General features: G+C 46.6%; 43 protein-coding genes and 1 pseudogene (1 of these 44 only partly in view). 39 read left to right on the top strand and 5 right to left on the bottom strand.

Features of this window, described 5'->3' with window-relative positions; genetic code table 11:
- Positions 1-163 precede the first annotated feature (163 nt).
- The 3 genes from ACFGVR_RS15345 to ACFGVR_RS15355 are packed head-to-tail and all read left to right on the top strand — an operon-like array spanning position 164 to position 7,242.
- Positions 164-3,460 carry a hypothetical protein gene (locus ACFGVR_RS15345; protein WP_448698195.1) on the top strand — a complete coding sequence of 1,099 codons (3,297 nt, stop codon included), beginning with the start codon at positions 164-166 and terminating at the stop codon, positions 3,458-3,460.
- Between the two features lies 1 nt (position 3,461).
- Positions 3,462-6,791 carry a DUF6443 domain-containing protein gene (locus tag ACFGVR_RS15350; protein WP_448698196.1) on the top strand — a complete coding sequence of 1,110 codons (3,330 nt, stop codon included), beginning with the start codon at positions 3,462-3,464 and terminating at the stop codon, positions 6,789-6,791.
- Position 6,792: 1 nt separating this feature from the next.
- Positions 6,793-7,242: a DUF4279 domain-containing protein gene (locus ACFGVR_RS15355; RefSeq protein WP_448698197.1), complete on the top strand. Its 450-nt coding sequence runs from the start codon at positions 6,793-6,795 to the stop codon at positions 7,240-7,242.
- Positions 7,243-7,392: 150 nt separating this feature from the next.
- Here ACFGVR_RS15355 and ACFGVR_RS15360 read toward each other — a convergent pair.
- A pseudogene (locus tag ACFGVR_RS15360) lies at positions 7,393-7,710 on the bottom strand (helix-turn-helix domain-containing protein); the annotation flags it as partial.
- Between the two features lie 183 nt (positions 7,711-7,893).
- Between ACFGVR_RS15360 and ACFGVR_RS15365 the strand changes: the two are divergent.
- The 5 genes from ACFGVR_RS15365 to ACFGVR_RS15385 all read left to right on the top strand — a co-directional run bounded on the left by ACFGVR_RS15365 (position 7,894) and on the right by ACFGVR_RS15385 (position 17,553).
- Positions 7,894-8,517, top strand: coding sequence for a transposase (locus ACFGVR_RS15365; RefSeq protein WP_448698198.1), 624 nt, complete (start codon positions 7,894-7,896; stop codon positions 8,515-8,517).
- Between the two features lie 262 nt (positions 8,518-8,779).
- Positions 8,780-9,805 (top strand): hypothetical protein, encoded by a 1,026-nt coding sequence (locus tag ACFGVR_RS15370; protein ID WP_448698199.1) that lies wholly within the window; start codon positions 8,780-8,782, stop codon positions 9,803-9,805.
- A gap of 55 nt (positions 9,806-9,860) precedes the next feature.
- Entirely contained in the window at positions 9,861-13,082 is a 3,222-nt protein-coding gene (locus tag ACFGVR_RS15375) for a hypothetical protein (protein WP_448698200.1), read from the top strand.
- Complete coding sequence (locus ACFGVR_RS15380) at positions 13,079-17,206, top strand: DUF6443 domain-containing protein (RefSeq protein WP_448698201.1); 4,128 nt, start codon at positions 13,079-13,081, stop codon at positions 17,204-17,206. Before ACFGVR_RS15375 ends, ACFGVR_RS15380 begins: the two co-directional genes overlap by 4 nt.
- Before the next feature lie 5 nt (positions 17,207-17,211).
- Complete coding sequence (locus ACFGVR_RS15385) at positions 17,212-17,553, top strand: hypothetical protein (protein ID WP_448698202.1); 342 nt, start codon at positions 17,212-17,214, stop codon at positions 17,551-17,553.
- Positions 17,554-17,603: 50 nt separating this feature from the next.
- Here the strand turns inward: ACFGVR_RS15385 and ACFGVR_RS15390 are convergent, their stop codons facing one another.
- On the bottom strand, positions 17,604-17,933 hold the full coding sequence (locus ACFGVR_RS15390) for a helix-turn-helix domain-containing protein (protein ID WP_448703039.1): 330 nt from the start codon (positions 17,931-17,933) through the stop codon (positions 17,604-17,606).
- A gap of 91 nt (positions 17,934-18,024) precedes the next feature.
- On the opposite strand from ACFGVR_RS15390, the gene ACFGVR_RS15395 reads away from it, so the two are divergent.
- The 15 genes from ACFGVR_RS15395 to ACFGVR_RS15465 all read left to right on the top strand — a co-directional run bounded on the left by ACFGVR_RS15395 (position 18,025) and on the right by ACFGVR_RS15465 (position 30,888).
- The gene (locus tag ACFGVR_RS15395) at positions 18,025-18,225 is read left to right on the top strand and encodes a hypothetical protein (protein WP_448698203.1); all 201 of its coding nucleotides are present in this window, start codon (positions 18,025-18,027) and stop codon (positions 18,223-18,225) included.
- On the top strand, positions 18,222-18,617 hold the full coding sequence (locus tag ACFGVR_RS15400) for a hypothetical protein (protein ID WP_448698204.1): 396 nt from the start codon (positions 18,222-18,224) through the stop codon (positions 18,615-18,617). Before ACFGVR_RS15395 ends, ACFGVR_RS15400 begins: the two co-directional genes overlap by 4 nt.
- A 565-nt stretch (positions 18,618-19,182) precedes the next feature.
- Positions 19,183-19,605, top strand: a complete 423-nt coding sequence (locus ACFGVR_RS15405; protein ID WP_448698205.1) for a type IV pilin protein — start codon at positions 19,183-19,185, stop codon at positions 19,603-19,605.
- Position 19,606: 1 nt separating this feature from the next.
- Positions 19,607-20,134, top strand: coding sequence for a hypothetical protein (locus ACFGVR_RS15410; protein WP_448698206.1), 528 nt, complete (start codon positions 19,607-19,609; stop codon positions 20,132-20,134).
- Positions 20,131-21,564: a GspE/PulE family protein gene (locus tag ACFGVR_RS15415; protein ID WP_448698207.1), complete on the top strand. Its 1,434-nt coding sequence runs from the start codon at positions 20,131-20,133 to the stop codon at positions 21,562-21,564. The genes ACFGVR_RS15410 and ACFGVR_RS15415 overlap by 4 nt, the downstream gene beginning before the upstream one ends.
- A 7-nt stretch (positions 21,565-21,571) precedes the next feature.
- The gene (locus ACFGVR_RS15420) at positions 21,572-23,494 is read left to right on the top strand and encodes a type II secretion system protein GspD (protein ID WP_448698208.1); all 1,923 of its coding nucleotides are present in this window, start codon (positions 21,572-21,574) and stop codon (positions 23,492-23,494) included.
- A 1-nt stretch (position 23,495) separates the two neighbouring features.
- Entirely contained in the window at positions 23,496-24,707 is a 1,212-nt protein-coding gene (locus tag ACFGVR_RS15425) for a hypothetical protein (RefSeq protein ID WP_448698209.1), read from the top strand.
- A gap of 3 nt (positions 24,708-24,710) precedes the next feature.
- Complete coding sequence (locus ACFGVR_RS15430; protein WP_448698210.1) at positions 24,711-25,235, top strand: hypothetical protein; 525 nt, start codon at positions 24,711-24,713, stop codon at positions 25,233-25,235.
- 343 nt (positions 25,236-25,578) lie between these two features.
- Positions 25,579-26,532: a hypothetical protein gene (locus tag ACFGVR_RS15435; protein ID WP_448698211.1), complete on the top strand. Its 954-nt coding sequence runs from the start codon at positions 25,579-25,581 to the stop codon at positions 26,530-26,532.
- A 5-nt stretch (positions 26,533-26,537) separates the two neighbouring features.
- The gene (locus ACFGVR_RS15440) at positions 26,538-27,041 is read left to right on the top strand and encodes a hypothetical protein (RefSeq protein WP_448698212.1); all 504 of its coding nucleotides are present in this window, start codon (positions 26,538-26,540) and stop codon (positions 27,039-27,041) included.
- Positions 27,038-27,607 (top strand): toxin-antitoxin system YwqK family antitoxin, encoded by a 570-nt coding sequence (locus ACFGVR_RS15445; RefSeq protein WP_448698213.1) that lies wholly within the window; start codon positions 27,038-27,040, stop codon positions 27,605-27,607. The genes ACFGVR_RS15440 and ACFGVR_RS15445 overlap by 4 nt, the downstream gene beginning before the upstream one ends.
- A 28-nt stretch (positions 27,608-27,635) precedes the next feature.
- The gene (locus tag ACFGVR_RS15450) at positions 27,636-28,892 is read left to right on the top strand and encodes a hypothetical protein (protein WP_448698214.1); all 1,257 of its coding nucleotides are present in this window, start codon (positions 27,636-27,638) and stop codon (positions 28,890-28,892) included.
- Positions 28,880-29,245, top strand: coding sequence for a hypothetical protein (locus tag ACFGVR_RS15455; RefSeq protein ID WP_448698215.1), 366 nt, complete (start codon positions 28,880-28,882; stop codon positions 29,243-29,245). The genes ACFGVR_RS15450 and ACFGVR_RS15455 overlap by 13 nt, the downstream gene beginning before the upstream one ends.
- A 28-nt stretch (positions 29,246-29,273) precedes the next feature.
- A complete protein-coding gene (locus ACFGVR_RS15460; RefSeq protein ID WP_448698216.1) occupies positions 29,274-29,756 on the top strand; it encodes a hypothetical protein in 483 nt (160 codons plus the stop codon).
- Complete coding sequence (locus ACFGVR_RS15465; protein WP_448698217.1) at positions 29,743-30,888, top strand: type II secretion system F family protein; 1,146 nt, start codon at positions 29,743-29,745, stop codon at positions 30,886-30,888. Before ACFGVR_RS15460 ends, ACFGVR_RS15465 begins: the two co-directional genes overlap by 14 nt.
- Before the next feature lie 1,325 nt (positions 30,889-32,213).
- Here ACFGVR_RS15465 and ACFGVR_RS15470 read toward each other — a convergent pair.
- From ACFGVR_RS15470 to ACFGVR_RS15480, 3 genes are all read right to left on the bottom strand, one after another.
- Positions 32,214-35,693 (bottom strand): DUF6443 domain-containing protein, encoded by a 3,480-nt coding sequence (locus tag ACFGVR_RS15470; RefSeq protein WP_448698218.1) that lies wholly within the window; start codon positions 35,691-35,693, stop codon positions 32,214-32,216.
- A gap of 28 nt (positions 35,694-35,721) precedes the next feature.
- Entirely contained in the window at positions 35,722-39,219 is a 3,498-nt protein-coding gene (locus tag ACFGVR_RS15475; RefSeq protein WP_448698219.1) for a hypothetical protein, read from the bottom strand.
- A 159-nt stretch (positions 39,220-39,378) separates the two neighbouring features.
- Entirely contained in the window at positions 39,379-40,638 is a 1,260-nt protein-coding gene (locus tag ACFGVR_RS15480; RefSeq protein WP_448698220.1) for a hypothetical protein, read from the bottom strand.
- Between the two features lie 304 nt (positions 40,639-40,942).
- Between ACFGVR_RS15480 and ACFGVR_RS15485 the strand changes: the two genes are divergently transcribed.
- From ACFGVR_RS15485 to ACFGVR_RS15560, 16 genes are all read left to right on the top strand, one after another.
- Positions 40,943-41,431, top strand: coding sequence for a MarR family winged helix-turn-helix transcriptional regulator (locus tag ACFGVR_RS15485; RefSeq protein WP_448698221.1), 489 nt, complete (start codon positions 40,943-40,945; stop codon positions 41,429-41,431).
- A complete protein-coding gene (gene hutH, locus ACFGVR_RS15490; RefSeq protein WP_448698222.1) occupies positions 41,424-42,941 on the top strand; it encodes a histidine ammonia-lyase in 1,518 nt (505 codons plus the stop codon). The genes ACFGVR_RS15485 and hutH overlap by 8 nt, the downstream gene beginning before the upstream one ends.
- Positions 42,919-44,592, top strand: coding sequence for a urocanate hydratase (gene hutU / locus ACFGVR_RS15495; RefSeq protein WP_448698223.1), 1,674 nt, complete (start codon positions 42,919-42,921; stop codon positions 44,590-44,592). Before hutH ends, hutU begins: the two co-directional genes overlap by 23 nt.
- A gap of 238 nt (positions 44,593-44,830) precedes the next feature.
- Complete coding sequence (gene hutI, locus ACFGVR_RS15500) at positions 44,831-46,048, top strand: imidazolonepropionase (protein WP_448698224.1); 1,218 nt, start codon at positions 44,831-44,833, stop codon at positions 46,046-46,048.
- The gene (gene hutG, locus ACFGVR_RS15505) at positions 46,024-46,980 is read left to right on the top strand and encodes a formimidoylglutamase (protein WP_448698225.1); all 957 of its coding nucleotides are present in this window, start codon (positions 46,024-46,026) and stop codon (positions 46,978-46,980) included. Before hutI ends, hutG begins: the two co-directional genes overlap by 25 nt.
- Positions 46,981-47,062: 82 nt before the next feature.
- Positions 47,063-48,019 carry an NAD-dependent epimerase/dehydratase family protein gene (locus tag ACFGVR_RS15510; protein ID WP_448698226.1) on the top strand — a complete coding sequence of 319 codons (957 nt, stop codon included), beginning with the start codon at positions 47,063-47,065 and terminating at the stop codon, positions 48,017-48,019.
- Between the two features lie 109 nt (positions 48,020-48,128).
- Positions 48,129-49,322 carry a glycine C-acetyltransferase gene (gene kbl, locus ACFGVR_RS15515; protein ID WP_448698227.1) on the top strand — a complete coding sequence of 398 codons (1,194 nt, stop codon included), beginning with the start codon at positions 48,129-48,131 and terminating at the stop codon, positions 49,320-49,322.
- Positions 49,315-50,346: a PLP-dependent cysteine synthase family protein gene (locus tag ACFGVR_RS15520; protein WP_448698228.1), complete on the top strand. Its 1,032-nt coding sequence runs from the start codon at positions 49,315-49,317 to the stop codon at positions 50,344-50,346. The genes kbl and ACFGVR_RS15520 overlap by 8 nt, the downstream gene beginning before the upstream one ends.
- Positions 50,347-50,612: 266 nt before the next feature.
- Entirely contained in the window at positions 50,613-51,455 is an 843-nt protein-coding gene (locus tag ACFGVR_RS15525; RefSeq protein ID WP_448698229.1) for an RteC domain-containing protein, read from the top strand.
- A gap of 742 nt (positions 51,456-52,197) precedes the next feature.
- Entirely contained in the window at positions 52,198-53,328 is a 1,131-nt protein-coding gene (locus tag ACFGVR_RS15530) for a hypothetical protein (protein WP_448698230.1), read from the top strand.
- A gap of 1 nt (position 53,329) precedes the next feature.
- The gene (locus ACFGVR_RS15535; protein ID WP_448698231.1) at positions 53,330-54,478 is read left to right on the top strand and encodes a hypothetical protein; all 1,149 of its coding nucleotides are present in this window, start codon (positions 53,330-53,332) and stop codon (positions 54,476-54,478) included.
- Positions 54,459-55,016 carry an LOG family protein gene (locus ACFGVR_RS15540; RefSeq protein WP_448698232.1) on the top strand — a complete coding sequence of 186 codons (558 nt, stop codon included), beginning with the start codon at positions 54,459-54,461 and terminating at the stop codon, positions 55,014-55,016. Before ACFGVR_RS15535 ends, ACFGVR_RS15540 begins: the two co-directional genes overlap by 20 nt.
- A 38-nt stretch (positions 55,017-55,054) precedes the next feature.
- A complete protein-coding gene (locus ACFGVR_RS15545; protein ID WP_448698233.1) occupies positions 55,055-55,615 on the top strand; it encodes an LOG family protein in 561 nt (186 codons plus the stop codon).
- A gap of 4 nt (positions 55,616-55,619) precedes the next feature.
- On the top strand, positions 55,620-56,153 hold the full coding sequence (locus ACFGVR_RS15550; protein ID WP_448698234.1) for a non-canonical purine NTP pyrophosphatase: 534 nt from the start codon (positions 55,620-55,622) through the stop codon (positions 56,151-56,153).
- 15 nt (positions 56,154-56,168) lie between these two features.
- Complete coding sequence (locus ACFGVR_RS15555) at positions 56,169-57,149, top strand: hypothetical protein (RefSeq protein ID WP_448698235.1); 981 nt, start codon at positions 56,169-56,171, stop codon at positions 57,147-57,149.
- Positions 57,150-57,185: 36 nt separating this feature from the next.
- Positions 57,186-57,671: the 5' portion of a glycosyltransferase gene (locus ACFGVR_RS15560; protein ID WP_448698236.1), read on the top strand. 315 nt of this gene lie beyond the right edge of the window; the window shows 486 of its 801 coding nt (coding positions 1-486); the start codon lies at positions 57,186-57,188; its stop codon lies beyond the right edge, outside the window.

Raw genomic sequence — 57,671 nt, forward strand, 5'->3', positions numbered from 1 at the left:
CTTCAGGACGCCCGGGTTAATAAATTAGAAATAAAATAAACGGAAAGCAGGATTAAGCGATTCGGGAAGATACGAAGATCAATAGGGCATTTAATATCTAAGACGATCTCCATCTTGCATCATTAATACATACAAAATCAATTATCAGATATCAATTATCGTAATGAAAAAAATTGCACTTATTGTTACTTGCATCTTCTGTCATTTGGCAGATGGTTTTGCGCAACAACCGAAGATTGTTCCCTCATCACCCGAGGCAGCAAGCTTAGCAAAATTTATCAATTACCCGGTGAACTTCAATACCGGAGTGCCCAATATCAGTATTCCGTTATTTGAGGTTAACTCAGGAAGTTTGTCATTGCCCATAACACTAAGTTATCACGCTGGTGGAATCAAAGTAAATGAAAAATCTACTTGGGTTGGGCTGGGCTGGAGTTTGAGCGCCGAGCCAGAAATTACAAGAACAGTAAACGGCAGCGATGATATCGCAACTTTTGGCTATTCGGGATCCGATGTGGGTAACCCTGCTCTTAACCGCGATTTGAATTATATGAAAAACATTGTAAATGGCTCAATCGACGAAAACCCGGACGACTTTTATTATCATCTCAGTAATAAAAGCGGTAAATTTTATATGCATAAGGCTGCGGGCGGAGCTTATAATTTCCTCCCCATTCCATATGAACCATTGGCTATTAAATTTGGCCAGGGCAATATACCTATCCAGATTACCGATGAAACAGGCATAACTTACCATTTTGGAGATAGCACCGGGTACACCTATCACCATGCTATTGAAATGCAGGAAGTTGGAGATTACAATTCGGTGAGTACATGGAAATGCACACAGATGATCTCGCCGTCCAAAAAGGACACTATCTTTTTTTCGTATTCTTCTCCCGTAATGAAGTTAAATTATGGCATTAATGAGAAGTATGTGATTTATGATAATGAGAGAACCGTTGATGATTCTGGTTATCTTTTGGGGGTACCTATAGGAGATGGGGATGGTGGCGTACATGTTTCTATCGCAACCCCCTTGATAAGTGCCGTATACAACCCTGAGCGGTTTTATGATCATAATGGAGCCGACAGTATCGTATTAACTCCGGTTACCAATTACCATTTTCCGGCAGAACCGGGAGTTACAATTACTACAACTAATACCATTAAGATACAAGAGATCAAATACCGGTCAGGCAAGGTGCAGTTCTTCCTACGGACAAATAAAAACATGTTGGATTCGATCAGGGTATACGACAGTAATAACCTGCTTAAAAAATCGATTAAATTTTATTACACCTTTTGGGATAACACTCCTGCTGTAGGTACCCCCGACGACCGTACCCGTCTCGATTCCATCGCGATCAGGGGAAGCAACTCTGTAACCGTCGAAAAATACGCATTTGATTACAACCCAAGTTATGACATCCCGATGGGAATGAAACGCTCTGATATCAGAGGTTATCATAGCAATACAAATATTTCGTTTGCCAGTTATATCACTGATTCTGAAAGTTCGGTACCTCAGCAAACCGTCACCATCCAAAAGCCGGGTGTCCATATAGAATTTAACCCACTCGGATATTTGGCTTGGGGGCAGGACCCTTTTTGGTCCATTGATAACCCACCCTATTCCTTTGATATTACGATCGGTACGCCTGCACTAACGCCTTCTATCACTTCTCCGCCAGACTTTACGCAGGCGTTTATGCTAAAGAAAATACATTATCCAACAGGAGGCCGTACTGAATTCACATACGAAAGTAACCAGGTTTACGATCAGTCACAAGGGTTGACAGTGTCATCGAGCGGTTTGCGAATCAAAAGCATCAAGTTTTTTAAGGACAATACGACTACTTCCGCCTTTGAGAAAAATTACAAATACGGCATCGGCGAAACAGGTAGAGGAGTAACGACGGGATTGGAAAACATTGGCACGTTTAGCTATGCGCAAACAATATATCGTCCATTGGTCGTGGCTAATGAATTTACTTTTAGCCCCTGGAAGCAGAGAGTGAGAACCTACAACGCGAGATCTTTTTCTGATCTGGTATTTTCCGACGGTTCGCCGGTTGTTTATCAGGAGGTGGCAGAGTACCAAAGCGATATGGGTTCCCAAACAGGTAAAACAGTATACAAATATGACTATCCGCTCGATTTTTCTTTTTATGATGTAGATTATGCGCCGATGACGCTACCTAAAACTGATTGGCACTTAGGGACGCTCACGTCCAAAACGGACTACGCAAGAGCTAACAGTAATTATGTATGGGTTAAAAAAAACGACTTTACTTATAAAAAATATAACAGGCCGGACAGCATATATGTCGGGATGGCCCACCCTGTAAATATAATTGAAGAAAATCCAACGTATCCCTATACTTTACCAGCAGATACCTGGCGCATCATCACTTATGCGCATACAGCTTTACAAGTAGGGAAAATGCTCCCTTTGAGAGAAGATGAATATACAAGAGAATTAGAAGATACTTTAAATTACGTTAGTCAAAGCAAATATTATTTTTACGATAATCCGGATCATATGTTCGCGACTAGGACGATGACCGTGAATAGTAAAGGTGACACGCTAACGGCCTATTCCTCACATCCCCAAGATTATGCTTCTTCGGATGCCATGGTTGGACCAATGATTACTGCAAACATGTTAGCTTATCCAATAGAGCAAATTTCGGCCATTACTCATGCCGGGGCAAGCCAGCCATCAATAACAGCAGGGTCAATAAATACTTACAACTCCGATTCGACCCCTAGCGCTGCATACACGCTTGAGACTGCAAATCCAATATCGCTACCTGGTTTTAAATTTTCGAACGTATCCTTAGGTAACTTACCTCAGGGTACAACTAAACAAACATTTGTAAAAGACGGTACCTATGTGTTAAAAGAAACATTTAATAATTACGACAGTTTTGGACACATACGCCAACTTACTAATAATCAAAACAATGTTGTTTCTTACAAATGGGGATACAACAACACCTATCCAATTGCGGAATGCAAGAATGCCAATTACGACGAATTCATGTTTGAAGATTTTGAGGGCAATGGCTCAATAGCGTCAAACTACGGTACAACGCACACAGGTAGTGGAAGCTTTTCAGGGACTATTAACCTGAGTTCTTACTTTAGTTCAACACTGCACGGAAAAGCATATACCCTTAGTTATTTTAAATATAACGGAGCGGGATGGGATTACATTCAAGCCGATTACAGCGGGCAAACAATCTCGGGTATTTTAGATGATATACGCATTTTTCCTAAAAATGCATTGATAACGACCTATACTTATCAATTATTAACCGGAATAACAAGTGTAACCGATGCAAAAGGGCAAACAACTTATTACGAATACGATGCTGTGCAACGCCTGAACACTATCAGGGATCAGAATGGAAATATTTTAAAACATACCGACTATCATTACGCAGGACAATAAGATGAAAAGACCAACACGAAATAAATCTGCAATGTCATGGGTATGGTTTGCCAGCTTAGTTGCAATAGCCTTGCAATGCAAGGCACAATCGGCAGATACTACTTTAAATACAGCTGTTACCACAGCCAAAGTAGTCAGGGCGACACACCGCATTTCATTAAGCCCCGGATTTTCGGGCAACGGGACAAACGGGATCATTCATTTTGTTATAGTGCCTCCATTGGTACAAAGCTGTGTCCCGCTTGCAGCAAATCTAAGTTCCGATCAAAATTATGTGCAAACTATGGTGCCCCGGGTGCCAATAACCGATCCATCCACATTGTCTTCAAAAAACACCTGTGAGGTTATGGAATCTGTGCAGTACTTTGATGGCCTAGGCAGGCTGGCACAAACGGTGCAGGTTAAAGGTGCACCCAGTGCAGATAAGGATATCGTATCGTTAACAGCTTATGATCCCTTTGGCCGTGAAGCGATAAAGTACCTGCCTTATGCATCAGCAACAGCAGATGGCAGCTATAAGGCGACCGGCTTTAGCGATCAATGGAACTACTATGATTCGCCGCCAACCGGGGTAGCTCCTAACTATTTCCCCGCGTCTCAAACGATGTTTGATTCATCGCCTTTAAGTAAGGCCGTTGAACAGGGTTTTCCCGGCGATGCATTTCAACCCGGTGCATATGCTACAGATGATGGCGGACACACCGTTAAAACTGAACGCGGCTACAATACTGCCACAGGTGACAGGGCCGTCAGAATGTATCTGGCCGGCCCGGGCACAGGGTCCGAACGGGTTTTAAGCAGTTCGGGTAACTACCCGCTAAATCAACTCTACCTTACCATTACAAAAAACGAAAATTGGAGTAGCGGGAAAAGCGGCACTGCGGAGGAATATAAAGACAAGGAGGAAAGGGTGGTCTTAAAAAGAATTTGGCAAGATGAAAGCACGCCATTATCTACATATTATGTTTATGATGACATGGGCAACTTAAGTTTTGTGCTCCCGCCGGGTTCGCACGCCGATTCAGCAACACCATCGGGAGCGCTCTTTGATAACTTTTGCTACCAGTACCGGTATGATGCCAGAAAGCGCCTTGTAGAAAAGAAGATACCAGGTTCGGGATGGCAATACACCGTTTATAATCTGCTCGACCAGGTTGTAGCAACCCAGGATAATAACCAAAGAATCAATAATGAGTGGATAATTACTAAATACGACACGCTGCGAAGAGCAGTAGTTACAGGCATCTGGACCAATACCAACACAGCAATCAGCCCGTCGAGCCTGAAGGCCCTGGTTGACACCCATGGCCTTAGTGAACTACGGGACAACGCGCAGACTTACGGCTATACATTAAACCAGAGCTACCCCACCAGCCTTGACACCATATTAAGTATCAACTATTACGATGACTATAACATTAGCGGGCTCCCTTATGATCATCATACCGAAAACAGCACGATGACCAAGGGCCTGGAGACCGCCGGAAGGATTAATGTTTTAGGAACAACAGAACTCCTGTGGTCGGCAAATTACTATGATGATCTAGGCCGTACAACACATAATTACAATCAGCATTACCTGAATGGTTCGTCCAATTTAAACACTGCCAACTATGACCATAACTCAACTAGTTATGATTTCAGCGGGTCTCCGATAAATATCGTACGCGAACATTACATCAATAATAGCGGAACGCCATCATTAACCGTCGCCCTGAAAGATAGTTTAGCTTACGATCATCTTGGGAGAAAAAGGCAATCCTGGTCAAAAATTAATAGCGGGCAACAAATATTGTTAAGCCAGGTTGATTACAACGAGATTGGGCAAATGCAGACAAAACATTTACATAGCGAGAACAACGGGACAAGCTTTTTACAGGATGTTTCTTTTGACTATAATGTCCGCGGGTGGCTAACGGATATCGGCAGTAGTAAATTTTCGATGAATATTGCCTATAACACCGGTTTGGTGACTGCCGCGACCCCGCAATATAACGGAAACATCGCCGAAATGAGTTATAGAGGCGACTACAGCGGCAGCAAAGGATTTAGTTATACCTACGATGCAATCAACCGGCTGACGAATGCCGTCTCTTCGGACGGTGCCTTGAACGAAGCTGTAGCTTATGATGGGATGGGAAATATTACCAGCCTAAACCGCAGCGGGGCAAGCCCGGCAAGTTTAAGCTATACTTATGCAAGCAGCAATCAGAGCAATCAACTCACCTCCGTAACAAACGGGGGGAGCTCGTTTCGTAACTATGCTTATGATGCCAACGGTAACGCCACATCCGACGGAGGGAGCCAGGCCATTAATTACAACAGCCTGAATTTGCCAGTAAAAGTAACTCAGGGGGCTACGGTTAAATCAACTTATACCTATAATGCGGCCGGAATCAAGATCAGAAACATCGGGACTGACGGAACGTGGGATTATGATAATGGTATTGTTTATCAAAATAACGCCATTAGCTTTATACAGACCGAAGAAGGCAGGGCGAGCCGAAACCCATCGGATGGCACATATCGTTATGAGTATAATCTAAAAGATCACTTAGGTAATACAAGGGTATCATTTGATAAGGGCACCGATGGATCAGCAAGAGTTATACAGGAAGATGAATACTACGCTTTTGGTCTAAGAAAGCAGGGCGGTTACGATTTATCAAACAACAACCGCTACCTTTATAACGGAAAAGAGATACAGACTGATTTAGCTAACCAGTATGATTATGGCGCAAGGTTCTATGATCCGGTGATAGGGAGGTGGACGAGTGTCGATCCGTTGGCGGAGGACTATAACCATCTGACGCCTTACAACTATGTAGAGAACAATCCTATTTTGATGACTGACCCCGATGGCATGGGTAGCGATACTACAAAAAAAGTCACACCGCCCTCTCCGAAAAAATTAAAAGAAGTCACTATTACTGCAAAAAAAGAAAGTAAAGCAGGGATTGGTGCAATACTTCTATCAGCAGCCGCAAGCGTGCCTAAACCTTTGTTGGTATTTGATAGTTTTGTGCAGGAAATACCAATAGTAAACGCCTTGGCGGATGCTGTTACGGTGGGATACGTTATTTATGACTTGACAAAGGATAAGCATATTAAGGCCATTGTTCCGAAAGGTAAAGTAACTCGTGTTTCCGACAACGAGATTAAAAACATGAAAGCTAAAGGGTTTGACCCACACGATCATAAGCCACAACAAGGTAATACTGGCGGCAAAATTGATTTATGGAAAGATGTTGATGGTAATTTGTTCTTTAGAACAGAAAATGGGACACATTATGAGCCTTTATACGAAAATATTAATAGCATTTTGAAATAGCATGACTGAGAATAAAAACATAAAACCTGACGAGTTTGGATGTAACTTGTACATAGACACAGCAGAAGATCATCCATCTACTTTTGATGAATTACTTTCAATAAAAGCAACAGATATAATAGTCAAAAATACACCTAAAACTCATCCCAGGACGAAAGAAGTAATAGAGGGCGCTGTTAACAACCACAATCTGTGGATATACAAAATTGAAAAGCAATATGCCCAGTCTGGAATATATTTAAATAAATCAATCGAGATTATGCTTTCTATTATGGATAATGACAAGACAGTTTTTCATGACATCTTGCGCAGATATCCGAAGAATCATCTTTTGTGCTATGCCTATTTTTTTGATGTTAACCCTTATTTTAAATTTGATAAAGCTTTAATTGAGCGTCTCAATTATTACAACATTGACTTGGAATTCGATATATATTGTTTAACTGATTAGGAATATTTATTCGATCTAGTAACGGTAATATGTCAAACTTGCTGGTGCCAACTCCCCCCTGTACTGGTGCACGTCTGCGACGTGTGTAATAACGTCCGCTTTGGCTCTATTGCATCTAATAACAAAGCCTGGCCGATTGCCGGGCTTTGTTCATTTATCGTTACTTACGTTTAGCTTTGTTATCCCTTGCAGGGCATCCACAACCATAAATACCTGCTTTTTATCCTCATCATGCAAAGATGAGATTTCGCCTATGCGACTTAGTACCGTACTATCCAATTCCGTATTTGTAAGTTCCGAGAGGTAATCTAATGACACCTCCAAGGCTTTGGCTATCTTTGCTGCTATCTCAATCGAAGGCAATGCTTCTTCCCGTTCATATCTGCCCAACACGTTTGCGTGCAACCCTATCTTCGAAGCGAGTTCGCTTTGAGATACCTTATCTCTTTTTCTAACGGTAACTATTCGGCTTCCAAAGCTGTTATAAGCAGTAAACCACTACATCTGTAGCGGTATTGTAAATATATCGACTAATGTACAAGATTAAACAACACATTAGCTTGTATTTGTGAATCATTCAATTACTCTCATCACCGACAATCCCGAACTGCTGCACTATAAAGCAGAGAAGCTACACAAGAATTGGCTCTGATGACCTCACTCCGCCGCCGCCTGGTGAATGTCCGGACGGCCTTAAAGCGTCCCCTCAAAGAACATGGTCAGTTTCATCAGCAAAAGGATCATCAACGCTTATCGAATATGTGTATTTCGACATTGGAGGCCATTGAACACGATATCGGAGTCGTTGATCAGCATATGCAAACGATTGTCGGAAAAGATGAACGGCTGCACCAGCTGATGGAACTGGTGACCTCGGTTCCGAGCATCGGCACGTTAACCGGCTTACAGATTATCATCTGCACCAACGAATTTAAAAGCATCCGGGACCCGAAGAAATTTGCTTGTTATGCCGGAGTGGCACCCTTTATTAACGAATCCGGTAAATATAAAGGCAAAGCCAAACTATCCAATATTGCCAATAAGCGAATGAAAGCACTGCTCCATCTGAGTGCATTGTGTGCCATTAGAAACATCCCGGAAATCAAAGCCTATTTCGAGAGACGAACCAAAATCGACAATAAGCCCAGGATGTCGGTGGTTAATGCGATTCGATATAAGATCATCCTGCGAATCTTCGCGTGTGTGAATCAAAATCGAATGTATGAAAAAGTATATGACCGGAATTCCCGCAATGTTCAAGATGCTGTCAACTGAATATTGATGTTTGATATTTTTCGAGAGGGTTTAAACGTAGGCCGACTGATACCAGGTCGGTTGGTTAGGTCATCCTCATTTAACTTATTGTCTATTAATTAAAAGCGGCAGTTAATTAAGGCTATTTTCAGGAATGTTAATAATATTAATGCCGTTTTATTTGAATATGTTGCTCCGGTTGTCAATATTTGCCGGTATTAATTGCGTATGATTGTTTCTGCGCTCCCCTTAGTTATTGTATTTATCACTATTGAATAAACCTATGAAAAAAATTTTCCTTGCCACGATAGTGGCCATGGCTATGTATGGCCAATCCTCAGCGCAAACGACCAACACTTTTCCAGCAAGCGGCAACGCCGGCATCGGTACGACGAGCCCGAGCGAATCTCTAAGTATTGAAGGTGGGCCGGCGCATGGGAAGATATTCATTGCCACCCCGTTCGCGGATGCCATACTTAAGATGTACAGGTGGTCAGGAACCGGTAGTGTGTATTTTCCCTGGTATATTGGGATAGGCCCGGCAGATGGAAGCGGGAGTTTTTCGATCATGAATGGTTCTCCAACGTATGTTGGGAGTGAGGGAATGGGCGAAGTGTTCCACATAAGCGGTAACGGCAACACAGGTATCGGCGTTAGCAACCCCCTTTCCCTTTTTCAGGTGGAGGACGGCGTTAGTAAAGCGTCTATTGGTAGTGCGGGTGATTCACAGGTACTTAATTGGGGTACGAGTTATTTGGGATTCAACGCTTCAAGAATCGGCTCCGGCTCCAATTGCAGTTGGCTAACCAACGGTGACAATAACAATAATGGCGGTGGGGTAATTTATAGTTCGGTCTTCGGGGACATGTATTTCGCAACCGTACCAACTACCGGGGCTACGGGCCAAACGCTGTTCGACGCCGACATCGCCGGCCATATTGCACTCAAAATTTCGCACACTGATGGAGCAGTATATGCTAAACAAGTCTATGTGCAGACCAGCGGGTTTCCTGACTATGTATTCAAAAAGGATTACAAGCTCATGCCGCTTGCGCAGGTGAAATCGTATATCGACCAGAACCATCATTTGCCGGATATGCCAGCTGCAGCTGTCGTTGAAAAAGACGGGATCAATTTGGGTGAGATGAACAAATTATTAACCAAAAAAGTTGAAGAATTGACGCTCTATCTGATCGAAAAAGATGGTCGTGACAAAGAGAAAGAAACACAGCTCCGTTCCCAACAACAACAGATAGATCAGCTTAAACAACAAATAGTGATCTTAATGAAAGCCTCCAATAAAAACTGATCCCGAATAAAAAGATAATACACCATATTGACACCGCACCCGCGGCCTTACCACAATGATCATAAGTAATTTCCATTTCAAGTTTGTTATTTGGTCGGCATTTCTTTTGTCGACATCGAGAGTTCTCGGTCAAAATGACTATCGCCCGAACAAGATCATCCCGCCGTCCCCGACCGCAGCCGCCTTGGGGACATATGGGGATGTGCCTGTAAGTTACAATACGGGCAAGATAAATATCAATATACCTCTTTACGACGCCAGATCTGGTGACGTCAGTATTCCTGTAAGTTTACAATATGATGCGTCAGGAGTCAGAGTTGCGCAGGATGCAAGCTGGGTGGGTTTAGGATGGTCTTTAAATTGCGGAGGCGTAATTACCCGTTCTATAAGGGGAGTTGATGACTTCGATAGCAACGGATACATGTTTGCGCCATCGCTACCTGACCCCGCAAATTTAAATTCAAGCAATCTTAATAAGATCCGGGATATCGTTCAGAACGGTATAGATGGCGAACCCGATATTTTTTTCTACAATTTCGGGAAGGACGCCGGCAAATTTGTGATGGGTAAACAGGCGGACGGCAGCCCTGTGCTGATGCAGAATAAAAATAACCTAAAGATCAATTATATTCCTTCTGAGCGCCGATGGATCATCGTCACAGCAGACGGTACTGCATTTTATTTTGGTACATCTGAGAAATCGACTAGCTATTCAAACGGTTCGCAGAATACTGCTCTTACTGGATTGTCCACACATTTTACCAGTTCATATCACGAAAACACGACGGCTTGGTATTTAGATTCTATAAGATCGGTTAACAATCATACAGTGAGATTCTATTACGATATTGGGGAAAGCCTGAGTTTGGTAAGCAGAGGTCAAACGCGGTATGATTTTGTGCATTACGATGCTTTTGCATCCGGAATACCTCTGGCGAGCGTATATAATTATTTCGATAATTCTCGACAAGCTATTCATGATATTTATCTGCGCAAGGTCGCGTTCGATTCAGGATATCTCTTATTTGACCGGGAAGAAAGACAAGACATAGAACGGAACTCAGAAACCAGCGCTGTTCCTCAAAAACTTGCCGGTATTGAACTATATAATAACGCGAACGTTCTTTTAAAACACTTTTCGTTTTACACTTCGTATTTTACAAATGGCAGCAGCACGGGTTACAACAATAAAAGGCTCAAGCTTGACTCAGTCTCTGAGTTCGGTCAGAACAATGAGCCCAAGTCGCCTTACCGGTTCGCTTATTTTGAACCGAATGCCCTGCCTGACAAATATTCCCGCCAAGTCGACAATTGGGGCTATCCCTCGGTGTTTTACAGCCCCGTACTGCCAGGCGAAGAATTGCCGACCCTGCTAAGCCCCGTAAAGGTAAATTCGACAATGTTCTTTCCAGGCGCGACCCGCCCACCCGATACCACCGGGCTTATCCTCCGCAGGGGAACGCTCTCGTCAATAACTTATCCCACCGGCGGACATACGGTCTTCGAGTTCGAGCCCCAGGAATCTCGGCCCTTTTATTACGGGTACAACTATCGCGTAAGTACGACGTCGCTTTTTGCCTTCTCCGATCCCGACAGTCAGCAATACCAGCTTACTAGCGGGTTCGACCTGGCGGAGGAAACTGCCGTTACTTTCACGCCCAGCGCCTACGTGATCAGCGGGAGCGAGACCCTCTCCCCAAGTCAATACATCGGCTATTTAAAAAATTCCGGCGGCACAGTGCTCAAGTCATTCAACATGGCCAGTGGCGTGCAGTACGTCGTTTTGCCGCTGGGGCATTACACCATCGAGGTCAACACGATAAGTAATTACAATGTCCACCTTTTCGCGGAATACGACGTAAAAATTGGCGTACCGAGCGTAAAGGGCGGAGGGCAGAGGATCAGATCGATCCGCAACTTCGATCACAACGGAAAGAATTTAAGTGCAAAAAGATTTGTGTACACCCAAAATGGCTTAGCAAGCGGCCTTTCCTCCGGGCACTGGATATCCCGGGATCTGAATAATTTTTTTGCTGAAGTGAATCAGCAGGATGGTACTCAAGGCGATGGTCAGCAGTCCTCGGGCCAGTATCTTTGCAGGACAACATCCTCAACAATTTCTCCGGGGTTTTCTGCACAAGGCAATCCGATCGGTTATGACAAGGTTACCGTACTGGAGGGGGAGAACGGTGAAGGCGGACGAACAGAATACAATTATTTTAATACCGAAGACGTGTTTGTTCCTTTTCCCGGGTTCCCGGCAACAAGTAATACACAAAATGGGCAACTGGATTCTGTGGTGGTTAAAAACAGTGATGGCGCAGTCCAAAAAAGAACGCTTTATGAGTATACGCCAAAAGAAAGTGATATGATCAGGGGCCTGAAAAGCTACCATGCGCTACCCTCCTCGTCGCTCGCTGGATTCACGCTGGATTATATCGCGTCATATGACAACCTGTCCACCTGGCGGGTGCTGTCCTCAGAGAAGGAGTATACATACCTCACCGGCCAGACCTACAGCACCATTAAAAACTATCTTTATGATGATCCGACACATCGATTGAGAACAGGCGAAAGTTTTTTTGCATCAGATGGGGGCGTTATTTCTACGACGTACAAATATCCTATCGATTTCTCTTCCCAGCAGCCCTACAGGGACATGGTGGACAGGCACATCATTTCCCCGGTCATCGAACTGTTGAGCAACAAGAACTCTGATCTGCTGACGGCAAGACGCACAGAATACCAGGACTGGGGGAACGGCATCGTGGCCCCGGTCACAGTAAAAAGTAAAAAAGGGGGAGGGGCTTACGATACAAGATTGCGATATTACGGATACGATGGCAAGGGGAACATGCTAAGCTTAGGTAAAGAGGGCGATGTCACATCCAGCTACGTTTGGGGTTACGGCCAGACCCTTCCGGTCATCAAGGCCGACAACGTATCGGTGGCGGAGCTGGACGCGAAGGTTTCTGCGGCGGTCTCCGAAGCCGGGTATCCCGATCTGGACACCTTCCTGGCATCTGTCGGGCAGTTGACCGCACCTGCTCAAAAGGCGGCGTGGAAAAATTTCAATGTGAACCTGCGTTCAAAGTTCGTTTCTGCAAACGTATCGATCGCCAGCTATGCCTATGATCCCCTCTTTGGAGCGGTCTGCGAGACCGACGGGAACAGCCTGTCGACTTTTTACGAGTACGACGGCCTGGGCAGGGTGACGATCGTCAGGGACAACAGCAACAACATAATCAAAACCTTTACTTATCAATACCGCAAATGAGAACGATCAGAATCATAAAAACCACAGCGCTCCGGCATTGTGCACTGGTGCTGCTTTTGGTATCTGCATTTGGAACAGCGAGCGCCCAAATAGCGGCGATGGAGATCAGAGGAAAAGCTTCCGTTAACCCGAACGAAACCTGCACATACACTATAGTATTTAAAGATATGAAAGGCAACGTGGTGCCTCCGCCAACGCTGAGCGACCCGCCAAATTGGAACTTATATGCAAGCGGGGGTGACATTAACAACAGCACACCGTTCTCAAGCACGGTCGCCTGGCCCGACGATGGGGGAGGCCTGGCAGAGGTTGGGTTCGACGCCGAATTTACAATGAACGGCGTATTTGGGACGCACTATGTTCGTTTTCCTGTCAGGGTCCTCTCGCCCGTTCCCGTGCCGGTGATCGGCGCAAGCAACAGCGGTTTGCTGAGTTCCGGTAATACCGTGATTTTAAGCGTTCCCAACTTCAGCTACGACTCCTACGCGTGGCAGGATGCCAGCGGCTCACAGATAGCGGGTGCCACGGGTGCCACACTGACCGTAAGTCAGCCTGGCGTTTTCAAGGTCCAGGTAACAAAAGGCACTGTTTCCTACACCTCTGCGGTAAGATCCGTGATCCTAAAAGACTCGGTGACCAACATGAACAGTATAACGGCGACCACGGTAAGGGTGCCCGGGATCATGTCTTATCTGGATACAGAGGGGCTGCCTGCCGGGTCGGCAAGCCGGGCCACGCAGTATTTCGACGGACTAGGCAGGCTGAAGCAGACCGTAAGTAAGCAGGGGGCGCCCTCGCAGCAGGACATTATTCAACCAGTGGTCTACGATCAGTACGGCCGGCAGAACAGAAGCCTGTTACCTTACGCCGATGGGAATAACGGACTATACAGGCCGCGTGCAGTAGAAGATCCGGCAGCCAGTTCAGCCTATGATGTTGTCAGGTATCAGTCGGGTGAACAATATACTTTTTATCGTTCTCAGGCCAATGTAGCGCATGACACTTATGCCTATGGCGAAACCATTTTTGAATCATCGCCGCTGAACCGCCCCGTACAAGCGTACGGCCCCGGCGAGAACTGGCGCGACAACCAGAAAGCAACGGGCTATTCGTATCTGACAAACGTTAACGGTACTAGTGGCGGCGCTGAAAGGGTCATCAACTGGGTGGTCGACCCGCAGGGGAACCCGCAGCGGAGCGCCATGAATTACTATCCCACCGGTTCGCTTTCAGTAAAGGTCATCAAGGACGAGAACGGCGCATCCGTACGCGAATACACGAACAAAGAGGGCAAGCTTATACTGAAAAAGGTGCAGGCCGTCATGTATTCTCCCGATCCGGTCAACAGGGACCATTGGGCCCAAACCTTTTACATTTACGACGATCAAGAGGACCTGCGCGTTGTGCTGCAGCCTGAATTGGTCAGAAAGGTGATGCAGGACGATAGCTATAACCCGACGGAAGACGACCTTGCCAAATTTGCTTTCCGGTACAAGTACGACGAACGCGGCCGGGTGGTGGAAAAAAGTGTACCTGGCGCTTCTGTGACCTATTTGGTTTACGACAAGGCAGACCGCCTGATCTTGACGCAGGATGGTAACAGGAGGGTTAACAACGAATGGGCGTTCAACAAATACGACGCCCTCGACCGGGTCGTGGTCACCGGGATCTATCGTCCGGGCTCCACGATCAGCAGGCAGGATATGCAGGACACGGTTTACAATAAGGGCATACAGAACGCTACCCCTCCCTCGTCGCCGGAAGCGACCCGCTTTGGAACGGATATCGTATCCGATCACTACGACGGATATGCTGCCTACCAGGCCAGCCATTCTATTTCATTAAAACCAGGCTTTGGTTTTAGTGCGTCCATTGGAAATTCATTTGCAGCAAAGATCGGGGCCGGAAGCCAGACGGTCGATGCGGTCTTTCCCGAGCGGGATACAGAGCTGCTAACGCTCACGTATTATGATAATTATTCAGGCAGCCAGGCCACGCAGGCCCCGGAGTACAACTTTGTTCCACTGGTGCCCAGGGTGAACGACATTCAGGGTTTGACCGCCTCGACCAGCGTCAGGGTACTCGGGACGCCCAGTTGGATACACACCAGGATGTATTATGACGACCACAACCGCGTTGTGCAAAGCATCAGCAATAATCTATTAGGGGGCACTGACCGCAATACTATCAACTACGACTTTAATGGTCAGATATTGCAACAATTGCACACACCGGTGAATTACGCAGGTAAGACAGTTTTGGAAGAATTCACCTACGATCATACAGGAAGGCCGCTTACCCATCGTCACAAGGTCGACAATGACCCTGAGGTCACGATCGCCAGCAATACATACAACGAGGTCGGCCAGCTCCTTACCAAGAGCCAGCATGGTAGCGCGCAAAGCATGAACTATGCTTATAATATCCGTGGCTGGCTGAGTTCTATAAATGACCCTGCTGCCTTATCTGCCAGCCAACTTTTTGCCCTGAAACTGAACTACGACCAACCGGAAGCCGGAGCGGCTACCCAGTTCAACGGCAATATCTCGGAGGCCGTATGGAAAACGTTGGGAGACGCCAAAAGCAGGGCATTTGCCTATAGCTACGATCCGATGAACCGATTGACTAATTCCGTGTACAACGATAACGGCGGTACAGGCTGGAACGTAAACAATGCCTACAGCGAGGCGATAACCGGTTACGACCAGAACGGCAACATATTGAGCCTTGACCGCTGGGGTATCATTTCCGGCAGCACGACGCACATGGATGCATTGACCTATACCTATAGCGGCAACCAGGTAAAAAAGATAGAAGACCTGGGTACCAGCGATGGGTTCAACAACGGCGCCAACGTATCTGTAGAATATACTTACGACGCGAACGGAAGCCAGACCAGCGACAAAAATAAGGGGGTAGACAGCATACAATACAACTACCTGAACCTGCCCAGCCATATTGTTTTGAGCAATGGCGGCTGGATAAATTATACCTACGACGCTACAGGGAAAAAGCTTAAAAAACAGAGCAGCCTTACTGGTCAGACCCGCTACTATATAGCCGGGCAGGAATTTGACGGAAATAATTTTGACCTGCTGCACACGACCGAAGGCAGGTGGACCACAGGAGCATCGTATGAATATTTCCTAAAAGATCACCTGGGTAATACGCGCGCGTTATTCGGCATCAACAGTTCAGGTCAAGCCGACCTAAAAGATAAAACAGACTATTACGCGTTCGGAATGATAATGCCAAATTCTGGCCTGACATCTACAGGAAATAAGTACCTTTATAACGGAAAGGAAATTCAAGAAGAATTAGGCCAATATGATTACGGCGCAAGGTTCTATGATCCGGTGATTGCCAGGTGGACGGCGATTGATCCTAAAACCGAAGCGTATCCTAATTGGAGTGGTTACAATTATGCCTTAAATAATCCAGTAAAATATATAGATCCTAATGGTGAAGATGTCTATCTCACAATTTGGGGGACACATGATGGAAATATTGGACATGCTGGAATCGCAGTTGATAACTATAGAACCGAGGAAGTCAAAGATAAACACGGGAATACAAAATTAGATAAGCATGGAAACGCGATCACAAAACAGGTTAAAACTGGTACCGTGACGTACTATGATCTTTGGCCAGGCGGAGATGGTGCCGGTAAAAGTAATTTCGATAAAGATATTCCAGCTGCGTACGGAGGAACAGTTACCACATTAGAGGCGTTGAAGAATTCTGATGTGTCTGGATCTGAAGGACGAGCCGCTGATGGAGTTATTAAATTTTCGACCAATGCCTCTACTGATGCGGCCGTAGTAGATGGGCTTAATGCTTTTAAGGAGGCAAACTCTTCATATAATGGCCTAAAGTGTAATTGCTCTGATTTTGCAAAAGAGGGCGTTTTATATGCTGCTCCACCCGGAACGCCTTTAACTAATTATAGAGAAAAAATTGGTTCAACTAATGCAACGACTCCTAATCAATTATGGAAGGCTGCATCTGAACTAAAAAATGCAACGATCATTAAAGACCCTGGAACAAAAGTTCAAAAGACTTTTATAGAAGGTGTTACAGGTGGTGGAATGCGTCAAAAAGCGGCAGAAAAAAGGGTAAATTGAAAATCATGAAACATACAATAATTGTAATTTGTATTTTAATTGGAAGTATATTGGGGTGTCAGAATAGCTTTATAATCGACAATAATAATATTAGGGCTATCAAGTTTTACTTGAGTAAAGACAACCATGTTCCTTCTGAAATAACAGATAAAAATAATATACAACGAATAGTTGCTGAATTAAATAGAGCTAAAAGAGAATTAGCGGTTTTTAAGGCAATTTGTACTTTGAAAATCGTTTATGCCGATGGCAAAGAGCAGTTAGTATTATGTAATAATAATCGGATAAAAGTAAATGGATTAACTTATACTCTTAATAAGTCGATTACTGAAATAATGGATGAATAATAGCCTCAGTTAGCAATATAAGTCAAAGCCTGGCCATGCGCCGGGCTTTGTTATTTAGCGAGTTCCTGAACGTGCCTTTTGGTGATGAAAGCATCAATGAAGGTCTTAACCAGGTGCTTGTCTTCGGGGCTTAAAAGTTCCACTTCTTTAAACTGTTTAAGCAGTTCCTTATCGGCCAGTTGAGCGGCCACCGCTTCATCCTGGCTGCCCATCATTAAAAAATCTGTAGTGATGCCAAATACAGCGGCCAGCTTCTGTAGCACATCCGAAGAGGGTGCCGACTTCTGCGTTTCATAACGCCCGATCTGGATATAAATTAGACCTAGCTTTTCGGCTAATTCTGACTGCGTGAGTTTAAGCGCAGTTCTAAACTCTTTGATTCGTTACCCAATATTATTTCCTGACATAATGAGGTAGCTAAATGCAATGCTTATACATCAAAAATAAGCATAAAAGCTAATTATTGAAACATTGTGCATAAAAGATGATGCCTTATTGCTCAATATCAACGGTAAAAGATTGAGCGGTGCTACCGCTTACGAACGCCTGCAAAAACTAAGAACTGAAGCAAAGCTAAAGAAAGCCATCGGCTTGCATACGCAAAGTCAATCAAAATTCTTTTGTCCGAACGGCAGAGAAATGATGACACTGTTTTGTATCGTCATTTCATGAATTTTGGAAAAGAAGCTATTCCTGATCTGATAAATAATATTGACAACAATAAAAAGGGTTATTCAGGAAGTTTTGACCCGGAAAATTCCAACTTAAAAGAACTCAACAATTTCAATGGTATTCATGCAGCATATGTTATTGAATTGATTTTGAGCGGAGGAGATGTTAATTTAGATAATAAAAAGAATTATAAACGATACCTTCTCTTTATACGGAATATAATCATAAAAAATGCCGGGTATCAACCATTAGAATATAAAGATGTAGTTACAATCAAACAGTTGTATCAAACTTGGTGGGCTAAAAATAAAGAAAAGTCTATTAGTGAACTCAATAAGAATTGGCAAAATAGGAAAAGACCCTTGCAAGGCTCTTCTTATAACTGGTTTTAAAATGATTTTGTAGTGAAGCTATTACTCTACTTCTTATAAGCCATACTTTTTAAGAAGTTCTTTTAACTTCTGCTCAGATACTAATAACTCAATTAACCTATAAACAGCAGATTGATCTTCTGAGGATAGGTTATTGATATTTATTTAATAGTGCTTCCGATTGAGTAGAGTTCGTTTTATTTAAACTTAACAGTTCATTCACTGTAATATTGAAGTGACGGGTGCTGTTACGGATATTTCCCTTTGCCCTTTCTCAATCTTAGAATAATTCGAACAATGTATACCAACAGATTTGCAATCTGTTGCCGGGTCATTCCTCTTTCTTCTGATTACCAATATGCGTAACACTTTGCCACACAAAAGTGGATCCACATGGAAAAATCCAGCTATGCATGGTGGGCTTATGGGTGACTCGGGTTGACATGAAAAAGCGGCGAGAGCCCGAAATGCGCTATAACCCTCTGTGGATTACCACAAATTTTAGGTAAAGTGGACTTTACGGGTTTGTTTTATTGGTATTTGCGATTAAATTGGTTAAATTTGCAGCTTAGAATTTCCCCCGTTCATGATGCAGACTTCAGTCTTCAAGAAAAGAATCAAAGCCTATACCCTCACCGAGATCTTAGTGGTACTGGTGATCATTGGCATTTTGGTGTTGCTGGCTTTGCCCAATCTTTTGCCGTTAATTACCAGAGCCAAGAGCCTGGAGGCCAAAGAGCAATTGGAGCACGTTTGTACCCTGGAAAAAACCTTTTTTTATGAAAAATCTAAATACAGCACCGATCTTAACGCCATTGGCTTTTTACAGGAGAAGTTAAGTACGGACAGCAAGGATGGCCGGGCCAATTATCGCGTCGAGATCATCAGCGCGACCAGCACGACATTCACTGCGCGGGCAACTGCTGTCGTAGATTTCAATGGTAACGGCACTTTTAATGTATGGGAAGTAGACCAGGACAAGAATATCAAAGAAGTGACCCCCGATTGACGTGCTGATTTTTCAATTACCCCTAATTTTCATTCTTTTCGCAATTTTCCTTCAGGACATCAAAAGCCGGTCGGTGTATTGGTTTTGGTTCCCGCTGCTGTCGGTTCTTTTCGTGCTATCCAATTATTTTCTGAAGCATTTAACGTGGACCGAGCTCAGCGGGAACATCGCTTTGAACCTGCTGTTTATCGGGTTGCAATTATTTTTGGTGACCGTTTATTTTTCGGTTAAGCACAGCCGTTGGGTCAATATCAGCAAAGACTTATTGGGGCTTGGGGACATGCTGTTTTTAATAGCCATTGCATTTTATCTCTCCATACTGAATTATATTGTTTTCTATATCAGTAGTTTAGTGATCATCGTCCTATGCTGGAGTGTCATCCGACTATTGTCAAAAAAAAACCAGCAACAAATACCTTTGGCCGGCTTGCAGGCCATCCTGTTCATGGTATTTTTAATCGCTCAACGCTGGTCAGATCAAATCGATTTGACCAGCGATAACTGGTTGTTACCTTCCCTCTATCCATGAATTTTGCCGACGACCTTGTTTTATTAACGGATAATATCCACCTGCTGACGAAAGACCAGGCCTGGCATTACCGTATTCTTCCGAAACAAAAGAGCGGTTCCACTTTTACTTTGTATTGCGAGGAAAAAAGCGAGCAGGCCAGCCTGGTCGCTGAGCTGGAAATCCTGCTGGGTCTGACGATCCAGCTGGAGGCTATCCCGGCTGCACAGATCGCCCGGCTCCTGTCGACCTACTACATCAAGGATGGCGCTGCACAAGGCGTCTCCCGGCTGCCTTTCCAAAAAGACGCAGATGATTTTCTGCTGAATCTGATCGGAGAAGCCAAAAATCTGAAAAGCAGTGATATCCATATCGAAAGCTATGAAAACAAGTGTCGCGTGCGTATCCGGATCGACGGCATGATGGTAGAGCGGTACCTGTTAAAACGCGAAGAATATCCCGCGCTGATCAATAAGATCAAGATCATGTCAAATCTGGATATCTCTGAAAAACGCCTGCCGCAGGACGGGCGTATTAATTTCAAACATCAGGACCAGCAGTTTGACATCCGGGTTTCTATCCTGCCGACCTTACACGGCGAAAAAGTGGTGTTACGTTTGTTGAATCATGATGCCACGGATATTGACCTGAACAACCTTGGCTTTTCAGCGTTCGACCTGGACAATTACCTGCAAGGCGCCAAACGACCTAACGGGATCCTGTTGATCAGCGGCCCGACGGGTTCCGGAAAAACGACGACTTTATATGCCACCCTGAAACTCTTAAATAAAGAGACCCGCAACATCCTGACCGTCGAAGATCCGGTGGAATACACCCTGGAGGGCATTAACCAGGTGCAACTCAAGGAATCAATCGGTTTAGGTTTTGCTGCGGCATTGCGGACATTCTTGCGGCAAGATCCGGACGTGATCATGGTGGGCGAGATCAGGGATACCGAAACGGCCAATATGGCGATCCGGGCGGCATTGACCGGCCACCTGGTCCTTTCAACCATTCACACGAATTCGGCGTGGGGGACGGTTTCCAGGCTGATCGATATGGGCATTCCGCCTTTTTTGGTGGCCAATACCCTGAACACCACTGTTGCCCAGCGATTGATCAGGTTGTTGTGTCCGCATTGCAAAAAAGAAAAAGAATTGAATACCGATCTGTATCCCAAACAATTCAAGCCTTACGCAAAAGTAGAGAAACACTTTACGCCTCATGGCTGTGAACAATGCTACTACACCGGTTACAAAGGACGAAAAGCGGTGTACGAAGTGATCCCGGTAGACCAGGATCTGGCCAGGGAAATCAAACACGGGAATATGTATATCAATGAACTTCTGAAGGAGCGTCATATCCAAACGCTAGCCGAAAATGCTTTCAGGATATTCAGCGATGGCATGACCAGTCTGGAAGAGATCTATCCACTTTTATTTAATGATTAAGTTGTATATGAATAAAAAAATTACGCTGTTTATTTTGAATGTTCTTTTGTGTGTCTCCATCAGCGTAAGTGCCCAGCAGAATCGAATACAGGCTATTCAAAATCAATTGGATAAACTGGCATTGACCGTACCCGGGCTGAATGAGCTGGTTAACTCCTCGGTCAATGGGGCATCGGTACAGGAGTTTGTGACCACTTTGGCCAAATCAAATAACCTGAGTGTCAATATTGATCCCAAGCTGAATATCAAAGTGGTCAATAGTTTTAACAATGTCACCGCGTCGAATGTGATCGTCTTTTTGGCTAAAACCTATAATCTTGACGTTTCCTTCACGGGATCGATCATGACCCTTTCTCCTTATGTCGACCCGAATTTAAATGTACGAACGGCCAAAGAGATCAGGGTGAAATACAACCCCAGTGACCATACCTTAAACATGGAACTGACGGATGACAGTCTGGTTACGGTGACGCGCAAGATCACGCAGCTATCCGGCAAAAACATCGTCGTATCGTCCGCGCTGTCCGGAAAAAAGGTATCCGCTTTTTTTGCCGGCGCCCCGTTTGAAACCGCGATGGAAAAGCTGGCCTTTGCCAACGATATCAAAATGGTGAAAACCAGTGATAATTTTTATCTTTTTCAGGCACTCGGCGAGAATGAAGAAACCTATGTGAACGGCGACCGGAATACCGGAATAAGGAAATCGTTTAAACCTGCAGCCAACGGCCCCGGTGGGAACCTGGGCCTGTTTGTCCGGACCATCGGCGGACAAAAACTGCTCTCTCTTGATTGCAATAACGCCGCTATTCAGGATTTGGTCAAATCAGCATCGCAGGAAACGGGTAAAAACTACTTCCTTTACACGGACATCAAGGGAACGATCACCTCTCACATCGCGGACATCAGTTATGATCATTTTTTAAGCTCCCTGTTCCAGGGAACGGACTATACGTTCAGGATCGATAACAACGGCACCTACTTGATCGGTGACCGGAAATTGGAAGGCCTCCGCAACAGCCGGGTGATCGTCCTGCAAAACCGCTCGATTGATACGGTACAAGCCATGATCCCGGCAGAATGGAAAAAGGGCGTAGAGATCAAAGAGTTCCGGGAGCAGAATACCCTTTTGCTTTCGGGATCAGGGCCGCAAATAGCCGACTTAGAGGCGTATATCAAACAGCTGGACCAACTGGTCCCTATGGTCATGATCGAGGTTACCCTGATCGATGTCAACAAAAGCAGGACCGTCGAAACCGGAATTTCAGCCGGTGTGGCGGATAGCGTTAAAACCGGCGGGACCGTTTTGCCGGGCGTGAACTACACTTTCGGCGCCGGCTCGATCAATGAGTTTTTAGATAAACTGGGTGGTGTCACGCATCTTAATCTGGGGCACGTCATCCCTAATTTTTATGCCACCGTTAAGGCACTGGAAGCCAACAGCAATGTCCAGGTCCATTCGGTGCCCAAGCTCACCACCCTAAACGGACATGTCGCTAAGTTAAGCATCGGGTCAAAGCGGTATTATTCGGTCCAGACCCAAAATGTCATCGGTTCTTTAACACCGACCAATATCGTTACCCAGCAATTTAACGCGATAGAAGCGAACATGGTGATCAATATCAAGCCCGTTGTTTCAGGTAATGACGAAGTGACCCTGGGAATCGTCGTGGATATTACTGATTTTATCGGTACCCCGCCGACCAATGCGCCACCACCCACCTCAACCAGCAAGTTTGAGTCGATTGTCAGAGCGCATAACGAAGATATGATCGTGTTGGGCGGATTGGAAAGAGAGGAAGATACGGACTCGTCATCAGGGGTGCCGCTGTTATCGCGAATACCGGTGCTGAAATGGATCTTCAGCAATAAAAGCAAAACCCATGCGAAAATAGTGACCCTCGTCTTTATCAAACCAACGATTATTCATTAACATGCTCACGCAGTATCTTAACATTCAAACGGCGACCGGGGTGGCCATCACTTTAGCAGGCGATGGTACGCTGACGATCAATGCCTGTCAGGTTACGGCCAACCGGAATCAGCTGGATATTACTGCAAAATTCACCGATCTGAGCACCATCAGGGAGCTCGCCGGACATTTCCCCAAAAAATCACTGATCTCCCTCAATCTGACCGGCAAAGGCATTCTGCATAAGCAGACCGAAAAAGTAGCCGGGCTGACCCCCAATAACTTTGCTCAGCTTTTGCCTAATGCCAGCCTGCAGGACTTCTATGTACAGAATTTTGTATCGGGGGACCGGTCATTCATCTCTGTGATCCGAAAAGCCGAAGCGGACCGGATCATTGACCAGCTCCGGCAGGAAGACCTGATCCCCGTCATGCTGAGTCTCGGGCCTTTTCCGGTTGCTGCTATTTTACCGCAGTTAAATGTCTACGATGCTGAAGTCGTGTTTGACGGGCATGTGCTTAACCGGGATGAACAGTCAAGGATCACTGCTTATCAAAGTGATCCCTCAGCCAGGTCGCCCTTTCCCCTGAAGATCGAATCGGAAAAAATAGAGGAGCGGCTATTGCTGGCTTATGCTTCGGCCTTTCAACTGATCCTGGCACCCAGGCTCGACCCTGTTCAGGCAGCTACAGCAACAACAACGCAAGCCTATACCGATAGCTTAGCCAGAAAGAAATTGCAGGCTTATGGTGGAATGGCACTGATCGCTGTCTTTCTTTTATTGCTGGTCAATTTTATACTTTTTTCGTGGGTCAGTAACGATAATGCGCAAATGGCCTACCGGGTCAGCCGGTCCGCAAAAAGTACCGAAGATATCAAAGGGATCCAGGATCAGATCAAGGTCAAGGAACAGGAACTGCGGATTTTGGGCTGGGATGATGGGACAAACAAAGCCTACCTGCTCGATCAGATGGCTTCGTGTCTGCCTTCAGAGATGACCTGGAAACAGGTTGAAGTGAATCCGGTCGATATCAACCAAAGCCGGATACAAAAACTACTCGTATTTAAAGACAGGCAAATTATCGTTACCGGGTTGTCTGCAAAGATACTTCCGGTCAACGAATGGATGGCCCGGCTCAAGACACAAAAATGGGTGAAGGATATCCGTCTGGAAAACTATACCTTGAATACAGAAAAGGATTCGGGGCAATTTACCTTAACCATTAGTTATTGAGTGATGCTGAAAAACCTGAGCTATAAAAAAGACTATTGGTTACCTGCCGGTACGATCCTGCTGTTGCTGATCTGTTACCAACTGGCCTTTAAAAACACCATTCAGGCTTTCCAGGCGCGCAGCCGGCTTAAAGCGCAGCTTAACCAGGTGGCCGATGTCACCTATGACCCCGGCTATCTGGAAAGGAAGGCCCGGAACCTGGACCGGTTATTGAACCGCTATCAGACAGACACCTTAACTTTGCGGGGAAATACGATCGCGCAAGTCGCCATGATCGCTGAAAAGGAAGGCGTCAAGTTATCGGAAGTACCGGTAGAAGACCCCGCTTACCATACCGCTCATTTTATCATCCAGCAACTGGAGTTTGAGGGCGCTTATTCCTCCCTGGTCAAAACACTTGATAACCTGGCGCATAACAAGACCATCGGCGTTCTCCGTTCTGTGAGTTTCCGGGTAACCAATACGGAAACGGCTGATCTGTCGCGAATCAAGATCGTGATGACTGTCTTGGTTGAAGCAAAAAAATAGGCATTTTCTGTATCGGTTGGTAAAATCTTTAAACAAAGCACAATCCTAATCGTTATCGTAGCTATGGGGACTTAATATTATTATCAGGAGGTATGCCTATTGGTCGTATTAAGACATCGTAATTCATGCAAATCGACAGGCGTAATCAGCCAAAGTCGCAGGAATAATGCTTATAAAAAGATGAGGTTATTGTCGATTTGCACCGTTCGCAATAAGCTTGTGTGAATCAAAACAAGACCTATACCAATGAGGACTCAGCACCTGCAATATGGCCTATCGCTGTATAACTTGAGAAAACTTCCGCATCTGCTTTTTTTGACGTATTTTTGCATTTTTAAATGCGATGAAATACCATAAGAAGTATTGCTGGGTAATTGCTTTTTCGGCCGTTTTATTTTCGGCGTGCAGCGAGTTTATAGAACCCTCAATCAACAGCAGCAAAGTTTACCTGGAGGCTCCGGGGAATAATTACCCAAGCACCAGTTACACCATGAACTTTTGGTGGGACCAGGTGGACAATGCACTTTCGTACAGATTGCAGATCGTATCACCCCGTTTTGATTCGGTCGCCTATTTGGTAACCGATACGCTGATCAAAAAGAACACTTTCGTATTGACCATGAACCCCGGGAAATACCAATGGCGGGTACGGGCTGAAAACGGCAGCAGCCAGTCGCCTTATGCGGAGAGCAGATCGTTTACGGTGCTGTATTCCTCGATCAAACAACAAAGTGTATTGCTGTCGTCCCCTGCAAACGGATTGATCACCAATCAAAGCCCGGTAACGCTGCAATGGACAAGCGTGTATGGGGCCACCAAATATCAATTGGAGATCGATACCAATAATTTCGTGAATGAAAGCGCGGTATTGCTCAACCAGGTTTATCCCGGTTTACAGGTCAACTATACTTTCCCCAAAGACCAGACCTACCAGTGGCGGGTCCGGGCGCAGAACGATACGGCACAAGCCAAATGGTCGGCCATCAATACCATCAGCTATAACCGCACACCTCCGGGCATGGTGACGCTGATCGCCCCCATTAATAAACAAACGGTCGGCTCACCGGTATCTTTACAATGGAACAGTACCAGTAAAGCCGTTAAGTATAAGGTATATGTGCTCAAAAGCGATTCGACGACCTTATACAATGCGGGTTTTCCGGCGGTAACCACCGCCACCAATTATAGTTTTAACTTGGGCGCGACAGGCGAGCATGTGTACTGGAAGGTCACGGCGATTGATGCCGCAGGTAATGAAGGCCTGCCGAGTGTGTTACGAAGCTTTATTCTTCAATAAAACAGATGAAGCATAAAGGAATGACATCCATTTTAGTGATCGCTGTCATCGCGGTATGGGGACTGATCATCTACCGGGTCCTGCAATCAGCAGGTGGTGATGACGCGCAGCCTTTTCAAACGACCCCGAACATCAAAAAAGAAGTATTTAACGATTATGCGATGCCTCAGGACACGACACATCTTTTATTGAATTATCGGGATCCGTTTAGCCCGAAAAAGACCGATACTGCGGCAAGGCCCTTCAACAGGGTATCCGTTCCGGTCAAAAGCAGTTTAGTCCCGGCCAAACCGTTGGTGAACTGGAGCTTTATCACCTATACGGGTTATCTGGGTAAACCGGGTTCCAAAAGGATCATGACCATGATGAGCGTTAACGGCAGGGAAGTGATGATGGCTGAAGGGGAAATAACAGAACAGGTCAAGCTGCTCAAAAACATGAAAGATTCGGTAAAGATTCTGTACCAGGGAAAAACCAAGTTTATCACCATGAATAGCAAAAACCAATGAAGAACCGATTGATCATCACCTTATGTTGCCTATCCGCTTATGCGGGCGCGCAACAATTGCCGGACATGGGGATCTACAAAGTGCGCGTCAATGAACCCGACCGGAATGTACAGGCCGAGATCAAACCGGTCGGTTCAGGACCGGAACTGGAGACCGATCGGTCTTATTATTGGTACAGTGCCGGTAAGATCAAGATAACCCAGGGCGGGTTCAGCGGCAAATTGCTGAACGGTCAGTATAGTTCATTTTATTTAAACCAGAACTTAAGGGAGCAGGGCCTTTTTAAAAAAGGATTGAAAGACGCTGTCTGGAAAAGCTGGAGCGAAAACGGCACGCTGCTCCAGACCGTCACCTGGAAAAACGGATCAAAGGAAGGTGAGTTTGAATTGTTTGATGAAAAAGGCAAATTAAAGCAAAAAGCCACCTATCATCATAACCAGCTTGACGGCAAGCAGTTTAACTATGATGGACCGGATTCCGTGCGGGTTGTCAACTATCGTGACGGAAAGTTAGTCTCTACCAAAACAAGCTTTTTCAGAAAGATCAATATCTTCAAAAAGAAATAGCGCAGTATCAAGCTTAATCAATCATGGAATGCTCAAAGCTTCTGCACTATACCTGGTTATTGTTATCGCTTTAGTGATCGGGGTGCTTTGTTCAGCCCTGATCGTATCAGCCTATTTTTATAAGCAGCAATACCAGCAAAAATTCCGTTATGACCGGCTGGAACGGAACTTAACTTCAGGCATCAATATTTTACTGGGATCCGGGGAGCAGGCCTACCGGGATGAAAAAGTGCTCAGTTTGTTTGGCACGGATGATGATTCGGTGAGGCTAAAGCGAATTCCCTGGGGCGTCTATGACGTCGGCTTATCCCGCGCTTTTATCCAAAAAGACACGCTATGTCAAGCGTTCGCCATAGGCGCTGCGATCGATTCGTCCAAATGGGCCGCCCTGTACCTGATCGATGAAGACAGGCCGCTGTCCGTCAGCGGAAAAACTATGATCCGCGGAGATGCTTTTGTCCCTAAAGCCGGCGTAAAAGAAGCTTATGTGGATGGACAGGCCTACCAGGGTGACAGACGGCTCGTGATCGGCACCAAACACCACAGCGAAAAAGTATTACCTGCCTTACAAGCCGATAGATTAGCGCTGCTGCGGGCCCTTGGCACTTCGTCAAGGCGGAACGATACGATCCTGCCCCGCGCCGATTCGGTCAACGTTTCTTTTTTTGACCCGGTTAAAGTCATCAACCTGGGAAAACGGGTCACCACCTTGCGTAACCGGAAACTGACAGGGAACCTGATCCTTTTATCGGACACGACCGTGATCATTGAAAATACGGCCAGGCTGGAAAATATCCTGATCTTCGCCAGGTCCATTGTCGTCAAAGAGGATTTTCACGGAAATTGCCAGCTATTTGCGACGGATTCAATCGCTGTAGGTAAACAATGTGACTTGAGGTATCCTTCTTGCCTGGGAATCATCCGTGATCACCATGACCAGCGCACACAGGCCGGGATCAGGATTGGCGGGAACAGTGCGGTAAACGGTGTTTTATTTACCTATGAAAAAGAAAAAAGCCAGTTACAAACACTGATTGAGATCGCTGACCAGGTCAAGATTAATGGACAGATTTATGTGATGGGCTTGTTGAAATTTAACAAAGGCGGGGAAATTAACGGGAGTGTTTTTGCGAACAGGTTCTTATATCGATCGACTTACACCACTTATGAAAACTACCTGATCAATATCAAACTGGATGCGACGGGACTGTCACCTTATTATTTAACAAGTCCGCTCTTTCCGGTATCGGCAAAAAAACAAAAAGTATTGCAATGGCTGGAATAGAATGGATACCCAACACGAAGGTCAAAGCTTCGGGGATACTGGAAGTGGTGATAGCCATGGTGGTCATTGTTGCCGTTTTTATCATGGCCATGATGATTTTTGCCAATGTACAGCGGTTGTCATTAACCACGAAAACGATCAAGGCTCAAGGGGTGTTAAAGGAGATCTTATGCAAAGCCAGGCAAGATCTCCGGGTCGCAAAAGAGCGTTATACCCTTGATGACTTTAACATTGAGCAGGGCATAAGCCCCTATGGCGACACGGGCAATTTATATCAGATCACCCTGGCGGCGTATGATACCAACCAGGAAAAAGTGGCCGAAATCAAAGAAATCGTGTATGAGGTTCCCTAGCAGCCACCAAGTCAAAGCATTTACCATTTTGGAAGTGACGATCACGATGCTGATCGCGGCTATCGTCATCGGCATCACTTACACGGCCTATACGATCGTCAGTCAATCGTTTATTCATTTTAAAGGAAAAAATGAAGGCCTGGCGCTTTTAGCCAATGTGGATCATTTGCTTCAGCGTGATTTTGCACGGGCTGAACTGATCGTAGCGGATGATTCAGGAATCACGATGCAGGGCGATCACCAAGCTCCGGTCCATTATGAAATGGCCGCGGCTTACCTGGTCAGAAAATCGCTTACCACCGATACCTTTAAAGTCGCCATTAGCGGGGTCAAAATGTTCTTCGAAAACCAAAACAAAGACTTCCGGCCGGGCTTTGCGGGTATCGAGGAAAACAGGATAGATGAACTATCTTTGATCCTCACTTATCAAGACGAGATGATCCCGTTCCATTATACCAAAACCTATAGTTCCGCAAACCTGATTCAAAGAAATCCGCATGCCCTCAATTGATATCAGCCGATACGAAAAAAAGAAGGCGGCGAAGCCTGCCAAAGGAACACCCGGAACTTCTTTGATGGATTTACTGAGTAAAGACATTTCTTTTGGCAGCCAGGAAATAAGCGATAAAAAGAAAGAAGCTTTATACCTGGAGCTAAGTTCTCTGTTACAGGCAGGTATCGACCTGAAAAGTAGCTTTGAGTTAATTATTGCAGACCAGGACAAAGAAAAAGACAAAGAACTGTTTACAACCATCCAACAGGCGATATTGGGGGGCATGACGTTTTCACAGGCGCTCGGACAAACCCATAAATTTTCGTTATACGAAGTCTTTAGTTTGCAGATCGGCGAAGAAACCGGCAAACTGATCGAGGTATTGCATGACCTGGCCAAATATTACACCAGTAAGATCAAGCAGCAACGCAAGATCGTTTCGGCATTAACCTACCCCTGCATTGTACTGAGCACCTCGCTGGGCGCGGTGTTCTTCATGCTGAAGTTCGTGGTGCCGATGTTTGGTGACGTGTTTAAGCGTTTTGGCGGAAAACTGCCCTGGATCACCGAAAAGATCATCGCTGTGTCCAAAGTTCTGGAAGATAATTTTAGCAAAGTCTTTGTCCTGCTTTTAATCATCGCGATGGCGCTGTTCAGTGTTCGTAAAACCGAGCAATACCGCAAGATGCTTTCGCTGGCGGTGTTACGCATCCCTGTGGTCGGCAACCTGGTGCAAAAGATCTACCTGGCTCGTTTTTGTAATTCCATGCGGTTGTTGATCAATGCCAAATTGCCCATTTTGCGGGCTATAGCCCTGATCCGTCAGATGATCCGTTATTATCCGATCGATTCTTCCTTAGCTGTGATTGAAAACGATATCCTCCAGGGTAAAACACTCTACCAAAGCCTGCAGCAATTTAAAGTATACCCCGCTAAAATGGTGCAATTGGTTAAAGTCGGGGAAGAAACTAACCAACTTGATTATTTTTTTGGAATTATCTCCGAACAATACGTCGATGAAGTGGAATATAAAACATCCACATTAAGTAGTGTAATGGAGCCGCTCATTATCATCTTTTTGGGATTGATCGTGGGAGTTATTTTAATCTCTATGTATCTGCCATTGTTTCAGATGAGCAATAGTTTTTAGATCAACAAAACTACAATGAACCCTATTGTGGCGAATCCACATAGATAAACTACGGATGCTGATCATCTGCATATGTAACGTTGCTTCAATTTATCTTCGATAAAGATAAATTCAGCCGTACAATAGTCAACACTGTCTACAATAGACCCTTGTCGTTACATATCGAGTTAAAGTTCTAGCGTAGAATCTTACTGCCATATCGCTCACTTTCTTTGTTGGGTTTGCCAAACGTTTTTTTTGTAATAGCATCTGATTTGAAAGTTGTAATGATAACTTCTGCAATCTTCTTACTTATATATTGTTGACATCCCAATCTGTCAGATTGCCATTTTATTGACATAGCTGGATAAAACACATAAAAATGCCCCTATCCGGCCATATCAAAAAGGGTTCCCTTTGCCATTTGAAAGTGCCCCTTAAAAGAGATTAAAGTAATGTATCGATAGGTTTCTGCGAACAAGGTTTGCTACCTACTTTAATATTACTGTGGATGAACTGTTGAACTTGAACAGTAAAGACGCCTCAAGCCAATCATAATTACTTCCTAATATCAGCAGCCTATCTAAAGAAGATCAATCTACCGTTTATAGGTTAATTGATTTATTACTATCTGAACACAAACTAAAACACCCCCCGGTTAAGGGGCTTGTTTTAGTTTGTGTTTACTTTTAGCTTCTATTAAGCTGCCAATTTAGTAACAACATGATTGGTACATGGCCTCCCTTTAGTTTGAACCACTGATCGTTCTAATGGTCTTTGAAAAAAAGATGATTATAATACTGGCAACGAACGTTAGAAGATCGGACAAAAATTGGTAGAAATTTTGGTCATCAAAAATGCGCTTATCTTGATCAAGCAAAGCCCCTAACATCTTCAGCGCACTCCCGGTCGTCAAAAAGATAATTGTCCAAATCAGTATCACTATCTTGGAATATCTATTTTTAGTTACTATAAAAACCAATACTACAGACTGAATTGCTACTGGAATTAGTCCGTAAATATTGCCCCATTTAAATGTTACATATATATTATAAATCAACAGTGCCAAAATATACGTTATTAGCAACACAAAAAACGGTCTATTTGTAAACACAACTTTTCGCATGAAGATAAATTTAAGAGTTAAACCATTGATAGATAAGAAATAATCCAAATATTAGAAAGCCTACACAAGCGCCCAATAATTTAACATTAGCTACGCTGAATTTGTTACTTTCTCTTTTCGTCAGAAAGGTCGATAAAATAATACTTAAAAGCACACATCCAATCCCTTCGATCAATTTCGTTGACATAACTTTTCAATTAAAGCATAAAAACATCCATCATTAACTACCTTTATTCCTCTCTTCATCATTTTCCTTGGCCTTTTCGTCAGCTTTGTCTTTGAGTTTATCTACTGCTTTTTCGGTAACCTTCTCTAAAGCTTTTTTCTGTTTTTCAGTAATCACTTTTTTATCTACGCCCGTTTCAAATAATTTATCAAATCCCGCATTTAAGGCCTGAAAACCAAAAGTAACAAAAGCTTGACTATACTCGCCGTCATATAACTGGTTTAACCCAGTTCCGAAGGTGCCCGCTGTGGATACGGCAGAGCCAATTGGAAGTAATACAGTCGAAACTTCGGGGGCAACTGGCTCAGCAGCTTTCCCAGCTTTTGTTAGTAAATCCCCTGTATTACTCAGTGCCTTGGGAATACCTTTTCTGGTAGCTTTCATGGCACCTCTGACAGCAGTGTTTGCGTCCCTTGCTGTGGCTAGAGCCTTGTTTATTTTGCTAGTACGACTGTCTAAAGAAGGCATATTTCCTGAATCGTCTTGACTACTTGTTGAATTTCCTGTAGCCAATCTTACAACTGCATCCAACGCTTTTTTCCACCATGGATCTTCTGTTTGCATTCCATCGGGATCAATCTTTATGATAGGATTATCATCCCCATAAACATAAGGGCTATACCTTCGCATCTTCTCCGCGAGCGGATCGACACTCGTCCATCTTCCAATCACTGGATCATACAGCCTCGCGCCGTAATCATAGAGTCCAAGCTCAACCTGTAACTCCTTCTTATTGTAAAGATAGTCATTTTTCGAACTTGGCACAGTTGAAGCGATATCCATTCCAAAGGGCAGGTAATCGTCGGCCTGCTTAGGTGCACTTGCACCCGTGCTGCTGTCGAACGTCCTGCGGGTGTTGCCCAGATGGTCGGACAGGGAGTATTCGTAGTTGATTGTTCCTGTCAGGTTCAACGCCCGGCCTTCCTCGGTTTGTACAAAATCAATCGCGCCCTTGTTGTACTGAATGCCGCCGATGTAATCGGTGGTTGAGCCTGTACCGAGCGTGCTCACTTTTCGCAGTTTGGTGCCCGCCGCGTCATAGGTGTAGGTCACCGTGCCGCCCGAAAGAGTGTAGGTTTTTGGCAGGTTAAGCAGGTTGTAGGTTATGTTGGTCACGCCCTTGCTGTCGTCAGCAGTCATGTTGCCATTGACATCGTAACTATAATTGTGCGAACCATGCTTATACCCCGCGTCGCTGCTGGTGCTGTCGGTCACGCTTTGTAATTGGTTACCAGTATAATTGTACTTTAGTCCGTCCACCTTGGTGTTGCCTAAATAGCGCTCCATGCCCTGAATATTACCCATCACATCGTAAGTGATGCTTTTCTCGTCATTCCCGGTGCCATCACCCTTGCGCAGGCGGTTCAGCGCGTCATAGGTGTAGGTGTAAGTGTTTGTTAAGCTGCCCGTTCCCCACAGCTGATTAGCAATGTTGCCGTTGTACTGCGCGAAAGTACCGTCATTGTACTTGAGCTGCATCGAGAATAACGGTGCGCTGCTGGTCGACAGCCAACCCCGCTCGTTATACGAATAATCTATTTTTTGCAAAAAGGTTGTCCCGTCATCTGCGCTATGCAGATGTTTGGCCTTCAGCTGTCCGATCTCGTTGTAGTCCTCCTGGCTGATGATGGTACTTATTCCTCCGTTGATCCGCTCCTTGGTTTGTAGCTTCCGACCCATATGGTCGTACACATAGGTGTTCTCTACGGTCAGCGCCGGAGTGCTTGTGCTTGCCGTGGTGTAGTGCTTGCGCTGCGTTCCGGTCACCGCATTGGTGAAGTCGTACCCGCTGGTAATCACGTCGTAGTTGCCGGTATTGGCCATGCCGCCCAGGTAATGTTGCTTATACACTTCTACTGCCCGGCCCCGGTCGTCATAGTAGGTCACTGTCCACAGCATATCACTCGTGCCAAGCACGTTGGTCAAAGTTGCCGTAGGCAAGCTCTGCGTGCTTGCGGGGAATGACGTATGCTTGTCGTAAGTGCTTGGTAGGTTAGGGATGTTGTAATCATCATAATAATTAACCGTCAGTACCTGGTTCAGGCTGGTGGGATAAGTATTGTTTAAGGTGTAGCCATACGTTTGGGTATTATCCCTGTTTTCCCACTGGGCAGTCTGTGTGTTCACACTACCTTGCAAGGTAATCCTGTCATCGGTCGAGTTCCAGATCCCGCTGATGAGCGATCTGCCTAAAGCATCATATTTGGTGATGATCCATTGGTGATTATTCCTTTGGTTGCCGTCTTGGGTCGCTACCGGTTTATCCAGCATATTGTATACCGTGCATTCCCAGTCCTTGCCTGGTAATCTTTTTTGGGTCAAACGCATACGCTCGTCATACCGGTACTGGTAGCACCAGGTGTTCAGCGCTGTCTGGTCGATGTTGGTGTTGAAGTCGGGGTTTACGCCCGGCGGCAGCACGAACGCCAGCAGGTCCAGGTCGTCATATACATAATAGGTGCTTAATACTTCGACTTTGCGCGTAGCTGCATCGTAGTTATAGGTTCGTTTTAATACGATATGTCCGCTTTTATCGGTATAGGTTTCCGTCGTTCCGCCGTGGCCGGTTGTCCAGTTCTCGTCTTTGATGATCGATACCGTTAACTGCCCCACATCGTAGGTGGCGGTACTGCTGCTGGCACGATTTAGCGTTCTGGAACCGTCACCGTTAATGGTCGCTGTGTACCGTGCTGCCTGCCTACTGGTGGTCGAGTCACTGGCCCAGGTTACATAGTTGTTGGTCTGGTGATCCGTTACCACGGTTCGCCCCGCAGTGCCTGTACGGTTGGTTGACGGCTGCCAGGTATTGCCCGGCGCACCTTGTTCAAGTGGCCTGTTCAGGGGCGAGGGCTCGAAAACCGTTACCGAAAACGGACTGGCATTAGTCGTATAGCTTTGCCCGGTTTGCTGGTAGAAACCATATTGGGCGCTATTGCTGTAACCGCTTGTTCCTGTCAGGGCATCGGGCCGGTAGTTGCCGGCCGTTCCCGAGTTTGTAGTGTAGGACAGGAACTTCGTGCTTTCCCTGCCAAAGGCATCATACGCAAATGGCTGGATTACATCCTTTGTCGCGTCGGGGTTGCCCTTCACCTGCACGTTTTGCAGCGGTCTGCCCAAACCGTCAAAGTACTGGATACTCTGCATCACCTCGCAGGTGTTTTTTGAGGTCAGCGTGCTTGCATCGGTGAACGGCTGCCTCGGGGTCAACGTCTGCACGTAATTCTGATCAGCGTTTGGCGTACCCAGGCTGTTGCAGTTCACCAGTAGCGGCGTAATGTAGGCATGGAAGCCGGTCGCGCCGAGCGCCGAAAAGCCTGGGTTTAAAGCAATCTGTTGCGTGGCCGTATAGGTGCCGCTGGCATTGGCGCTGCCCAAATTGACATGGGTTTGCTGCGCGTCGGTTTGACCAACAATAAACAGCAAACTAACGGCAATAAGCAAGGCTTTGAATGATCTGTATAAGGGAAGCATCATGTCGAATGTTTTTTTTGCGTATTGCTGTTTATTGATTTTGATAGTGATAATCCGTATGCTTCAGGATATTGCCGTCCTTGTCTCTTACATTGATGAGCCGCTGGAAGCTGTCGTATTCGTAGTAGGTCGTCATCCCCCTGGCGTCGATAGAACTCGTCATGCCCACCAATGGCTGGTACGTATAGGTGGTTATTTGCGCATCAGCAGGGTAGATGCGCACGTCATCGTAGGCGCTGCCGCCCATCATGGCATAGCTGTTGGTCGTATAGTTATCCTGTTTATACTTCCAGGTGGTACCGTCTAAGTACCAGTAATCAATTAAGTACGCGCGGCTGTTGGGCCGAACCCAGACTATTTCGGCGTTGGTACCTAACTGGTTGCCGGTATGGGCTGTACCCGCGATGCCCCCACTGCCCGGTTCTTCATAATTCTGCGTGTAAAACTCTGTGTTAGACGCGTTTTTACACTCGGCGATAAGTAAGGTCTCCCCATATCCCCATTGATAGGAATTAGAGGGGCCATTTGCTTTCTTTTGTTGCAACAGCAAGTTAGAGTCGGTGTCATATTTCTCAATAATAACATCGGGCCTGTAATTGGTGCTCTTGGAAAAGGCAGTCGAGGAAATCATCACAGGCGAATAATTGAGCGGTTGAACGGCTGGAGTATTCTGATAAAAGATCGTGTCTATCAAAGGCTGGTCTGCTTTGTACGAGTTAAAGATAGCGGCTGTCAACCTTTTATCGCCGTTACCGGTCTGTTTCTCTGTGTATTGCTCAATAGGTGTGGTTACCATGTTTAGGTCCTGCAATTGCTTAATCGCTAAAGCCTTGGGCACTACCGCGTTATTCACGTTGTAATCAACAGAATACAGTGTGTGGGCTATTAATTTGTCACCGTTACTGGCTGAAGTGGTAGTAATAGAAGGCAATAAGTTTTTACTGTCATAAGTAAAGTCTTTTATATTTTCGATTACGTGGTTGTCATCTGTGTGATAACGCTCAGTAGTTCGCGCCAGGTGAACAAAATCTGCGTAAGTGGGGTGGTTCTCCCAACCGGGGGCGGCCTCGGAAATAAAAAGCATATCGTCGCCGGGTAACTCTAAAGGTAAATCTGTAGAAGCGGAAATAAATATCCCCCTGATACCATTAAAGGTTTTTTTATTTGCCCCTAATAATCCTGTATCATATTCATTGATAGTTTCTGACAGCAGTTTGAGTTGTCCATTTTGTTTTTTAAAAACCTTCTTCCCTAATTCTAATCCCCTAAGCCATTGATAGCTGATAGGCAAACTATTGGAATAAGATCCGTTATAGTTATCCGGGTGCTCGTCAAAATTGGTGTATTGATATTGAGTGTATCCATTCGTGTCATCCTCGCCGTTTAATTCTATCACAGTAGAATAACCGACCGCCTTTCCGTTCTCGCTTACTAAAGGATAATTAGAATTAGAATGCAGCTTGGTATAAACCGGGACCTCACCGATATTACCTTGATCGCTTTGAGAGAACATGACCTGGTCAACGTATGACGGGTTGAATTGGGTTTGCCCGCTACTGCGCGATGGGTAATTCTCCTGATGATATCGGTACGATTTTATCATGGCGACACTGGTCTCATCTTTATAATTAACGATTTTTTTTATGCGTAGCCCGCCTACGTAACGTGTTCCGCTGGTATCAGGGTCACACGTAGTCCAGCTCAGGTTAGCAGAAGCTGATTCATAACTGTCAGGAATCGGATTTTGAGTACAATCATAGATCAGTTTATAGTTTCCGTTCGGCAAAACAAAATTCAACGGCACGTCCAGCCTTCCCACATTTTTGCTACCTCCATATTGGAACAACATATCTCCCTGGTTAGTATCGGTATTGATATAACTGACTGTTAAAGCAAGCCCCCCGTTAAATGTGGAATGCAGCAAGTCTTCATCTAATCCGGACACTGTAAGTGTCATGGTCACTCCATTCGCCGGGTTTGGAGTACACAGGCTCGAAGAGGAGACTGTAAAAGGCACTTCTACATACCGGTTGTTTTGATCTGGTGCGCCTGCACCGATTTGATTCCCAGTTTGTAGAGGGGGTAAATTAGACGAAAAAGCTGTATTATTCTCAAATAAAAAGTCTGTATGCCCTCCTGTCGGATAAATTATCCGGGAAAGACTGCCCGCTAAAGCTACGCCTGGTACAATATTTCGGTTACCCCCGGGTACGATAATAAGGGGGTTAGTGGAAATAGTGTATGGCGGGTATAAATGTTGGTTTTGGAACTGCCCATTATAATAGCCCCAATGATCCTGTGCTTTAGAATAACGTGACGGCAGGTTACCACCGATATTATATTCAAAAATATAGGGTTTGCTTGGCAAGGTACTCCCCGCCGCAGGTTTTTCCTTGACACTTACCAATTTAAGCCGCTGAAAAACTGATTCTTCATGACTGTTGCAATTGGACGGCATAAAACCATTATCATAAAAATAATCATAATTCAGGTCCCAACTTTTTAGGAGCTTGTTGGTATTATCATAAATGCGCATGGAGGTTAGTGCAAAATCACCGGGCAAATCACAACGTGGTTTTTGATAATCAAACAAAACAGTGCTATTATTCCAGTTAATAATTTTGAGACGTTTCACATTATGATTAATATCCTGCTTAGGGTTAACCGTAACATCTTGATGCTGAGGGGCGTAGTAATAAGCCTCATAGCCGAGTGTCTCATATTGTAAAGTATAATCCTCATAACCAAAACTCATGCCTTGCTTCGTCACGGGATCATATATTTCCGATAAGTACCAGCTTGTGGTGACTTGAACAACAGTATTGGTAGCGCTTGATCTGTATGAGATTTCTGGAGCTGCAAAGGTATATTGTATGCCTTTCTCGTCGGTAATGACAAAAGAAGAATTTCCAGGACCGCCTGAAAATTCAATTTTTAGCTTTGAATATGGGACGGAATAAAATTTATGATCTTCCTGATGATACATAAACTTTCCAGCCATGTCGCCAAAATTAAAATAAAAGACATCTGGTTCTCCGTCTACCTTACCATCTATAATCTTTTTGAGATAGTTATAATTGTTTAAGGCTTGGTTCGGATCGGACATTTGTGCCAATAACCCGTCGACTTTTAAGTTTGCTGTTAAAAAGGTCTGATCCCCCAAATAATAGTTCTCATCCGGTAATCCCATCACAGTTCTGGTGATGACCCCACCTGCGTTCAATGACCATCCTAATCCTACAGATGAGGCTATTTCCTCAACTTTTATGCCTCCGGCATGATAGGATAACCTAAGCGGTATTTTTATTCTTCCCGCAGTCAATTCATAAAGGGGTATATTAATATTAGGAACGCCCGTGTAAAGACTAACAGGATATTCCCCATATTTTCCTAATGAGGCAGCATTAGGTGCGGGTTGGGTAAGTCGGTATAATTCTGGTTCAGTCAATCCTTGGCCATGAATCGTCCTGATAGAGCAGCAAGCAGCTACAATAAGCGGACAGCAATAAGACATTAATATTTTTTTCATATTTATTTTTAGCAGGATCGCTTGCTATTTTATGAGCGCGTCTGTTGATGCGGATTAATTTTTATTTTTAAAATAGCACATAGTACTACGACCGCTTGTAACTGCATACGCGAGCAAACGAACATTTAGTTCAATCCCAGATGGTTCAAAGATTTTCGATTAACGTCCTTTCTGTTTGAGTCGGGCCTCCACTTTGCGCAAACGCGCTTCCTGGGTCTTTAATTGTTCGTCCTTCTGTAAAAGATACAGCGTCAACTCCTCTAATTTTTTGGTTAGCAATTTGTTCATCTCACCCAAATTGATCCCGTCTTTTTCAACGACAGCTGCAGCCGGCATGTCCGGCAGGTGATGGTTCTGGTCGATATACGATTTCACCTGCGCAAGCGGCATGAGCTTGTAATCCTTTTTGAAAACATAGTCCGGAAACCCGCTGGTCTGAACATAGACTTGTTTAGCATATACTGCTCCATCAGTGTGCGAAATTTTGAGTGCAATATGGCCGGCGATGTCGGCGTCGAACAGCGTTTGGCCCGTAGCCCCGGTAGTTGGTACGGTTGCGAAATACATGTCCCCGAAGACCGAACTATAAATTACCCCGCCGCCATTATTGTTATTGTCACCGTTGGTTAGCCAACTGAAATTGGGCGCGGAGCCGACCCTTGAAGCGTTGAATCCCAAATAACTCGTACCCCAATTAAGTGCCTGTGAACCGCCCGCTTTACCAATAGACGCTTTACTAACGCCGTCCTCCACCTGAAAAAGGGAAAGGGGACTTTCTGTACCTACGCCTACATTGCCTGCATTGTCAATCACAAAATTGGGGGTGTTGTTGTTCACATTGTAAATCATGAACCGACCATCATCCACAGCGTTGACATCGATAGCCACGCCAAAAGTTTGCGTGTTGTTTCTGTTCGTCAGCTTTAAGGCTGTTGCTCCATATCCGCCATCTTCCTGCAGGTGCAATTTAGCAGAAGGAGTAATCAATCCAATGCCAATTTTATTACTGAATACTGCACTGCCGTCTTCTCTAAGCGTCAGCGCGTCAACGTAAGATGTCGAGGGGCCGTAGTCATGCGTCTGGAATATCAAGTTGCTACCGTAGTGGTCTGCAGGATGCGATTGCTGCACAATACGCGAAGAGTAATTGGGTACGTTGAACATCCCCATAAGAATCGCCTGGGTTGTGGGCACTCCGACCCCGTTATTTACAAGATTATGTAGTTGCAGGAGATTGACATTGTCGGTCGTAGTTAGCAGTCTTGTTATTCCAGAAACATCCAGGGGAAAGGCGGGGCCTCCCGTCCCAATACCAACATATCCGGTTGGATTAAGAACGTTCTGAGCAGAGGACTGGCTATACGCAGCCACGGCCATCGTGATGGCAAGGAAAAGTTTCTTCATTTTTTGATCGATCATTAATTTAAACAAAAGGATGTATTACAAAACCAATTGGTGTATCTGTTTTGGCTAGGTAATCGCCAAGGGCGGCAAAAATTGGGAATTAGGTTTTCATATCCAAATATTTCAGAACACATATTGAAACTATTTATTCACATTTCCGTGCCTGAATCGCCCGGCAAGGCCGCGCGATTGTGGATAAGTGGCTATGGCCTCGTCGCATCCTGGATCAGGCTCACCGCGTGAGCGGTTGTTTTCACCGGCCGGTCCCGAAAATCAAAAAGAGTTTGCAATTATATAAGTACTTATATAAATTAGCACAATGAATTTGTATCAGCGTTTAGGTTACCTGGTTTTAGGCAGCCGCCTGCGGCGATTGAGCGAGAGTTTTATTTCGGAGATCGTTCGAGCCTATCAGCAGCAGGGCATTGCCTTTGAGGCCGCTTGGTTCCCCGTCTTTTATTTGCTCTCGGAAAGAAAACAATTGTCCATCAAGGAACTGAGCGAGGAGACGGAAGTCTCCCACCCGGCGGCCAGTCAGCTCATCGCTACGCTCAAAAAGAAAGGCCTGGTGCGCGTAGCGACCAGTGTGCAGGACGGCCGAAAGCAACTGGTCGCCCTTAGTCCCGCGGGGGAAAAGCTCCTGGAGCAGATCAAGCCCGTTTGGGCAGCCATTGCTGCGGCTATGGCGCGGATGACCGCGGGCGAGGAAGATACGGCGCATTTATGGAACGCATTGACGGCCCTGGAAAAAACCTTTCAGGAATATACCTTATCCGAACTGATCACCAAGGAGTTGAACCATGACTAAAACATTTTTATACGGCACCGGGCATTTGACCGTAGGTATCTGCCTGGAGATCGCTTCCGGCAAGCGCAGGGGCGTTATCGGCCCCGAGGCCCAACAGCGGATCCGGCGTTCCCGCGCTGCGGTCGAAGAGATCGTTCACCACGAAAAGCCGGTGTACGGCATCAATACGGGTTTCGGCCCGCTTTGCGACACGCATATTTCGGAAGCCGATACCAGCCGCCTGCAAAGCAATATTTTGAAGAGCCACAGCGTAGGGGTGGGGCATCCCATCCCGGTCGAGATCGCCAAATTGATGCTGATCACCAAGGTGCATGCGCTGGCCCAGGGCTACTCCGGTATCCGGCTGGAAGTGCTCGAGCGGATCATCTGGCATGTCGATCAGGACATCATCCCGGTCGTTCCCGAAAAAGGTTCGGTCGGCGCTTCAGGTGACCTGGCGCCACTGTCGCATTTGTTTTTACCGCTGATCGGCCTGGGGGAAGTATGGCAAAATGGTGAGCGGAAACCGGCGGCTTTGGTTTGCCCGGAACCTTTGGAGCTTGGCCCTAAAGAAGGGCTGGCCCTGATCAACGGGACGCAGTTCATTTTGGCTTTTGCGGTCAAAGCAGTGAAACGCCTGCACCAGGCGCTGGAACGGGCCGACCTGATCGGCGCGATGTCCCTGGAAGGCCTGATGGGCTCCGCCAAACCTTTTGATCCGCGCCTCCACCAATTACGGCCCTTTGCCGGCAGCGTGCTGGTCGCCAAACACCTCCACGAATTACTGAATGACTCGGAAATCCTCAATTCGCACACCAATTGCGGGCGCGTCCAGGACCCGTATTCCCTCCGCTGTATGCCGCAGGTGCACGGCGCTTCGCGCAATGCCTGGCTGCATTTAAAAGAACTAACCGAAATTGAACTGAACTCGGTCACCGATAACCCCATTATTTTCGATGCGGAAGACACCATCAGCGGCGGCAATTTCCACGGGCAGCCTTTGGCCCTCCCTTTGGATTATGCGACCATCGCAGCGGCCGAATTGGGCAATATCGCCGACCGGCGCTGTTACCTGATGAGCGAAGGACGCTATGGCCTGCCTAAATTACTGGTGCCCGATGCCGGTTTGGATTCCGGGCTGATGATCCCGCAATATACCACCGCTGCATTGGTGACGGAAAACAAGACCTTGTGTTTCCCCGCCAGCGCGGACAGCGTGCCCACCTCGCTGGGGCAGGAAGATCACGTCTCCATGGGCAGCATTTCAGGGCGCAAGCTCCACCAGGTAATCGATAACCTGGAATATATACAAGCCATCGAATTATTATATGCGACACAAGCCTTGGATTTCCGCAGGCCGCTTCGGTCCACACCGGTCATCGAAGCCTGTCACGACCTCGTGCGCGAAAAAGTACCCTTTATCGATCATGACCGGGTCTTTGCGGATGATATCAACGCCATACACCAATTATTCACCAGCGCAGCTGCTGCCTTTCAACCCTTTGAAGATGACACCTTCGGAATTTATTAAACAATACGCCAATCACCCGCATTACCAGGCCCCCACGGGCAACACCCTGCACGCGAAAAGCTGGCAGACCGAAGCGCCTTTGCGTATGTTGCTCAACAACCTCAATGCGGAAGTAGCCGAAAACCCCGCCGAACTGGTGGTTTATGGTGGCATCGGGCAGGCGGCACGCAACCCGGAATCGCTGAAAAAAATCATTGAGATTTTATTGGAACTGGATGAAAACCACAGTTTGCTGGTGCAGTCCGGCAAACCCGTAGGCATTATCCGCTCACATCCCGAAGCGCCGCGGGTGCTGATCGCCAACAGCAATTTGGTGCCTGCCTGGGCAACGTGGGACCATTTTAATGAACTGAGGGCCAAAGGCCTGATGATGTACGGGCAGATGACCGCGGGCAGCTGGATCTATATCGGCACCCAGGGTATCCTGCAAGGAACCTATGAAACTTTTATGGAGGTAGGCCGCCAACATTTCGGCGGCGACCTCAGCGGAAAACTCATCGTCAGCGCCGGTCTCGGCGGGATGGGCGGCGCCCAGCCCCTGGCGGCAACCATGGCGGGTGCGGTGTTCCTGGGCGCGGATGTGGATGAAAGCCGGATCCGGAAACGTTTGGATACGAAATATATCGACCGGATGACCCACTCTTACGAAGAAGCGATCACCTGGATTAAAGGCGCTATCGAAAACCAGGAAGCGCTTTCTGTCGGCTTGGTCAGCGATGCAGGGGATTTACTGGAAAGATTGTTAAACGATCACCTGGTGCCGGATATTTTAACCGACCAAACCTCAGCACATGATCCGCTGAACGGCTATATGCCCAACGATCTAACAGTCGCCAGTGCGGCTGCCCTGCGGTCAATCGACCCCGAAACTTACAAAAAGCTGGCGTTCCGCAGCATGGCGCGCCATGTGCATTTGATGCTCGAATTGCAACAGCGCGGCGCGGTCACTTTTGATTACGGCAATAACCTCCGCGAGTTCGCCCGGCAGGGCGGCGAAGCACGGGCCTTTGATTTCCCCGGTTTTACCCCGGCCTATATCCGCCCGCTCTTCTGCGAAGGGAAAGGGCCTTTCCGCTGGGTAGCCTTATCCGGTGATCCCGAAGATATTTATACGACCGACCGGGCGCTGATGGCCGCTTTTCCCGAAAATACCGCGCTCATCAACTGGCTCCGGAAAGCGCAGGAAAAGATCGCTTTCCAGGGCCTGCCGGCACGCATTTGCTGGCTGGGCATGGGCGAACGCGAAAAAGCCGGGCTCCTTTTTAACGATTTGGTGAAAACCGGAAAAGTCAAAGGCCCCATCGTCATCGGCCGCGATCACCTGGACTGCGGCTCGGTCGCCTCGCCTAATCGGGAGACCGAAAGCATGCTGGATGGATCGGACGCCGTTTCGGACTGGCCTTTGCTTAATCTGATGGCCAATACCTCCGGCGGCGCGACCTGGGTCTCTTTCCACCACGGCGGGGGGGTAGGGATGGGCTATTCCCAGCATGCCGGCATGGTGGTACTGGCAGACGGCACGGAACGTGCCACAACCTGTCTGAAAAGAGTATTGTATAACGACCCGGCGATGGGTATATTTAGGCACCATGATGCAGGGTATGATAAAGCAGCTCATTGGGCAGAGAAATTTGGGTTGAACGCATATTGATTGAACTTGTGCATTTTTTGCACAAGCTAGCGCAGCTAATCAGTTATCAAGTAATCCCTGGCAACTGTTGCAAAAAATGCAACAATTGAATGAAAAAGACACCGTTCGGAAAATCCGAACAATAATATAAAATACACAGCAGGTGCAAATTAACTGTCAAGCGATCCTTGACAGTTAAGATTAAGCCGTTTGAAACCAATATGCAGATTTTGCATAATGCTATTGAAAAATGGAAAACATGAAACTCATCGGCCCCTTCTCGCAGATCCTGCCCCTATCCGGCTTGCCGCTTAAGGGCGCGATCCGGGACGAGCAGATGCCCGTTATTTCGAATGGAGGTGTACTGGTCGAAAACGGGCTGATCAAAGGGATCGGCGCTTTTGAAACATTGCGGAAAGGAGAGGTAGCTATCGAAGAGATCACCAGCACGCAGGTGCTGCTCCCGGGTTTTATCGACTGCCATACGCACCTTTGCTTTGTGGGAAACCGGGCCAAAGACTATGCCTTGCGAACCAGCGGCAGCAGCTACCAGGAGATCGCGAAAGCAGGCGGCGGCATTTGGGATACCGTGACGCAGACCCGGGCGGCGGAAGAAGCAACACTACTGAAGGGTTTACTGGACCGTGCCGGACGGCACTTGCGTAATGGCGTGACCACCATCGAGGTCAAAAGCGGCTATGGCCTAAGCGCGGAACAGGAGCTCAAGCAATTGCGGGTCATCCAGGCCGCGCAGGCTTTTACTCAGGCGGATCTCATCCCAACCTGCCTGGCCGCGCACCTGTTACCGAAAGATTTTAGCGGCACAGCCCCGGAATACCTCGAATATGTCCTCAAGGAGCTGTTACCAATAGTCCGATGGGAAGAATTGGCCGGCCGGGTTGATATTTTCGTGGAGGAGGGCGCATTTAATGTCGCCAATGCGCTCTATTACCTGACCGAAGCCCGCAAACAAGGTTTCGCTTTCTCAATTCATGCCGATCAGTTCAGCACCGGCGGCAGCGAGATCGCCGTCAAGCTCGGCGCCCTGTCCGCCGATCACCTGGAGGCCAGCACCGGAAAAGAAATTACCTTACTGGGCGGCTCGCATACGGTCGCCGTGGCCCTGCCCGGCGCTTCCTTAGGGTTAGGGATGCCTTACGCCCCCGCAAGAAAATTACTCGATGCCGGGACCTGCCTGGCAATTGCTTCCGACTGGAACCCCGGCTCGGCGCCGATGGGGGACCTGCTGGTACAGGCTGCCGTTATGGGCGCCGCGGAAAAATTAAGTACGGCCGAAACCTTTGCCGCGCTGACCTTCCGGGCCGCCAAAGCTTTAAACTTAACAGACCGGGGGACCTTAGAATCCAATCAGTTCGCCGATATGCAGGCTTATCCCTGCGGTGACTACCGGGAGATTTTATATTACCAAGGAACCTTAAAACTCAATACGGTATGGAAGAACGGAACAGCTATCTGAACCATTACCGGCCGCCACAGGCCTGGACCGGCCGGGACGATGGCCCGGAGACCGATGTGCAGCGCTGGCACCAGCGTGTGCAGTGCATCGATTTGTTCCGGCAAGAATCGCCTGTGACGCAAAATGGCGTCCTGATTCTGGGGTTTGCCTGCGATGAAGGGGTCCGCCGGAATGGTGGACGTACCGGCGCCAAAGAAGGCCCGGCGGCGATCCGCAGGGCCTGCGCTTCGTTGCCCGTACATTTTAGTGAGGAGATCGTGATGCTGGACGGGGGAGATATCGTTTGTAATAACGGCGATCTGGAGGCAGCCCAGGCGGCCTTATCGGCGCTGGTATTAACCGGCTTACGGGCCGGTTACCGCCCGCTGATTTTTGGCGGCGGCCATGAGGTCGCCTATGGACATTATACCGGCATCAAACAATTTGGTCCGGATAAAAGAATCGGGATCATCAACTTCGATGCTCACTTTGATCTTCGGGAGCCGGGGGAAACCGGTCCTTCTTCGGGTACGGGTTTTTGGCAGATCGCCAGCGAAAACCATCCCTTTCATTACCTGCCGGTCGGCATCCAGACCTACAGCAATACACAGCGCCTGTTCAGTCTGGCCGAAAGCTTAGGCGTTGCGCCTATCATGGCCGATCAGTTCTCCGCAGCCAGCGAAGCGCGTGTCCAGGAATTCATTGCCGGGGTCGACCAGGTGTACCTCAGTATCGACCTGGATGTCTTCGCGGCGGCCTACGCGCCCGGCGTCAGCGCGCCCACCGCGACCGGGCTCCTCCCGGATCCGCTTTTTTTTAAGCTCTACCGGTCCATCCTGCAAAGCGGCAAAGTCATCAGCATGGATATCGCTGAACTCAACCCCAGTCTCGACCGGGACGGCCAAACCGCCAGACTCGCGGCCGCCCTGGCGTTTGCCGGCCTCATAAAATAGCGCAGACTCCCCGGCATACGCTAAAAACGGGCGTTCTTCAAAGAAAAAAAACAGGCACGCTTTTCTTTCGCAGTTTTAAGGTATGGAAAAGATCTTGGTCACCGGGGCCTGCGGGCAATTGGGTACGGAACTGGTGCCGGCGCTGCGCATGCGGTACGGCAAGGAAAATGTGATCGCTTCCGACCGGTACCCCATGACGGAAGAACTGGTACGGAACGGTCCCTATGTGCGGGTTGACGTACTGAACCCCAGGACGCTGAACAGCCTCATGAAATACAGCGGTATCACCCAGGTGTATCATTTGGCGGCGGTACTTTCCGCCAATGGAGAACAGGACCCTCTCAATGCCTGGGACCTGAATATGCAGAGCCTGCTCAATGTACTGGAAGCCGCGCGCAAGCGCCGCAAGTGCCGGGTATTCTGGCCAAGCAGCATCGCGGTATTCGGACCCGCCTCACCCCGGGCCGCCTGCCCGCAGCAAACCATATTGGAACCTGCCAGTGTTTACGGGATCAGCAAAGCCGCCGGGGAGTTGTGGTGCCAGTACTACCATCAACGCTACGGCCTCGACGTCCGCAGCCTGCGTTATCCCGGCCTGATCAGCTATTCTGCCGCTCCGGGCGGCGGTACGACGGACTACGCGGTCGATATCTTTCACCAGGCCCTGGACTCGGCCCATTATACCTGCTTTTTAAAACCAGATACCTGCTTACCGATGTTGTATATGCCCGACGCGGTCAGGGCCACCCTTGAATTGATGGAAGCGGAAAATATCGGGGTGCGGACCAGTTATAATTTATGGGGGATGAGTTTTTCCCCCCGGCAGATCGCCGACGAGATCCGCAAGCATATCGGGGATTTCTCGGTGGGTTATGCGCCCGATTTCCGGCAACAGATCGCCGACAGCTGGCCCGCCAGCATCGACGACCGCCAGGCCCGCCGGGATTGGGGATGGAGCCCCAGATACGACCTGCCGGCCATGGTCAGCGATATGCTGACCCATTTAAAGGCACAACAGCAGCCGGAAATGGCGCACTAAGATACTCGATCGTTCTTTATCGTTTTTTTCATACCGTAAATGAATGTCAGTTGAATACAATGAAGCATAAAGACCTGCCGGGAGTCGGCAGGCCTTTAAAACCAACACGATGTACGGAACTTTAAAACCAAGATTACAACAGGAACTGGACGCTATGGAAGCGTCGGGCCTGTATAAACGCGAGCGGGTGATCCGCTCCCGGCAGGGCGCGGAGATCATCGTCGACGGCCGCGTCGTCCTCAATTTCTGCGCGAACAATTATTTAGGTTTATCCGCCCATCCCCACGTGATCGAAGCGGCGAAAAAGGCGATGGACATGCGCGGCTACGGCCTGTCCTCCGTCCGTTTTATCTGCGGGACGCAGGATATCCACTGGGCGCTGGAACGGCAATTATCGGCTTTCCTGGGCATGGAAGATACGATTCTTTATGCGGCCGCTTTCGACGCCAACGGCGGGGTTTTCGAACCCTTGTTTAATGAACAGGACGCCATCATTTCCGATGAGCTGAACCATGCTTCTATCATCGATGGCGTGCGGCTCTGCAAGGCACAGCGGATGCGTTACCCGCACAATGATCTAAACGAACTGGAGGCCATCCTGCACCGGGCGCAAAACGCCCGACACCGCATTATCGTCACCGACGGCGTCTTTTCCATGGACGGCACCATCGCGCAATTAGATCGCATTTGCGATTTAGCTGAACAATATGATGCTTTAGTCATGGTCGATGACAGTCATGCCACCGGCTTTATGGGCAAGACCGGGCGCGGGACGCATGAGTACAAAGAGGTGATGGGCCGCGTAGATATCATTACCGGCACGCTCGGTAAAGCTTTGGGTGGCGCTTCCGGCGGTTTTACCTCGGGTCGCAAAGAAATTATTGAACTGTTAAGACAGCGGTCGCGGCCCTATCTGTTCAGCAATACCCTGCCGCCCGGGATCGTCGGTGCCAGTTTAGCGGTCCTGGAAATGCTTGAAACCAGCAGCCAGTTACGGGACAAACTGGAAGCCAATACGGCTTATTTCCGGGCGCAGCTGCTGATGGCCGGTTTCGATATCAAACCAGGCACACACCCCATCGTACCGGTGATGCTCTACGACGCCAAGCTGGCGCAGGACTTCGCGGCGAAAATGCTGGAGGAAGGTATTTATGTGACCGGTTTTAGTTATCCTGTGGTGCCTCAGGGGCAGGCCCGTATCCGCGTCCAGTTATCTGCCGCGCATGAGACGGGGCATTTAGACAAAGCCATCGCGACCTTTACCAAGGTCGGACAGCAACTGGGGGTGCTGCAGTATGCTTAACACGCAGAAACCGGAATATCACCAAAAGACCACCAACCTCTGGAAGCTGGTCGGGAATACCCCGATGGTCGCCATCCGCTACCGTTACCAAGGCGGGCCGGAGCAGCAGGTGTTCGCCAAATGCGAGCATTTTAACCTCACGGGCAGCATCAAGGACCGGATGGCGCTGTATATCCTCGAAAAAGCCTATGAACAGGGCAGGATCTGTCCCAATGATACCATTGTGGAAGCTACCTCGGGTAATACCGGGATCTCCCTGGCCGCCATCGGCCGTGCTCTCGGCCACCGGGTCAAGATCCTGATGCCCGACTGGATGAGCCTGGAACGCTATGACCTGATCAAGAGCTATGGCGCGGAAGTGCAACTGGTGAGTAAGGATCAGGGCGGCTTTGTGGGAAGCATCCAAATGGCGGAAGCCATGGGTCATTATGATGGCGTGTTCCTGCCCCGGCAATTCGAGAACCCATATAATGTGGAGGCGCATGAACGGACCACCGGGCGGGAGATCGGTTATCATTTGCTGCTCAAAAAGATCCGGCCTGACGCTTTTGTAGCGGGTGTGGGCACCGGCGGCACGGTGATGGGCGTAGGCAAATACCTGAAGATGCTCTATCCGGATATCCATATCCACCCGCTGGAACCCGCCGAAAGCCCGACGCTCTCTACCGGCTACAAAGTGGGCAGCCACCGCATCCAGGGCATCAGCGACGAGTTCATCCCCGGGATCGTCAAACTCGACCAGCTCGACAGCGTGGTCCGGGTCAGCGACGGGGACGCCATCCTGATGGCGCAAAAGCTGGGCAGCGAACTGCAGTTAGGCGTGGGCATCTCCTCGGGCGCTAACCTGCTCGGCGCGATCAAGCTCCAGCAGGAATCAGGCAGCGGTAGCGTGGTGATCACGGTCTTTCCCGATAGTAACAAAAAATACCTCAGCACCGACCTCTTTAAAGCCGAACCGCCCCGCGCGCACCATCTCAGCGGGCTGGTCGAACTCACCGGGTACGAGGTGCTGGACAAGGAATAAAATAGGCAAAATCAACTATGGGCCTGAGTAACCCATAGCTTCCTGTGTTTGAGTAAGTAGATTAATGACAAGTCTCCGCGTTCTGGTAGGTCAGTGAACAGTGATGAGAAAAAGCGTCCGGCCCCGGAGCAGCCGCGCGCTTTTTAAATGAATTTTAGTTGAGTTAATCATAGTGAACAGGGCGGCGGTGCGTGCCGCCCTTGTTAAAAAGAAAATCCAACCGCTGATACACGCTTATCGTCCGCGTATGTTAAACATTGATACCGATGAGAACCATTACCGACCGTTTCTACGATGCCCTGGAGCGTCAGCTCGCCGAGATCTCGCTGGGCGGCGACAACCTGACCGAACAATACCGCGCTTCGGTGCTGATCTGCAAAAAAGCCATGAACAAACTCAAGAACTACATGAGCAGCTATGCCTTTGAAAATACCGCGGACGAGGTCCATTTCTTTAAAAACGTCAAACCCAAATTCTACAGCAAATACATCTACTTCGTCGGCCTCTATAACTTCAGTGTCCAGCAACCCATCGGCTCCGAGGACATCCAGCGTGCCTATATCCAGATGCACCTCGACGAACTCAAGACCTTTTTTGACCATAACCGGCTGTTCTATGCCTATTACCGCTCCGGCATGACCCAGCTCGACGACCGCTATTTCGTACGCGGCGGCTTCGACGTCCACGCTGAACTCGAAGATTTTGAGGAAGATGAACAATATTCGACCAGCCATGATTACAAACTATCCAAGCTCATCGCCAACGAAAGGTTCCAGGAACACCTCAGCATCGAACTCCTCCGCATCGGCAGCGAAGGAACCCTGCTGGCCGAGGGCCAAAGTATCTTCCCTTTCAAGCATCCCCAATGGACCGCCAGCCAAACCGACCTGGTCGAACTGCTGTATTCCTTAAAGACCGGCTGTGCCGTCAACCACGGCAATATCGATATTGCTGAACTCGCTGCGATATTCGCCTTCGTCTTCCAGGTGGAATTGAATGAGACCTATCACAAACTGCTCGACATTACCCGGCGCAAGAAGGAGATGTTCGTGTTTTTAACGCGATTGCGGGTGAGCCTGGAGAGTTTTATCCGGGAGAAGTTTGCGTGATTTTATGGATGCTGTAGCACTGGCGGCAGTAAGGTAATAAAATAGACTATGAAACAACCCTATCCCTGCTACCGGCGGCGCTGCGAGCAGCACAGCCGGGCTTCGCCCAGCACTCTTAATCCAATCACTTGGCTTATACTTCAATACCAACTATCCCAAATGTACAACCGGCGACCCTTACGAACGTGACGGCAACAGATTTTCTGCCATGGCCTACGCCGCCATCGTAATCAAAGACCACACCGGCATAAAGCATATCTTGACTGGCCCGAAAATCGCTCAGCTCAAACCCCACACTACAAAACCCTTACTGGAGCAGCTTTAAAGCCGCCTGCGTGATCTTGGCGGCACAAGCGGAAAATTAGGACCTGCTGCGCCGAACGACTGCTATAAAATCTCGATCTTTCCGCGATTGTCTGTAAAACACAATTACAAGAACCGATAGACTTTCTCCGTAAAAATAGAAAAGAGGCCCTTTTGAGTAGCCAATCTAAACGACTATGGTTGATGGTCTAAACTAGCAAATAAACGAATATTTAAACTAAAGGATATCGGGGTTATATTTAAAATATTTTTTAAAAACTATTTTGTTGGTTGCCTATCAATAGGTATTTTTAACCAATCACCTAAACAATAGTGAGTATATTAAATACTCATCGCAGTGCCTGCAGTTAACAATGCATTGTTGTCGGTTTTAATTAAATCTGTTGTCAAAATTAAGCCCGAATTAAAATCAATCATAATGAATAGATCTTTCGACTATCTCCTGTTTTTAGCCGAACCTTTCGGATTTGGTCCAATATCTTCCAGTATTGCGATTGTAAGACAAGTAAAACTATTAAAACCCGAAATAAAATGTTTTTTTTTGGGATCTGGTACTTCTTATCAGCTAGCAACAAAAAGCAATGTTTTTGATGAAGTCGGTTTTTGCGAGTTATTATCGGAGCAATCCCTTGCAGAATGCTACGGACAAATAGACCCGACTAATTGCATCATTATTGCGAATACTTACCCCAATGGCATCCGTTTGGCAAAACAAATAGGCTTTAAAGCCATCTTTGTTGATACGCTGTTTTGGATGTGGAAGGAACTCCCAATTCATCTTTCGGATGTTGAAAAATATTACATCGAGGATTTTTATTGTACTGATATAGCTTTAGACCGATTTTGCGTTTCAGATAAATTCATACTCATGCCACCCTTGATAGATATCGGTGTGGAAGCCCGGCAGGTCCCGCATCCATTTCTTTTGATATCGTTTGGCGGGATTGATTCAAATCTTTATGATTTTCCCATATTTTATCAAAAACTAATTGCTACTGTTTCTGCGAACGAAAAATTGAAGAATTATAACATCATGATCTGCGGCGGTGGAAAGAAGTTTCGTGAAAATGAATTTAAAGTTTATGAAACTTCGCGGGTGGTGATTAAGTGTTTGGAGCCATATGAATATATCTCTTATTTGAAAGCGGCAGATATTGTAGTTGCCAGTGCCGGCTTACACAGTTTTTACGAAAACTATTTTTTAAGAAAAAACGTCATGTTCCTTCCACCGCAAAGTTATAGTCAGTACCTGCAACTCAAGTATATAATGGAAAATTTTGAAGGAGTTAGCGCAACGAATTTTGAACAATTGGGGATTAAACATTCCCTTAGAGAGAACATGCCAGACGAAGAACGAATTAGCGAAGTGAAGAGAATAAACAAATTGATGATCGATACCGAGGTTTGGGAAACATTTTTTAATGTTTTTGAAGAGTTTTATAGAGGTCAGTTACGCACGGACTGGTCAATCGAAAAACAAACGCCGGAAAGGAATCTTGATGGCCCCCGTGCACTGGCCAAGGAAATTTTATCATTTATCATAGGCTGACATGACAACAAACGTACCCCTAAGCTTCCCACATCTACCATTTTATTGCCCCAGGATAGATATTGATGGGATGTCTCTTTGTGAGATCAGGGACTATTTGACAAAACTTGAACCCGATCCTGCGGTTGAGGAAACCATCTTGTCCTCATTAGAAGGATGGCAGGTTAATCCTGAAGCAGGAGAACCACTGTTCGTTATTCATTCAATGCTGGACTCATTTCGTTTGTTGCCAAGAAATAACGAACGTGTGCGTCGCATGAATACCTTCGTTCGGACACTCGGACGCCCCGATATTTTTGCTGAATTCTTGGACATGATCCGTGCAGCATCATTACGGACTGATACCCGTGAACAAGCGCTTACCAAAGCATCCCGACTATCTAGTAAGCACGCGGTTTACGGTTGGAGCGGTCAGACACGGCTTGCTCTTTCAGGAACAAAAGCAACAGTTAACACGGTTATTCCGGAACCCGGTGTTCAAAATTTTCTTGGCAAAACCCCAACCTCAGCTTGGTCATTAAGCATGCATATATGGCAACCTAATGTACGGGCTGAGGGATTTTTGTGCGGACACCGGGAAGATGAAAATATTATCGCGGAACCCCCTCACTCACATCCATTTGATTTCGCTTCGATGTTAGTCACCGGCAAATTGCATCAGTCAATTTATTTGCAAAAGGATGCTAACACTTCATTAAGCCAAACTGAGAACAGGCAACTCAAGGGGCGATACGACGGAATTGCACTGGAACATGTCCATGGTGTTTGGCCTCCTCATGATGGCCGAGAGGAATGCGCAGTAATGACATTAAATGAAAGAGTGGAATTGCGGGCTGGCGACAGTTATTACATGTCAGCTGAAACGATACACGACGTGCAAATTGACGCAAATATTGCTCAAGATACGCCGGCGATTACTTTATTTTTGAGATCCGAATCTTTCGTTAAACCACATGTTTACATGGCACCTCAAATGGCTGACTTTCATGAAACACATCCTGATTTGAAAAATCAAGGGTCACCGTTGACGGAAAAGGCCTGGAATGCAAAGTTAACCTTAGTAGCTGACTACGTCCGCGGGAAAACAACGATATTGAATCTCAGTGAAATCGTGAACTATGACAATGAGTATGCTTTTTTCCACCGATAACCTTCAAAGGAAAAGTCTTTGTGTAATAGGGGGGCAGGGTAAAAGGTTTGATGAATTTCTGGAAGGCCCTGCGGCGGCATTGGGTTTCGCTATGGCAAAAGCGGGTATCGGGTTTGTCTGTTATGGCACTATAGAGGGATTGACGCGAGTGATCGCAAAAGAGATCCGGAGACATGGGGGCCACATTACTTGTATCTCCCACTTTGAATACGAAGAAAGTGACGTAACTGTTGACGATTTTATAGTGACGGGGGATTTTCATGACAGCAAAACCCAGATGTTTCAGATATCATCTGGGTTTGTCGCCCTACCCGGAACAGTCGAGACCCTGGAGGTATTGATGGAATACCTAACATGGATGCAAAGAATATATCAACGCAAACCTGTTTATATTGTTAATTTTAATAACTTTTGGGGGCCGCTAATTCAGTTATTCGAGCATATGAATGAAGAAGCTTTTTTACCACGTGATTTTCATTTGCGTTATATTCTGGTTAATGAAATAACTGACGTCGTCCCCCATTTTTTGGGTTACTAGTATATATATTGCACCGAGATTCGTTTGGCCGACTGAATATGATGAAAAATAAAAGCATTAAACGCATATGCGTCTATTGTGGTTCTGTCAATGGAAAGAATCCTATATATTCGGATATAGCAAACCGACTTGGCTGTGCTATAGGCAAAGCAGGCTTAAACTTAGTCTATGGTGGTGGTATAAATGGATTGATGGGTATTGTATCGAAGGCTACGATGGATAATGGGGGACATGTTATCGGTATTATGCCAACTGAACTACTCAGCGGCATCGAAGATGTATTTCACAACATCAGTAAATTTTACGAAGTCTCCAGTTTTCATGAGAGAAAAATGCTCATGTTTAAACATGCAGACGTATTTATTGCTTTGCCCGGAGGGCCAGGGACACTTGAAGAACTTTCCGAGCAACTGGCTTGGGCGGCATTGGGTCATCATAACAAACCTATTTTTATCATTAACATCAAGGGCTATTGGGACCCGTTATTAACTCTTTTGGATCAAATGAATCAGTATTCAGCATACCCCTTAAAATATCTTGCGGTGAGTTCACCTGAAGCAGCGATAAAAATGCTTTTAAATTTACCCAGTTCAACTTAATAACATGTTTGTATCAACTTCAAATTATCATAAAATAACAGAATATAAAGCATTTGGCATTGATGCCAGGCTAGGGCCTGATATTAAAGAAGTACTGGGAACCGTTGACGAAGTGATCATTTATAAAATACTCAGCTCCCCAGTTGATACCTTAGTCGAAGATACCGTTTTAGAGATTGAGGGTAAGCAAATTGTGGACATTAAGTTCAAATTAAAAAATATTATTGAAGATAATGAAGCCTCTTGGATAACTTCACTTGGTTATCATGATGGTTCAATGCTCTATGTTTATCGCGGAATCGTAAAAGGAAAGATGATCATTCCACGGATTGAACTTGAACGTTCTTTTGAGCCCTGTTTTGTGCCCATAGGTTCAGATAAAACCTTGTACGAACTAAAACTAAAAGGACAAAAACATAAATATTCTGCCAGGCTGATTGCTGTAAAAGCCTTCAAGGATAACAATCCGATATTTTCGCGAAAGATCTCGGACATCCCTGCATGGGGAGGGGAGTATCAGGATGGGGGAGATTTTTAGCTTATAACCAAGAAGATGGTTCAGACTAAAGAACTTTTCAAGGTTACGCGACCTGCGTATGTTTACCAATCAGTAAGTGACCTTTGGGTCATCACTTCATTTTTTAACGCGCAGAATTATTCGTCAAAATATAAAAATTACCAACTGTTCGCTGAGTCGTTGGAAAACAGCGGTATCAACTATCTGGTAGTGGAGTGCGCATTTGATGAACAACCACATACATTACCTGATTCTCCCAACATTCTAAAAGTTCGGTCAAAATCGATTTTATGGCAAAAAGAAAGACTACTAAACATTGCGATTGCATCGTTGCCTGCTGAATGTGTAAAAGTAGCTTGGGTTGACTGTGATGTTTTTTTTGAAAATGAATTTTGGGCAGTTGAAACTTCTAAGTTATTAAATGAATATAAGGTTGTCCAACCTTTTGACCGTGTTATTAGATTGCCTAACGGGGTATTATCCTACAAAGGATCAGGAGAAATTTATGAAAGTTTTGCTGCAGTCCACCAAAAATCTCTGTTCACGCTCCCTGCAGGTGATTTTTCGATACATGGACATACAGGTTTTGCATGGGCTATGAGAAAAGATATTTTGTTGCAATTTGGATTGTATGATCCATGTCTTTCGGGTAGCTCTGACCATCTGATGACGCATGCTTTCTGCGGGGATTTTACTTCAGCGTGTATAGAGCAAATGCTTGGTGCAAACCCTTTTACGCATAAGCATTTTTACGAATGGGCTAAGGGTATTTACCCGGTTGTTTCTGGTAGAATTGGATGCGTAAAGGGAACTCTTAATCATTTATGGCACGGTGACACGGCGAATAAACAGTATCTTAGAAGGAACCAGGAAATTGCGCAACTTCTGTTCAACCCTTATCAAGATCTCATAATAAATCAAAATGGATGTTGGGAATGGAGCGATATAGGTTTATTAAAAACTGGTTTACAAGAATGGGCAGTAAGATTTTATGAAAGCCGTAAAGAAGATGGTTAACTATTGAGTGGTAAGTTGATTTAACATGACATTAAGATGCATTTGAAAAATAATGAATTCCCCAACAATGTTTACGAAAACATTGACCAAATTATTAAAGCCGCCCATAGCGAGTCCCCAAAGGCGGTCGTATTGACGCCATCCACAGGGAGCCCTTTTTTGCGGAAGGCTGCAGAAAGCGTTCTTGCCCAAGATTTTGAAAATATTATACATATAATCGTTGCAGACGGCGCGGAGTTTGAACAGGGTACTCAGCACAGTGTTTCAAAGTTTACAAGAGAAGAAAAGTGTCGGGTCGTTACAATACCATTTAATACCGGTAAAAACGGACTAAATGGGCATCGGATTTACGCCGCCTTTCCATTGCTCATTAACGCCGATTATATATTTTTCTTAGATGAAGACAATTGGTGGGATGTCAGTCATGTGAGTTCGCTAATCACCTTGATTGAGGAAAATGATTTGGACTGGGCTCATTCTATGAGGAAGATCTATACGCACGATGAATGCTATGTCGCTGAC

The sequence above is a fragment of the Mucilaginibacter aureus genome (assembly GCF_053514885.1).

Coding starts and splice junctions, on each gene's coding strand:
- ACFGVR_RS15440 (WP_448698212.1), top strand. CDS start 26,538: ATGAAGCATAAAGGAATGACATCCATTTTAGTGATCGCTGTCATCGCG.
- ACFGVR_RS15425 (WP_448698209.1), top strand. CDS start 23,496: ATGCTCACGCAGTATCTTAACATTCAAACGGCGACCGGGGTGGCCATC.
- ACFGVR_RS15465 (WP_448698217.1), top strand. CDS start 29,743: ATGCCCTCAATTGATATCAGCCGATACGAAAAAAAGAAGGCGGCGAAG.
- ACFGVR_RS15540 (WP_448698232.1), top strand. CDS start 54,459: ATGCTTTTTTCCACCGATAACCTTCAAAGGAAAAGTCTTTGTGTAATA.
- ACFGVR_RS15430 (WP_448698210.1), top strand. CDS start 24,711: ATGCTGAAAAACCTGAGCTATAAAAAAGACTATTGGTTACCTGCCGGT.
- ACFGVR_RS15385 (WP_448698202.1), top strand. CDS start 17,212: ATGAAACATACAATAATTGTAATTTGTATTTTAATTGGAAGTATATTG.
- ACFGVR_RS15450 (WP_448698214.1), top strand. CDS start 27,636: ATGCTCAAAGCTTCTGCACTATACCTGGTTATTGTTATCGCTTTAGTG.
- ACFGVR_RS15355 (WP_448698197.1), top strand. CDS start 6,793: ATGACTGAGAATAAAAACATAAAACCTGACGAGTTTGGATGTAACTTG.
- ACFGVR_RS15365 (WP_448698198.1), top strand. CDS start 7,894: ATGACCTCACTCCGCCGCCGCCTGGTGAATGTCCGGACGGCCTTAAAG.
- ACFGVR_RS15510 (WP_448698226.1), top strand. CDS start 47,063: ATGGAAAAGATCTTGGTCACCGGGGCCTGCGGGCAATTGGGTACGGAA.
- ACFGVR_RS15435 (WP_448698211.1), top strand. CDS start 25,579: ATGAAATACCATAAGAAGTATTGCTGGGTAATTGCTTTTTCGGCCGTT.
- ACFGVR_RS15555 (WP_448698235.1), top strand. CDS start 56,169: ATGGTTCAGACTAAAGAACTTTTCAAGGTTACGCGACCTGCGTATGTT.
- ACFGVR_RS15380 (WP_448698201.1), top strand. CDS start 13,079: ATGAGAACGATCAGAATCATAAAAACCACAGCGCTCCGGCATTGTGCA.
- ACFGVR_RS15370 (WP_448698199.1), top strand. CDS start 8,780: ATGAAAAAAATTTTCCTTGCCACGATAGTGGCCATGGCTATGTATGGC.
- hutG (WP_448698225.1), top strand. CDS start 46,024: ATGGAAGAACGGAACAGCTATCTGAACCATTACCGGCCGCCACAGGCC.
- hutU (WP_448698223.1), top strand. CDS start 42,919: ATGACACCTTCGGAATTTATTAAACAATACGCCAATCACCCGCATTAC.
- ACFGVR_RS15485 (WP_448698221.1), top strand. CDS start 40,943: ATGAATTTGTATCAGCGTTTAGGTTACCTGGTTTTAGGCAGCCGCCTG.
- ACFGVR_RS15475 (WP_448698219.1), bottom strand. CDS start 39,219: ATGAAAAAAATATTAATGTCTTATTGCTGTCCGCTTATTGTAGCTGCT.
- ACFGVR_RS15470 (WP_448698218.1), bottom strand. CDS start 35,693: ATGATGCTTCCCTTATACAGATCATTCAAAGCCTTGCTTATTGCCGTT.
- ACFGVR_RS15520 (WP_448698228.1), top strand. CDS start 49,315: ATGCTTAACACGCAGAAACCGGAATATCACCAAAAGACCACCAACCTC.
- hutH (WP_448698222.1), top strand. CDS start 41,424: ATGACTAAAACATTTTTATACGGCACCGGGCATTTGACCGTAGGTATC.
- ACFGVR_RS15535 (WP_448698231.1), top strand. CDS start 53,330: ATGACAACAAACGTACCCCTAAGCTTCCCACATCTACCATTTTATTGC.
- ACFGVR_RS15345 (WP_448698195.1), top strand. CDS start 164: ATGAAAAAAATTGCACTTATTGTTACTTGCATCTTCTGTCATTTGGCA.
- ACFGVR_RS15405 (WP_448698205.1), top strand. CDS start 19,183: ATGATGCAGACTTCAGTCTTCAAGAAAAGAATCAAAGCCTATACCCTC.
- ACFGVR_RS15400 (WP_448698204.1), top strand. CDS start 18,222: ATGAATTTTGGAAAAGAAGCTATTCCTGATCTGATAAATAATATTGAC.
- ACFGVR_RS15530 (WP_448698230.1), top strand. CDS start 52,198: ATGAATAGATCTTTCGACTATCTCCTGTTTTTAGCCGAACCTTTCGGA.
- ACFGVR_RS15550 (WP_448698234.1), top strand. CDS start 55,620: ATGTTTGTATCAACTTCAAATTATCATAAAATAACAGAATATAAAGCA.
- ACFGVR_RS15375 (WP_448698200.1), top strand. CDS start 9,861: ATGATCATAAGTAATTTCCATTTCAAGTTTGTTATTTGGTCGGCATTT.
- ACFGVR_RS15545 (WP_448698233.1), top strand. CDS start 55,055: ATGATGAAAAATAAAAGCATTAAACGCATATGCGTCTATTGTGGTTCT.
- kbl (WP_448698227.1), top strand. CDS start 48,129: ATGTACGGAACTTTAAAACCAAGATTACAACAGGAACTGGACGCTATG.
- ACFGVR_RS15420 (WP_448698208.1), top strand. CDS start 21,572: ATGAATAAAAAAATTACGCTGTTTATTTTGAATGTTCTTTTGTGTGTC.
- ACFGVR_RS15525 (WP_448698229.1), top strand. CDS start 50,613: ATGAGAACCATTACCGACCGTTTCTACGATGCCCTGGAGCGTCAGCTC.
- ACFGVR_RS15415 (WP_448698207.1), top strand. CDS start 20,131: ATGAATTTTGCCGACGACCTTGTTTTATTAACGGATAATATCCACCTG.
- hutI (WP_448698224.1), top strand. CDS start 44,831: ATGAAACTCATCGGCCCCTTCTCGCAGATCCTGCCCCTATCCGGCTTG.
- ACFGVR_RS15445 (WP_448698213.1), top strand. CDS start 27,038: ATGAAGAACCGATTGATCATCACCTTATGTTGCCTATCCGCTTATGCG.
- ACFGVR_RS15480 (WP_448698220.1), bottom strand. CDS start 40,638: ATGATCGATCAAAAAATGAAGAAACTTTTCCTTGCCATCACGATGGCC.
- ACFGVR_RS15455 (WP_448698215.1), top strand. CDS start 28,880: ATGGCTGGAATAGAATGGATACCCAACACGAAGGTCAAAGCTTCGGGG.
- ACFGVR_RS15350 (WP_448698196.1), top strand. CDS start 3,462: ATGAAAAGACCAACACGAAATAAATCTGCAATGTCATGGGTATGGTTT.